69 protein-coding genes and 1 tRNA gene are annotated in these 57,114 nt (G+C 31.8%); 59 read left to right on the forward strand and 11 right to left on the reverse strand.

All coding sequences use genetic code 11. From position 1 onward, the window contains the following. The 20 genes from ACW9W3_RS08000 to ACW9W3_RS08095 all read left to right on the forward strand — a co-directional run. Positions 1 to 1,310: peptidase (locus tag ACW9W3_RS08000; protein WP_457765626.1), on the forward strand; the 1,310-nt coding region annotated here is incomplete at its 5' end. 33 nt (positions 1,311 to 1,343) lie between these two features. After that, on the forward strand, positions 1,344 to 1,550 hold the full coding sequence (locus tag ACW9W3_RS08005) for a hypothetical protein (protein WP_457765627.1): 207 nt from the start codon (positions 1,344 to 1,346) through the stop codon (positions 1,548 to 1,550). Between the two features lies 1 nt (position 1,551). Next, complete coding sequence (locus ACW9W3_RS08010; protein ID WP_457765628.1) at positions 1,552 to 3,102, forward strand: peptidase; 1,551 nt, start codon at positions 1,552 to 1,554, stop codon at positions 3,100 to 3,102. Between the two features lie 63 nt (positions 3,103 to 3,165). Continuing rightward, entirely contained in the window at positions 3,166 to 3,558 is a 393-nt protein-coding gene (locus ACW9W3_RS08015; RefSeq protein WP_457765629.1) for a hypothetical protein, read from the forward strand. Further along, positions 3,551 to 4,051, forward strand: coding sequence for a winged helix-turn-helix transcriptional regulator (locus ACW9W3_RS08020; RefSeq protein WP_457765630.1), 501 nt, complete (start codon positions 3,551 to 3,553; stop codon positions 4,049 to 4,051). The genes ACW9W3_RS08015 and ACW9W3_RS08020 overlap by 8 nt, the downstream gene beginning before the upstream one ends. Next, positions 3,981 to 5,270: a peptidase gene (locus ACW9W3_RS08025; protein WP_457765631.1), complete on the forward strand. Its 1,290-nt coding sequence runs from the start codon at positions 3,981 to 3,983 to the stop codon at positions 5,268 to 5,270. The genes ACW9W3_RS08020 and ACW9W3_RS08025 overlap by 71 nt, the downstream gene beginning before the upstream one ends. A gap of 105 nt (positions 5,271 to 5,375) precedes the next feature. Then, a complete protein-coding gene (locus ACW9W3_RS08030; protein ID WP_457765632.1) occupies positions 5,376 to 6,398 on the forward strand; it encodes an AAA family ATPase in 1,023 nt (340 codons plus the stop codon). A 2-nt stretch (positions 6,399 to 6,400) separates the two neighbouring features. Beyond that, positions 6,401 to 7,279 (forward strand): DUF58 domain-containing protein, encoded by an 879-nt coding sequence (locus ACW9W3_RS08035; protein ID WP_457765633.1) that lies wholly within the window; start codon positions 6,401 to 6,403, stop codon positions 7,277 to 7,279. Beyond that, complete coding sequence (locus tag ACW9W3_RS08040; RefSeq protein WP_457765634.1) at positions 7,279 to 8,229, forward strand: VWA domain-containing protein; 951 nt, start codon at positions 7,279 to 7,281, stop codon at positions 8,227 to 8,229. Before ACW9W3_RS08035 ends, ACW9W3_RS08040 begins: the two co-directional genes overlap by 1 nt. 67 nt (positions 8,230 to 8,296) lie before the next feature. Further along, positions 8,297 to 9,592, forward strand: coding sequence for a hypothetical protein (locus ACW9W3_RS08045; RefSeq protein WP_457765635.1), 1,296 nt, complete (start codon positions 8,297 to 8,299; stop codon positions 9,590 to 9,592). Positions 9,593 to 9,594: 2 nt separating this feature from the next. Continuing rightward, positions 9,595 to 10,932, forward strand: a complete 1,338-nt coding sequence (locus tag ACW9W3_RS08050) for a hypothetical protein (protein ID WP_457765636.1) — start codon at positions 9,595 to 9,597, stop codon at positions 10,930 to 10,932. Positions 10,933 to 11,033: 101 nt separating this feature from the next. Beyond that, positions 11,034 to 12,818: a hypothetical protein gene (locus tag ACW9W3_RS08055; RefSeq protein WP_457765637.1), complete on the forward strand. Its 1,785-nt coding sequence runs from the start codon at positions 11,034 to 11,036 to the stop codon at positions 12,816 to 12,818. A gap of 42 nt (positions 12,819 to 12,860) precedes the next feature. Beyond that, complete coding sequence (locus ACW9W3_RS08060) at positions 12,861 to 14,732, forward strand: cupredoxin domain-containing protein (RefSeq protein WP_457765638.1); 1,872 nt, start codon at positions 12,861 to 12,863, stop codon at positions 14,730 to 14,732. A 79-nt stretch (positions 14,733 to 14,811) separates the two neighbouring features. Then, positions 14,812 to 15,261: a winged helix-turn-helix transcriptional regulator gene (locus ACW9W3_RS08065; protein WP_457765639.1), complete on the forward strand. Its 450-nt coding sequence runs from the start codon at positions 14,812 to 14,814 to the stop codon at positions 15,259 to 15,261. Positions 15,262 to 15,405: 144 nt separating this feature from the next. Beyond that, positions 15,406 to 16,095 carry a hypothetical protein gene (locus ACW9W3_RS08070; protein WP_457765640.1) on the forward strand — a complete coding sequence of 230 codons (690 nt, stop codon included), beginning with the start codon at positions 15,406 to 15,408 and terminating at the stop codon, positions 16,093 to 16,095. Between the two features lie 5 nt (positions 16,096 to 16,100). Further along, positions 16,101 to 16,724, forward strand: a complete 624-nt coding sequence (locus tag ACW9W3_RS08075) for a hypothetical protein (protein WP_457765641.1) — start codon at positions 16,101 to 16,103, stop codon at positions 16,722 to 16,724. 206 nt (positions 16,725 to 16,930) lie between these two features. Then, the gene (locus ACW9W3_RS08080; protein ID WP_457765642.1) at positions 16,931 to 18,493 is read left to right on the forward strand and encodes a peptidase; all 1,563 of its coding nucleotides are present in this window, start codon (positions 16,931 to 16,933) and stop codon (positions 18,491 to 18,493) included. A gap of 40 nt (positions 18,494 to 18,533) precedes the next feature. Next, positions 18,534 to 19,310, forward strand: coding sequence for a rhomboid family intramembrane serine protease (locus tag ACW9W3_RS08085; RefSeq protein WP_457765643.1), 777 nt, complete (start codon positions 18,534 to 18,536; stop codon positions 19,308 to 19,310). A gap of 33 nt (positions 19,311 to 19,343) precedes the next feature. Then, positions 19,344 to 19,520 (forward strand): tautomerase family protein, encoded by a 177-nt coding sequence (locus ACW9W3_RS08090; RefSeq protein ID WP_048114848.1) that lies wholly within the window; start codon positions 19,344 to 19,346, stop codon positions 19,518 to 19,520. Positions 19,521 to 19,686: 166 nt separating this feature from the next. Continuing rightward, positions 19,687 to 20,493, forward strand: coding sequence for a carbon-nitrogen hydrolase family protein (locus ACW9W3_RS08095; protein ID WP_457765644.1), 807 nt, complete (start codon positions 19,687 to 19,689; stop codon positions 20,491 to 20,493). Here the strand turns inward: ACW9W3_RS08095 and ACW9W3_RS08100 are convergent. Then, positions 20,477 to 20,998 carry a DNA topoisomerase gene (locus tag ACW9W3_RS08100; protein WP_457765645.1) on the reverse strand — a complete coding sequence of 174 codons (522 nt, stop codon included), beginning with the start codon at positions 20,996 to 20,998 and terminating at the stop codon, positions 20,477 to 20,479. The genes ACW9W3_RS08095 and ACW9W3_RS08100 overlap by 17 nt on opposite strands. On the opposite strand from ACW9W3_RS08100, the gene ACW9W3_RS08105 reads away from it, so the two are divergent. From ACW9W3_RS08105 to ACW9W3_RS08175, 15 genes are all read left to right on the forward strand, one after another. Beyond that, positions 20,992 to 22,155, forward strand: a complete 1,164-nt coding sequence (locus tag ACW9W3_RS08105; protein ID WP_457765646.1) for a thiolase domain-containing protein — start codon at positions 20,992 to 20,994, stop codon at positions 22,153 to 22,155. The two genes, ACW9W3_RS08100 and ACW9W3_RS08105, sit on opposite strands and share 7 nt — an antisense overlap. A gap of 1 nt (position 22,156) precedes the next feature. Next, the gene (locus ACW9W3_RS08110) at positions 22,157 to 22,525 is read left to right on the forward strand and encodes a Zn-ribbon domain-containing OB-fold protein (RefSeq protein WP_457765647.1); all 369 of its coding nucleotides are present in this window, start codon (positions 22,157 to 22,159) and stop codon (positions 22,523 to 22,525) included. A gap of 70 nt (positions 22,526 to 22,595) precedes the next feature. Next, positions 22,596 to 22,757 carry a hypothetical protein gene (locus tag ACW9W3_RS08115; protein WP_008300812.1) on the forward strand — a complete coding sequence of 54 codons (162 nt, stop codon included), beginning with the start codon at positions 22,596 to 22,598 and terminating at the stop codon, positions 22,755 to 22,757. A 157-nt stretch (positions 22,758 to 22,914) separates the two neighbouring features. Then, entirely contained in the window at positions 22,915 to 25,080 is a 2,166-nt protein-coding gene (gene nrdD / locus ACW9W3_RS08120) for an anaerobic ribonucleoside-triphosphate reductase (RefSeq protein ID WP_457765648.1), read from the forward strand. 213 nt (positions 25,081 to 25,293) lie between these two features. Continuing rightward, positions 25,294 to 27,945, forward strand: a complete 2,652-nt coding sequence (locus ACW9W3_RS08125) for an adenosylcobalamin-dependent ribonucleoside-diphosphate reductase (protein ID WP_457765649.1) — start codon at positions 25,294 to 25,296, stop codon at positions 27,943 to 27,945. A gap of 46 nt (positions 27,946 to 27,991) precedes the next feature. Further along, entirely contained in the window at positions 27,992 to 29,107 is a 1,116-nt protein-coding gene (locus ACW9W3_RS08130) for a hypothetical protein (RefSeq protein WP_457765650.1), read from the forward strand. A gap of 1 nt (position 29,108) precedes the next feature. Then, a complete protein-coding gene (locus ACW9W3_RS08135; RefSeq protein ID WP_457765651.1) occupies positions 29,109 to 29,777 on the forward strand; it encodes a ribosome biogenesis protein in 669 nt (222 codons plus the stop codon). A gap of 22 nt (positions 29,778 to 29,799) precedes the next feature. Continuing rightward, positions 29,800 to 29,873: transfer RNA gene (locus ACW9W3_RS08140), tRNA-Gly, on the forward strand. Positions 29,874 to 29,960: 87 nt separating this feature from the next. Continuing rightward, positions 29,961 to 30,248, forward strand: a complete 288-nt coding sequence (locus tag ACW9W3_RS08145; protein ID WP_457765689.1) for a ribonuclease P protein component 4 — start codon at positions 29,961 to 29,963, stop codon at positions 30,246 to 30,248. A 101-nt stretch (positions 30,249 to 30,349) separates the two neighbouring features. Beyond that, entirely contained in the window at positions 30,350 to 32,215 is a 1,866-nt protein-coding gene (locus tag ACW9W3_RS08150) for an ATP-binding protein (RefSeq protein WP_457765652.1), read from the forward strand. After that, positions 32,193 to 32,537, forward strand: a complete 345-nt coding sequence (locus tag ACW9W3_RS08155; RefSeq protein ID WP_457765653.1) for a response regulator — start codon at positions 32,193 to 32,195, stop codon at positions 32,535 to 32,537. The genes ACW9W3_RS08150 and ACW9W3_RS08155 overlap by 23 nt, the downstream gene beginning before the upstream one ends. A gap of 81 nt (positions 32,538 to 32,618) precedes the next feature. Then, positions 32,619 to 33,071, forward strand: coding sequence for a 30S ribosomal protein S19e (locus tag ACW9W3_RS08160; RefSeq protein WP_457765654.1), 453 nt, complete (start codon positions 32,619 to 32,621; stop codon positions 33,069 to 33,071). A gap of 7 nt (positions 33,072 to 33,078) precedes the next feature. Then, on the forward strand, positions 33,079 to 33,363 hold the full coding sequence (locus ACW9W3_RS08165) for a DNA-binding protein (RefSeq protein WP_457765655.1): 285 nt from the start codon (positions 33,079 to 33,081) through the stop codon (positions 33,361 to 33,363). Positions 33,364 to 33,404: 41 nt separating this feature from the next. Then, entirely contained in the window at positions 33,405 to 34,484 is a 1,080-nt protein-coding gene (locus ACW9W3_RS08170; RefSeq protein ID WP_457765656.1) for a zinc-binding dehydrogenase, read from the forward strand. Positions 34,485 to 34,491: 7 nt separating this feature from the next. Next, positions 34,492 to 35,346, forward strand: coding sequence for an HpcH/HpaI aldolase/citrate lyase family protein (locus ACW9W3_RS08175; protein ID WP_457765657.1), 855 nt, complete (start codon positions 34,492 to 34,494; stop codon positions 35,344 to 35,346). Positions 35,347 to 35,352: 6 nt separating this feature from the next. Here the strand turns inward: ACW9W3_RS08175 and ACW9W3_RS08180 are convergent, their stop codons facing one another. Next, entirely contained in the window at positions 35,353 to 35,967 is a 615-nt protein-coding gene (locus ACW9W3_RS08180) for a transcriptional regulator (protein WP_457765658.1), read from the reverse strand. Positions 35,968 to 36,022: 55 nt separating this feature from the next. Between ACW9W3_RS08180 and ACW9W3_RS08185 the strand changes: the two genes are divergently transcribed. From ACW9W3_RS08185 to ACW9W3_RS08240, 12 genes are all read left to right on the forward strand, one after another. Continuing rightward, complete coding sequence (locus ACW9W3_RS08185; RefSeq protein WP_457765659.1) at positions 36,023 to 36,373, forward strand: response regulator; 351 nt, start codon at positions 36,023 to 36,025, stop codon at positions 36,371 to 36,373. Positions 36,374 to 36,431: 58 nt separating this feature from the next. Beyond that, positions 36,432 to 36,575 carry a hypothetical protein gene (locus tag ACW9W3_RS08190; protein WP_179360687.1) on the forward strand — a complete coding sequence of 48 codons (144 nt, stop codon included), beginning with the start codon at positions 36,432 to 36,434 and terminating at the stop codon, positions 36,573 to 36,575. Between the two features lie 76 nt (positions 36,576 to 36,651). After that, positions 36,652 to 37,356: a tetratricopeptide repeat protein gene (locus ACW9W3_RS08195; protein ID WP_457765660.1), complete on the forward strand. Its 705-nt coding sequence runs from the start codon at positions 36,652 to 36,654 to the stop codon at positions 37,354 to 37,356. Between the two features lie 53 nt (positions 37,357 to 37,409). Continuing rightward, positions 37,410 to 37,994 carry a riboflavin synthase gene (locus tag ACW9W3_RS08200; protein ID WP_457765661.1) on the forward strand — a complete coding sequence of 195 codons (585 nt, stop codon included), beginning with the start codon at positions 37,410 to 37,412 and terminating at the stop codon, positions 37,992 to 37,994. 78 nt (positions 37,995 to 38,072) lie between these two features. After that, positions 38,073 to 38,738, forward strand: a complete 666-nt coding sequence (ribB, locus tag ACW9W3_RS08205) for a 3,4-dihydroxy-2-butanone-4-phosphate synthase (protein ID WP_457765662.1) — start codon at positions 38,073 to 38,075, stop codon at positions 38,736 to 38,738. A 2-nt stretch (positions 38,739 to 38,740) separates the two neighbouring features. After that, positions 38,741 to 39,157 carry a 6,7-dimethyl-8-ribityllumazine synthase gene (gene ribH, locus ACW9W3_RS08210; RefSeq protein ID WP_457765663.1) on the forward strand — a complete coding sequence of 139 codons (417 nt, stop codon included), beginning with the start codon at positions 38,741 to 38,743 and terminating at the stop codon, positions 39,155 to 39,157. Continuing rightward, positions 39,154 to 39,906, forward strand: a complete 753-nt coding sequence (locus tag ACW9W3_RS08215; protein WP_457765664.1) for a GTP cyclohydrolase IIa — start codon at positions 39,154 to 39,156, stop codon at positions 39,904 to 39,906. Before ribH ends, ACW9W3_RS08215 begins: the two co-directional genes overlap by 4 nt. Further along, positions 39,900 to 41,090 (forward strand): amidohydrolase family protein, encoded by a 1,191-nt coding sequence (locus ACW9W3_RS08220; RefSeq protein WP_457765665.1) that lies wholly within the window; start codon positions 39,900 to 39,902, stop codon positions 41,088 to 41,090. Before ACW9W3_RS08215 ends, ACW9W3_RS08220 begins: the two co-directional genes overlap by 7 nt. Next, the gene (locus tag ACW9W3_RS08225; protein ID WP_457765666.1) at positions 41,077 to 41,733 is read left to right on the forward strand and encodes a 2,5-diamino-6-(ribosylamino)-4(3H)-pyrimidinone 5'-phosphate reductase; all 657 of its coding nucleotides are present in this window, start codon (positions 41,077 to 41,079) and stop codon (positions 41,731 to 41,733) included. Before ACW9W3_RS08220 ends, ACW9W3_RS08225 begins: the two co-directional genes overlap by 14 nt. Positions 41,734 to 41,769: 36 nt before the next feature. After that, the gene (locus ACW9W3_RS08230; RefSeq protein ID WP_457765667.1) at positions 41,770 to 42,027 is read left to right on the forward strand and encodes a hypothetical protein; all 258 of its coding nucleotides are present in this window, start codon (positions 41,770 to 41,772) and stop codon (positions 42,025 to 42,027) included. 98 nt (positions 42,028 to 42,125) lie between these two features. Further along, the gene (locus ACW9W3_RS08235; RefSeq protein WP_457765668.1) at positions 42,126 to 42,683 is read left to right on the forward strand and encodes a hemerythrin domain-containing protein; all 558 of its coding nucleotides are present in this window, start codon (positions 42,126 to 42,128) and stop codon (positions 42,681 to 42,683) included. Positions 42,684 to 42,685: 2 nt separating this feature from the next. Further along, positions 42,686 to 42,997, forward strand: a complete 312-nt coding sequence (locus ACW9W3_RS08240; protein ID WP_457765669.1) for a hypothetical protein — start codon at positions 42,686 to 42,688, stop codon at positions 42,995 to 42,997. A gap of 30 nt (positions 42,998 to 43,027) precedes the next feature. Here the strand turns inward: ACW9W3_RS08240 and ACW9W3_RS08245 are convergent, their stop codons facing one another. Genes ACW9W3_RS08245 through ACW9W3_RS08270 form a run of 6 tightly spaced genes read right to left on the reverse strand, consistent with a single transcriptional unit; the run spans position 43,028 to position 48,169 of the window. Then, positions 43,028 to 44,419 carry an NAD-dependent succinate-semialdehyde dehydrogenase gene (locus ACW9W3_RS08245; protein WP_457765670.1) on the reverse strand — a complete coding sequence of 464 codons (1,392 nt, stop codon included), beginning with the start codon at positions 44,417 to 44,419 and terminating at the stop codon, positions 43,028 to 43,030. A 37-nt stretch (positions 44,420 to 44,456) separates the two neighbouring features. Continuing rightward, positions 44,457 to 44,861 (reverse strand): hypothetical protein, encoded by a 405-nt coding sequence (locus tag ACW9W3_RS08250; protein ID WP_457765671.1) that lies wholly within the window; start codon positions 44,859 to 44,861, stop codon positions 44,457 to 44,459. Positions 44,862 to 44,906: 45 nt separating this feature from the next. Then, positions 44,907 to 45,422, reverse strand: coding sequence for a transcription factor (locus ACW9W3_RS08255; RefSeq protein WP_048114906.1), 516 nt, complete (start codon positions 45,420 to 45,422; stop codon positions 44,907 to 44,909). Between the two features lie 26 nt (positions 45,423 to 45,448). After that, positions 45,449 to 45,982 (reverse strand): tRNA (cytidine(56)-2'-O)-methyltransferase, encoded by a 534-nt coding sequence (locus ACW9W3_RS08260; RefSeq protein ID WP_457765672.1) that lies wholly within the window; start codon positions 45,980 to 45,982, stop codon positions 45,449 to 45,451. Then, positions 45,972 to 47,093 carry a GTPase HflX gene (gene hflX / locus ACW9W3_RS08265; protein ID WP_457765673.1) on the reverse strand — a complete coding sequence of 374 codons (1,122 nt, stop codon included), beginning with the start codon at positions 47,091 to 47,093 and terminating at the stop codon, positions 45,972 to 45,974. Before hflX ends, ACW9W3_RS08260 begins: the two co-directional genes overlap by 11 nt. Positions 47,094 to 47,122: 29 nt before the next feature. Continuing rightward, entirely contained in the window at positions 47,123 to 48,169 is a 1,047-nt protein-coding gene (locus ACW9W3_RS08270) for a PhoU domain-containing protein (protein ID WP_457765674.1), read from the reverse strand. Between the two features lie 91 nt (positions 48,170 to 48,260). Here ACW9W3_RS08270 and ACW9W3_RS08275 point away from each other — a divergent pair, with 91 nt between their 5' ends. The 10 genes from ACW9W3_RS08275 (at position 48,261) to ACW9W3_RS08320 (ending at position 53,906) form a co-directional block, all read left to right on the forward strand. Further along, on the forward strand, positions 48,261 to 48,734 hold the full coding sequence (locus ACW9W3_RS08275; protein ID WP_457765675.1) for a PUA domain-containing protein: 474 nt from the start codon (positions 48,261 to 48,263) through the stop codon (positions 48,732 to 48,734). Continuing rightward, the gene (locus ACW9W3_RS08280; RefSeq protein ID WP_371505107.1) at positions 48,734 to 49,075 is read left to right on the forward strand and encodes a nascent polypeptide-associated complex protein; all 342 of its coding nucleotides are present in this window, start codon (positions 48,734 to 48,736) and stop codon (positions 49,073 to 49,075) included. The genes ACW9W3_RS08275 and ACW9W3_RS08280 overlap by 1 nt, the downstream gene beginning before the upstream one ends. A gap of 92 nt (positions 49,076 to 49,167) precedes the next feature. Then, positions 49,168 to 49,494 carry a hypothetical protein gene (locus tag ACW9W3_RS08285; RefSeq protein ID WP_457765676.1) on the forward strand — a complete coding sequence of 109 codons (327 nt, stop codon included), beginning with the start codon at positions 49,168 to 49,170 and terminating at the stop codon, positions 49,492 to 49,494. A 120-nt stretch (positions 49,495 to 49,614) separates the two neighbouring features. Further along, on the forward strand, positions 49,615 to 50,178 hold the full coding sequence (locus ACW9W3_RS08290; RefSeq protein WP_457765677.1) for a hypothetical protein: 564 nt from the start codon (positions 49,615 to 49,617) through the stop codon (positions 50,176 to 50,178). 347 nt (positions 50,179 to 50,525) lie between these two features. Then, positions 50,526 to 50,996: a hypothetical protein gene (locus tag ACW9W3_RS08295; protein ID WP_457765678.1), complete on the forward strand. Its 471-nt coding sequence runs from the start codon at positions 50,526 to 50,528 to the stop codon at positions 50,994 to 50,996. Positions 50,997 to 51,013: 17 nt separating this feature from the next. After that, positions 51,014 to 51,355, forward strand: coding sequence for a hypothetical protein (locus ACW9W3_RS08300; protein WP_457765679.1), 342 nt, complete (start codon positions 51,014 to 51,016; stop codon positions 51,353 to 51,355). After that, the gene (locus tag ACW9W3_RS08305; protein ID WP_457765680.1) at positions 51,348 to 52,679 is read left to right on the forward strand and encodes a UbiD family decarboxylase; all 1,332 of its coding nucleotides are present in this window, start codon (positions 51,348 to 51,350) and stop codon (positions 52,677 to 52,679) included. Before ACW9W3_RS08300 ends, ACW9W3_RS08305 begins: the two co-directional genes overlap by 8 nt. Before the next feature lie 56 nt (positions 52,680 to 52,735). Then, complete coding sequence (locus ACW9W3_RS08310; protein ID WP_457765681.1) at positions 52,736 to 53,224, forward strand: acyl-CoA thioesterase; 489 nt, start codon at positions 52,736 to 52,738, stop codon at positions 53,222 to 53,224. Between the two features lie 52 nt (positions 53,225 to 53,276). Then, positions 53,277 to 53,687 (forward strand): hypothetical protein, encoded by a 411-nt coding sequence (locus ACW9W3_RS08315; protein ID WP_457765682.1) that lies wholly within the window; start codon positions 53,277 to 53,279, stop codon positions 53,685 to 53,687. A gap of 57 nt (positions 53,688 to 53,744) precedes the next feature. Further along, positions 53,745 to 53,906 (forward strand): hypothetical protein, encoded by a 162-nt coding sequence (locus tag ACW9W3_RS08320; RefSeq protein ID WP_457765683.1) that lies wholly within the window; start codon positions 53,745 to 53,747, stop codon positions 53,904 to 53,906. Positions 53,907 to 54,022: 116 nt separating this feature from the next. On the opposite strand, the gene ACW9W3_RS08325 is transcribed toward ACW9W3_RS08320, so the two are convergent. Then, the gene (locus ACW9W3_RS08325) at positions 54,023 to 54,436 is read right to left on the reverse strand and encodes a hypothetical protein (RefSeq protein WP_457765684.1); all 414 of its coding nucleotides are present in this window, start codon (positions 54,434 to 54,436) and stop codon (positions 54,023 to 54,025) included. Between the two features lie 146 nt (positions 54,437 to 54,582). On the opposite strand from ACW9W3_RS08325, the gene ACW9W3_RS08330 reads away from it, so the two are divergent. After that, entirely contained in the window at positions 54,583 to 55,242 is a 660-nt protein-coding gene (locus tag ACW9W3_RS08330; RefSeq protein ID WP_457765685.1) for a hypothetical protein, read from the forward strand. 11 nt (positions 55,243 to 55,253) lie between these two features. On the opposite strand, the gene ACW9W3_RS08335 is transcribed toward ACW9W3_RS08330, so the two are convergent. Then, complete coding sequence (locus ACW9W3_RS08335) at positions 55,254 to 55,937, reverse strand: hypothetical protein (protein ID WP_457765686.1); 684 nt, start codon at positions 55,935 to 55,937, stop codon at positions 55,254 to 55,256. Next, positions 55,934 to 56,317 (reverse strand): hypothetical protein, encoded by a 384-nt coding sequence (locus ACW9W3_RS08340; protein WP_457765687.1) that lies wholly within the window; start codon positions 56,315 to 56,317, stop codon positions 55,934 to 55,936. Before ACW9W3_RS08340 ends, ACW9W3_RS08335 begins: the two co-directional genes overlap by 4 nt. Positions 56,318 to 56,457: 140 nt before the next feature. On the opposite strand from ACW9W3_RS08340, the gene ACW9W3_RS08345 reads away from it, so the two are divergent. After that, positions 56,458 to 57,114 (forward strand): hypothetical protein (locus ACW9W3_RS08345; protein ID WP_457765688.1); only part of this gene is annotated, 657 nt, incomplete at its 3' end.

Raw genomic sequence — 57,114 nt, forward strand, 5'->3', positions numbered from 1 at the left:
AACATGTTAGTGCACCAGGTGCATTGTTTGTTCAGGGTGCAGCATGTACTGATGAGAATTTAGACATATGTGCAAGACCATCAATTACAGGCCCAATTTTTGTAAAAGGTGGATTATACAAAATTAGGGTTGACATTGAGGCTGCTACGAGTCCCAGAACTGTGCTAGCTAATTTGCTAAGTTATGAAACATTTGTCAGTGTTGCACAAGAGCAAGACTTTTTCATAAAAACTGCAAACGCTGACGAAATCCCAGTAAAAATAAAAACATACTATGATGATGTTGATAACTTTAAGTTTGATACTACTGACAATTCAATTTCATTTGATATGCCATTTGATTGGAACCCATCTTATGTTGACTTGGTTCAAGTGGTACATGAAGAAGTACGAGTTCCAAAAACATTTGTTCCTTATGCAGAGGGTAAACAATTCAAAGGATATGTTAATGGTGTAGAAATTGATCAAAGAGCATTACTAAATGATCCTTATTCATTTGAGGATACAAATATCGTCCATTTTCTTATTACAAAAAATGAATTACAAAAAATTAACGAATCATTAGGTCCAAATAATTATGCTAATTCAAAAATGGATTTGAAACTTGTTCCACTATCTGAAGCATCAAAAAGTTCAACAGAATTTTATCTAGTAGATGCTAAAAACTTTGAAAAAATCCCAACCACTGTAAAAATTTCATGGGATGGAAAATATGGTGCCAATCAAGAAATTCCATTTGAATTTGCATTCTTTAATGAAAATAAAGATCTAATCAGAGATATCAAGTATGCATACTTTGTTTTTGATGAATTTGATAATGAAATTGCCAATAATGTTGGTGAAAGCACTACTGGCCTTGGCATTACATCAACTGAAGGAATTGATGTTCAAAGAATTTTTGTTCCATCCCAAGGACAAATTAGAGTTGATGTCAAAGTTTTAGGAACTGGATTAGATTATAATCCAAAATATGCTGGAATTGGTACTGCAATTATAGAAATAGGTCCTGATGCTTCTATACCAACAACAGTAAAAGATGCAATACCTGACTGGATAAAAAATAATGCAGAGTGGTGGGCAGCAGGACAAATAGATGATAATTCATTCATTCAAGGAATTCAATTCTTAATCAAAGAAGATGTTTTAAAAATTCCTCCAACAACACAGGGTTCAAGCTTAGGATCTAATGAAATTCCAGCATGGATAAAAAATAATGCAGAATGGTGGGCAGCAGGACAAATAGATGATAATTCATTCATTCAAGGAATTCAATTCTTAATCAAAGAAGGAATTATGAGAATTCAATCATAGGTTTTTAAATAAATTCTGTTAAGTGATAGTGAAATGAAAGACATCAACGACATAATGCCCAAAGTTCCAAATATGAAATGGGGAGCTTTGATGAATAAACCGCCAACAAATGACAAAGTTGAAGAGATGAACAAAATTTTCCCAAGTAACGGTAAATGGCATACTGTCTTTGAAGAACAAGATCTAATCACAATTGACGGAAAAGAGATTCGCAAAAAAGATCCAAACAAGTGGACCTAGTTTGAAAAATCATACATTACTTTTACTTCTATTGTTTCCATCTCTACTTGCATTATCCTTTGATAGTGTATATGGTCATGGAGTTGGAAGTGAAACCTTTCCCCCTGAAGAATTAGATGGCAGATTAGTAACACTGGAGGTTTCATCTTCCAAAAGTGACCCTAACACAAATGATGATCAACAAATATCAATTTCATTAATTGATTTTGATTCCAAAATTACTCTGCGAGATGTTACATTTTTGATAAAATCCCAACGTGGTGAACAATTTCTATTTGAGCAAGAATTCAAAGCTGATAATGGATTCCTAGTTTTTAATTTTGTATCAGAAGAACATGATTCTATATTAATTGAAGAAGACACTGGTGGAAATTTGTTTGGTTCATTATTAGGAATAGATAATAGATTGATTCATGTCAAAGGACCAAAACTTAGTGAAGGTGGTCTATACAAATTTGATATTTCAATACTTACAGCAGATGGATATTCCAAAAAATTAGCAAAACCTCTAGTTTTTAATGCTGGGATCTCTATTGCACAAGCTACACAATATGATTTTGTTGATGAAAATTTTGGTGAGCAATTCATTCAGGTAATATCCTACTATGATGAAATTTCTAATTTTAAGTATGATTCAAATTCAAAAGAAATTAGTTTCTCCATGCCATTTGAATGGAGTTTATCTAACATTAATCAAACATCTGTAGTTCATCAAGAAATAGTAATCCCAAAAAATTTTGGTGATTTACTGGTATCTGGATATAAAATATTCATTAACCATGTTCAAATTTCTGAGGATGTTGTAAACATTGATGATTTTTTCTCTGAAGAACGAGTTGTACACTTTATCATATATCAAAGAGAACTATTGAATGTATTTCAATATAATCAAAATGAGGATGGAATGAATTTTATAATAAAACCAGATCGTGATTACACTCATTTAAGCTCTGTCACTGAAAATGGACAGTTTAGAGTTTTAGTTTCTTGGGAACCCGAGAATCTAAAATCTAATTCTGATGCAAAAATAATTTTTGATATTACTGATATTTTCTTAAAGAATAGACCTGTTGCTACACACTATGAATTTTCAATTACTCAAAATGATAAAATCATTTATGAACAAAGTGGAATTAGTAGTGATTCAAAAGAAGAACACAATATTGCAGAATTTACAATACCTCAAGATGTTTCAGATATTGCATATCTGAATTTTAAAAATTTAGATTACAATGATCTTGCAAAATCAACAATTCCAATTATTATTGATAGAAAAACAAATGAAATTTCAATTCCTGATTGGATAAGAAACAATGCGTTATGGTGGTCTGAAGAACAAATAGATGATAATACATTCATTCAGGGGATTGAATATTTAATTAAAAATAAAATCATTATAATTCCAGAAACACAGCAAGAATCATCTGCCTCTAAAGAAATTCCATCGTGGATAAGAAACAATGCATCTTGGTGGGCAGCAGGACAAATAGATGATGAAACATTTGTTCAGGGATTAGAATTTTTGATTCAAAAAGGAATCATTCGTGTTTGATCGATTCTTGTTCGAAAATTGAACCAGTCGCTTTAAATCAGAAAAACAGTAATTTTGATCACTTTGTTTAGGCCTGAAAGAATTGTTGAGAGAAAATCAACATTATTTTCAATTGTAGTTGCTGGTGTAATTGCAATTTTGGCATTACCTATAATCATTCCACATCTTTTACATGGATACCATCTTGCTCACATTTTCTTACATATTGGAGGAATCACACTATCTGTTTTCATTTCAACATTAGCCGTAGTCGCATATTATAGACTCCGAACAAAACGTCTCTTACTAAGTGCTATAGCTTTTACAAATTTTATCGGAGCAGAAATTGTTTTACTTGTTGATGCAACCTGGCCAAATATCTATGATATTGGAGCAATGTCATTTTCTGAAGTAGGACATTTATTGACATTTATTACATTAGGATTATTGGCATTAGGAGTGTTTAGAAATGACTGATAGAGATTCTCAATTACAACAAATCATTGAAGAAAATCCTGGAATTCAATTCCGTGAAATAATGCGTTCATCTGGATTAAAAAATGGTGTACTTAGTCATTATCTTGGGAAATTAGAAAAAAATGGAATTATCAAAGTCATTCGTGGCCCACGTCAAGCAAGATTCTACCCACCTCGAATTACAGAAGAAGAGTCTATTGTAATTAAAGCACTTAGAAAACAAACTCCGCGTGATTTGTTACTAGCATTAATCAAAGAAGATGGTTTAGAATTTAGTCAATTGGTTAAAGAAGTTAGAAAATCTCCATCTACTGTTTCATTATATCTTTCACAAATTGTAGGTGATGGATTAGTTGAAACAAAACTAGTTCAACTCAAAAAGAGATATTATATTAAAGCAAAAGATCTCATAGATAAATTAGTTGAAGACTATAGACCAAGCTCAATTGAGAAATCAACATCTGGATTCGAAGATATTATCAACTCCTTCTAATTCGTTTCTTTGCATTTCAGCAATTGTATCTTTTTGCCTAGTCATATTTTTTCCAGCTGTCCATGCTGATGTTTTCATACCTGATACTGAATACGCTAGTTATTATGACTATGAAGGAATTTTTACTGTTGTTGGTAATGTTAAAAATCAAAATGATTTTGCATTAATTCCAACGATCACAATATCCGTAATTGATGATGAAACAAAAATAACCAAGACGTTTAACCATGTTCCAATTCCTCCAATGGCTGATATTCCATTCAAACTAAAATTTCCAGAGATTAATGATCCAAATCCTGTTGTATTAAAAGCAGAATTAAAATATATCAAGACTGCAAAATCACCAATTCCTATACAAATTATCTACGATAAAACTTTGATAACTTTTGATGATGGACATGTTACTGGTAGAATTAAAAATATTGGAAATCAAACTGTATACAATCCCAAAATATTTGCAATTGTACATGGTTATGAAAAATACATCTTAGATGTAGCTCAAAACATTGAACGTATTGAAAAAATTGAACCAGGAGAAATTCTAAATTTTACAATATATCCTGATCCATCTGTCTCTGAACCTGTTCGCTTTTATTCTTGTTTTGCACCAGTTGATACTACAGTAATACCTGTTACTGCAAAAAAAGATGAAGGGAACTTTGATTTCAGATATGATTCAGGAGCATGGTATTCTGCTGCAAAATTTGATGAAACAGGAACCACATTAAGCCTTAAAGGATACAATAGCTATCCATTAGAAACTTATGCAAACTTTGAGTTTCCACCTATCTCAGGCGATGAAAAATTTTCTGTAACTCTAAATGATGAACCTGTAGAATTTATTCAAAGCATAGATGAGATGGGATTTTGGCATGTGGCATTCAAAGTTGGTCCAACATCACAAGGAGTTTTGAAAATTTCAGGTTTTGAGAAAGGATTGCCTCCAGAATTACCAAAAATCCCACAATGGATTAAAGTAAATACAGAATGGTGGATAACAAACCAAATCTCTGATTTAGAATTTCTTGAAGGAATAGATTTTTTGTTTGAAAAACAAATTATTTCAGTTCCTGAACGAGATGTACTTTCTGAATCTCAATGGAAGATTCCACAATGGGTAAAAATCTCTGCTGGATGGTGGTATGAAGAAAAAATCACCGACGATGATTTTCTAAATATACTTGAAAATCTTGTAAAACGAAAAATAATTGTTGTATAATTTTTTCTTAAAATAATCATCTAAAAAAATTATGAATGATGAAAAGTTGGTACATCTTTCGAATGAACCATACTGCTATTTATTATAAAATGGATATATGGAATCATGGCACTTAGAGAAAATCATGTGAATTATTCAGTTTCAAACAAGGAAATTCAAGATTTGAATATAGATGCTCAAAAATATGCCGAGAAACTATCAAAAGTGTTTGATGAATCTCATAATGTCATTGTTGGTCAACAAAATGCATTAAGAAAAATTCTCATTTCCATAATTGCAGATGGACATGTATTACTTGAAAGTGTTCCAGGTTTGGCAAAAACATTGATGGTAAAAACAATGGCACAAATCTTCAATGTAGATCATGTCCGAATACAGTTTACACCAGATTTACTTCCAGCAGATATTGTGGGAACAAAAATTTACAAAAATGTTTCCGGCTCTTTTGTTGTACAAAAAGGTCCAATATTTCACAATTTTGTACTCGCTGACGAAATTAATCGCGCTCCGCCAAAAGTTCAGTCTGCATTACTTGAGGCAATGCAAGAAAAAAATGTCAGCATTCACGGTGAAACTTTTGAATTAAAAAAACCATTTCTCGTTCTTGCCACACAAAATCCAATTGATAATGAGGGAACTTACAAACTTCCTGAAGCACAAGTAGATAGGTTTGGAATGAAAATTTTAATTGATTATCCATCAAAACAAGAAGAAATAGAAATCATTGAAAAAAATTCATCTAGCAATTCTGATTCAATAACATCATTAATTAGCCCATCAGAGATTCTTGAAATTCAAAAGTTTAATGAAAAAATCTATGCAGACAAAGTAATTACAGAATATATTGCAGATATTGTTAATGCAACAAGAAATCCAAAAGACTATGATCTAGATTTAGAAAACATGATTGAATTTGGTGCATCTCCTAGAGCATCAATTTGGTTGATGAGAACTGCAAAAGCAAATGCATTACTAAATGGAAGAGGATTCATTATTCCTGAAGATATAAAAGAAGTAGCACATGAAGTTTTACGTCACAGAATAATTATGACATTTGAAGCTGAAGCAAATGGAATCAATTCTGATAAAGTGATTGATTTTGTTTTAGAAAAGATTAGTTCCCCCTAGAAATGACTCAACTCTCTGACCTTTTAAAACAGGTCAAAAATCTGGAGATTAAGACTAAAAATATTGTTGAAGGCATGGAATCAGGTGCCTATAGGTCACAATTTAGAGGCGGAGGAATAGAATTCTCAGAAGTACGTGCATATACTGCAGGTGATGACACAAGACGTGTAGATTGGAATGTATCAGCCAGATACAATGATCTTTTTGTAAAAGAGTTTGTCGAGGAAAAAGAACTCAATGTCTATGTAGTTATGGATATGTCAGCATCAAATGATTTTGGATATGTGAAAAGTAAAAAAGAATTAGGTTTTGAAGTATCAGCATCGTTAATTTTTTCAGCTTTGAAAAATAATGATAGAATTGGGATAGGTCTTTTTACAGATTCACTTGAAAAATTCATTCCAGCTAAAAAAGGAAAAAAACACATGATGGAAATTCTTAAAGAATTACTAGATTATCAAACCAAAAGTAATAACACTAATATTTTTAAATCATTATCTGAATTACAAAAAAATCTAAAGAAAAGAAGTGTAGTTTTTATTATTTCAGACTTTATCTCGGATTCTTTTGTAAAACCATTAAAATTATTAAAATTCAAGCATCAAATTGTTCTTGTTAATATTTTAGATATTCGCGAAACGGAAATTCCTGAAATGGGTCATGTCTATTTAGAAGATGCAGAATCCGGAGAGCAAATTCTGGTAAATACATCTGATAAAAAATTTCAGGATGAATATTTCAGCTTGATCAAAAAAACAAGAAAGCAAATTGAATTTGAAATGAAAAAGATGGGAATTGATTTTCTAACTCTTTCAAATGAAGAATCTTTTGATATCACGTTTAACCGATATGTTAGAACTAAAAATAGAGGTAGAAGATAATGCAAATAGAGTTTGAATTTTTTTATGCATTGTTTTTACTTTTAATTATTCCTGGGTTGTACATTTTGTATAGAAAATATAATTCTGAGAAAAAAGAATCAATTCTAAAATTTAGTTCATTAAAAATTATAAAAAAGTCTGTCATGGGCAAAAATTTCTTTAGAAAACATTTGCCTTTTGTATTGATGGTGGGGATTCTCGGATTGGTAATTATTGGATTGGCAAATCCTCAGATTCCAACATTATCAGTTGAAAAAGGAATCAATTTGAGTATAGTTTTAGATGGTTCTGAGAGCATGGCAGCCTCAGATTATACACCTACACGCCTAGATGCTGCAAAGGCAGCAATTAGTAATTTGGTTTCAAAAATTGGCTCTCAAAATAATGTGGGTGTCATACTCTTTGAATCAGGAGCTACTACCATTTCATATCTTTCTCCAGATAAGGAAAAAACTGTTAATGCAGTATCTTCAATTCAGCAAAGTCAAGGAGCTACTGCAATTGGTGATGGACTTGCTTTAGGAATTGATATGGCATCTTCAATTCCAGATAAGCGAGGAGTTATAATTTTGTTAAGTGATGGAGTTCATAATTCAGGATTTGTCACTCCAGAAGAAGCAATTGAATATGCAAAAATTAATCATGTTCAAATTCATACAATTGGATTAGGTTCTGCTGAACCAGTATTTTTACGAGATGATATCTATGGAGAACCACAATATGCAGACTTGGATGAAAAAACTTTGATTTCAATTGCAAAAGAAACTGGAGGAATTTATTACAAATCCCTTGATGAGCAAACACTCAATGAGATATTTTTCACTCTAAGCTCCAATCTTGAATATGAAATAGAGTATTCTACAATTAGGGATTGGTTTATAGCTGCTGCAATTGGGTTGTTGTTACTAGAAATCTACATTATTTATGGAAGATATAGAATTGTTGCATAAAAATTTGGGATTTATGAAATTATTCATGAACAGATCTTCAATAGATTTTAAAATAATATTTTTAATAATGTCTGTTATTTTTATTACAATTCCTGTATATGCAGATGATTCAGAAATCCAAATGGATTGGTTGATAGAAGGAGAGATAGATGAGCAAAGCTCAACAAAACAAGAAGCTGAAATTGTTTCAAGTTATGAAGAACTTATCAAAAAAGAATCTGCAAAACCAATTTATGATAAATTCATTACCAATAATCAATATGCTATGGGAGATTATAAAATTACAATTGATTCAGAAGAAGGACAAATTCTTAATGGAAAACTAATAGAACAACGTGATCTTCGACAAGATAGTTTTGAGCATAAAATAAAATATTATGACCGATTTTCTGATGGCTATATCGAAATTGCAGAAGCTTTGTTAGACCCAATAGGCGATAGCAAATACATTATCCAAGGCAGAACATATGATTATAATCCAAATTCAAATTTGGAACTTTTTGTTTTAGAACGTGGATATTCCATGGATAACTTGGGAGCTATTCCAAATGATATTTTTTCACCTCAAGAATTTACTTTGGGTCGTGCATTATTAGAAGAGGCTGCAAGAACTGGTGAAGGTGAATTTGATCTTAGAGAATACTCTCCAAACTATTTGTTACTAAATAAGGAACAGATTCAAGAAAGAATGATTAATGCATTTACAGAGCAGACTACACAAATCTTTAATGAAATTATATCTGGTGAAAAATTGCAACCTGATGGTACAATGCCAAATACTGGTATTGCAGTATCCCAACCATCAAGAGAATCCAAGAACATCTTTGATAATTTCAAATATGAACAACCAAGGTTTGAAAATACACGACATATTAGAGATTCATTGCAGAATAATCCATTACAAACAATCCAGTCTTTACAAGACTTTGAAGATGCATCTCTATTCTTGTTGATTCCAGTATTCCTTGGTTTAGCTGTATTTGGATATCTCATGCGCAAAAAATTATTGGAAAGAAAACTTGAAGAACCCCTATTACAAGTCTCTAAACCTCAAATAGATTTCAGAGAACTAACACAAGATATGTTACATAAATCTAGGATTCTATATCAAAACAACAAGAGAAAAGATGCATATGAAATTCTTAGCCAGGCAATTAGATATTATTATTCACAACATATGGAAATCTATAAAGAATTAACAAATCAAGAATTACTAAACTATCTTAGAGAATCAAAAGCAATTGAATATGTCCAAGTAAAAAATTGGCTCTTGCTTTGTGGAAGTGTGGAATATGCAAAGTATGACTCTAAAGATATTGATTTTGAGAATGTAATATCTAAATTCTCAAAGGAGGTTTCTTAATTTTGAATTCAAAGACTAATCCGTTTTTGGGAATATTCTTTCTTTTAATCTTGGTTTCTATTCACAATCAAGCTTTTGGAGAACATCCAGAGGAAAAACTCTTTCCTGATTGGGTGAGACAGTCAACTGAACTATGGGTAAATGATGAGATTACTGACTCTGAATTTTTTACATTTATTGAATCAGTTCTAAGTAAAAAACTCATAGTCGATGAAATGGAGACTAATGAAAATCTAAAACATGCTGCCAAAATGGTAATTAATGATTTTCCTGAATTAGATAAACAAAATTACTCAGAATTAGTTCCATTTTGGGTAAAGGATAGAGCAGAGTGGTGGATTGATGGAAAAATTACTGATTCTCAGTTTCTTAGAACCATACATTATTTGAGAGAAATAGGATATTTGGATTACAATCCTGAAAAAAATATTTTTTCAAATGATGAAACCTTTGAATCGAGTCTTGAAAGATTTTTGCTAAATGATGAAGAACTTTTGAATATTACTAAAGAAACAAAATGGAGAACTTTTTCAACCGAATATGAATTTTCAGAAAAAGAGGGAGTTGTAGATTCTGTACAAATCATCTTTAATGATATTACACGAATCTATGAGCCAATTTTCTACAAATTCAAAGTACCAACATTAGTTATGAAAATTTTAGAGTTTAACAATCAAAATGATTTAGATAATTATTGGAAATCATTTGAAGATACAGACAAAGAGAAAATATTTGATTCTGCATATTATGTTGGTACTCCCAATGAAAATTCAGAATGTTTTTTTAACTATAATTCAAAAGGCGCATTAACTTCCTGTACCTATGATAATCTAATTGTTCAAATAATAGTATTTGATGAGCATGGAGAACATTTTGATTATAATGTTAAGAGTTTAACTTTAGATGAAACTGAACCTACAACCAGGATATCAAGTGAAATTTTAAAAAAAATTAGCCAATTTAAACACGAATACGTAAATTCTCAACTATATACTATAATGCAGAAAAATATTCTATATGAAAACGGAGATTCATCAATAAATGAAGATAAGACTGTTCCAAAATCTAAAGAATTAGAAAAGTCTGCCATTCAGGGCGTAAAAAATTTCTCATGTACACGTGATGATTTTGGACTAGTAACTATTTCTGGTCAATACTATAATGATTACATTCAACGTACTCAGGTTGATCTTTCTATCTTATTTTTGGATATGAATGGAACTGTAATTGGAAAAACTAGTACATCATTTAATGATGTTAATGAATTTGAATCAAAAAGATTTGTAGGTCATTCAAAATGGAATGAAAATTTTCATTCTTGTCAGATTCTTGTAAATTAAAAGAAATTCAAGAAATGACTCCAAATTAGTAGATCTCTGGTACATTTTTCGAATGAACCATTGGGCTTTTATTGAAATTTTATTTTAAACTGAATGTTACAATGGTCAAAACTATTCAATTAATGGCAATTTCTATTCTTGTAGCCGCAATAATTGTATCCATTCCTGTACAATCAGCTTTTGCTGATACTGGTTTTACAAATGTAAAAAAAGCCGCAGGTATTATTATGAAATTCTGTGTAAATGAGACTTTTATTTTTAGCCAATGTCAAGAGCGATACGAGGGACTAGGCTGGACAGACAGAATCAATGTTTTAGTTTATGCTCCAGGTTGGAACGAAGATTCTGATAAGATGGAACAAATTGGTACTGCAACAAACCCAATAGATGTTTACAGTGATGCAGGTAGAGTAAATAATGTAGAGTTTACTGAAACTGGTCCAGATTCTGGTATCTTTATGGGGGTAATCAAAATGACTGGTCAACCAGGATATACTGTTCATGATACATTTAGGACTATAGTTAAAACACCGGGATTAAATGCAGATCCTGATGGATTAAATTTTTCTGCTCATGATATTGCTGCACTAGTAAGAACTGGTATACAAGATGGACGAATTACAGTTGCATGGGAATTCAATGAAGATGAACGAATAACAAAATCTGCATACTATGGATGGCAAACTGGAGAAGTTCATTTTAAAAAGGATACTTATGATATAAATGAAAAAGTGTCATTTTACATTAGAGATGCTGACTTGTGGAAGCACCACAGAGAATTTTTCACAAATTATGTTAGAGTCTATTCTGATTCAGACATGGCAGGAATCCATGTTGGAGTTCAATTTGTAAAATCAATGGGACATGCAAAAGTTGAGAATCAAGTTACTAATGTCCACTTAAATGAGCCAGCATCTAGTTCATTGACAAAGTATACTCCTGATGGACAATGGAAAACTTACTTTTGGACTGAACCGGGAGGTGTAATTGGTGTTGATCAAAATTATGATCTTAACTTAATGGTACACGACGGCTTGACTGATATTCATGAGATGGGCCTATCATATGATATGGATATCTATCTAAATGGAAAATTAGTTGAATCCAGAAAGGATCAATATGCTGTAGATGGCCAAGGTGTAGAACCAATTCGATTTGATGAACGTGGATCAGCCAAGATTGTAATCTCTAACATATTTGATAAACAAGGTCAAGACGTAAACTTTTCATTCCAAGTTGCACCTGAGGCAATTCTCGAACAAGTAGTACCTAGACATGGTTCTTTTGAGAGAGGAAATGTGCCAAATTACTTAGCAGGCTATGAACATCCACATTACATTAACTATCTTCCAGGAGAATTCATTCTTACATTTGATGATTCTTCTGATGAAAATGATAAACTTCGTGTTAGTGATGGTGATACAATTTACGTCGAGTATGAAGATATCACTTTACCAAGACCATATACTTCAAATGATCGTTTAGAAATTGTAGCTAGAGCACTAGTGCTTGATACTGGTGTTACCGCACCATCTCAAAGATCTTCAGAGTCTGAAATCTTTGTTGAAACACCACGACCAAGTATCACTCCAGTTTCAACAAATATTGATATCCCAAGTTGGGTAAAGAAAAACGCAGCATGGTGGTCTGATGGACAACTCAATGATCCAGAATTTGCCAAAGGAATTGAATATCTAATTCAAGAAAATATTATTGACATGCCAAAAACTGAAGAATTAGAACTAGATGAAGAAGAGGCAAACATTACATCCATTCCAATGTGGGTAAGAAACAATGCAGCATGGTGGTCTGATGGACATTTAACTGATGTTGAATTTGCAAATGGTCTCAAATACTTGATTTCATTTGGATTGATCAAGGTCTAAAATTTCTAAAACATTAAAATTATTTCCAATATCTTATTGAGCATGAATCATAAGTTTTTACTCATAATCTTTTCATTAATTTTAATTTTCAGTCTAACAGAATTTGCATATGCAGGTGGTTCTGGTAGTGAAGAAAGTGATACGCTTTACATTAATGAAAATTATTTAAAAATAAAAATAGAAACAAATCCTTCTATTCTAAAAGGAAATGAAAATCAAATAACTTTTGATATTACAACAATTAATGATGACACACAACAAGTAGTTTATGGAATAGAATACAATGTTAAAGTATTTGATGGTCAAGGTAACTTGGTGGTAGATTTTGATGCATATTCACCTGATGAAAAATTAGAGACAATAATTACACCAAGCAAAAATTTGAACTTTCTAGGTGAAACTATCCAAAATGGGGCATGGGTAGCATCAAAAGAGTCTCCCCTAACAATTGAAGCCCCTCTTTTTTTGAAAGGAGGATTAGTTGATGTCCAAATCAAAATTTTATCAATTGATTCTGAACCTGTAACAGGTGATGATATCCCTTTTGAAATATTATTTACCATGGGAGAATTCATTCCATTTACTTCTGAAATTGATGGTATAACATATGATCTAACATTTGCTACATATTTTGATAAGATTGAAGAGTTTCATTATGACGAAAAAAATAAAAAACTTTCAGCTCAAATGCCATTTAATTGGGACAAAAACTTTATTGAAACAATTCCGTTTGTTCATGCAGAATATTATATTCCAAAGATAATAGATATTTTCAATAATCATGAAATTCTAATGACAGTTAATGATGTTTCATTTTTTGGAACCATAGATCGTTCTGGTAACGATGAAATTGTTGTCCATTTTTTACTTTCATCAAAAAAATTATTGAATCTAATTGATGAAATTCCTTCAGAAAATAATGATAAAATGATTTTTGGAATAGAATCTGGTAAAAAAAGAGATATTCAAAAGAAAGATGCATCTCTAGAAGCAGGAGATAAAGTAATTGTTTTGTCTTCAGAAGAAGATTGGAAATTTCATTTATCACTTTTACCAAAGGGAAAAATTAATCCTGGAAATGAAATTATCATGAATATTGAATTTCATGATCCAATCACAAATACTATCATTACACAAAACGTTTATGATCTTGATGTATTTCTAAATGGAAAAATTATAGAATCAAAGAAAGGACTAGAAGCAACTGATGGCACAGATTCAGTAAATCTGAATTTTGATGAGATAGGTGCTGCAATCATACGAATTTCTAATGTTAACAATTTTGACACTACAGGGGAATTTTCTTTCAAAGTATCTGAACCCCAAGTGGAATTAATTGGTGATCACTTTGTTGATATTTCAATTGGTTCATCTCTTCCAGAATGTGAAAAAAATGATTCATGTTACGTTCCTTCCATATTGAATGTTGAACTTAACCAAGTAGTACTCTGGAAAAACAAAGATAGCTCTGCACATACTGTATCCTCAGGAACTCCTGACATTGGAGTATCTGAAATCTTTGATAGTGGAATTATTGGAGCAGCGAAGAACTATTCATTCAAATTTGAAAATAATGGAGTTTTTGACTACTTTTGCACACTTCATCCTTGGATGGTAGGCACAATTAAGGTGGGTACATTTGAATCATCTGTCCCTGATTGGGTAAAAAACAACGCAGCATGGTGGTCTGATGGTCAAATTAATGATTCAGACTTTGCAATAGGACTGGAATATCTGATTAAGGAGAATGTAATTGATGTACCAAAAGATATTGAATCACTAGGAACATCTGAAAATACAATTCCTGATTGGTTAAGAAATACAGCTAAATGGTGGTCTGATGGAATGTTATCTGATTCAGAATTTCTTAAAGGAATTGAATGGATGATATCTAATGGCATAATCAAAATTTGATCAATTTTTTGCATATTATACCAGTACATTCGGTAAATGAACCAGTCTTTTTTTCAATTAATTTTTGAAAATTTATCTAATGTCTAGTAGAGTTTCTTTACTAACAGATATTATTTACAAAAATCCAGGAATACATTTTTGTGAAATGATTCGCATATCAGGAATTAAAAATGGAACACTTGCACATTATATTGAAAAATTAGAATCAGATGGAGTCATTCAAATTCATAGGGAAAAAAAGAAAACTAGATTTTTCTCACCAAAAATTAATCAAGAAGAAATAAAAATTATTAGTTATTTAAGAAAAGAAACATCAAAAAATATTATTTTATCATTAATTAAACATAATGGACTAGAATTTAGCAAAATCGTAAAAAAATCTAAAAAATCTCCTTCTACAATCTCACAAAATCTATCAGAATTAATCAATTCTAAACTCCTTGTGATAAAAATTGATGATTCTAAAAAAAAATATTTTATAAAAAATCAAAATTTCATATCAAAATTAGTTAAAAAATATACCTTTTAATAATTTTATAATTTTTTTGGTAACATTAATCAAAATTTCAATTATTTTATTATTCTATTTCTATAAAATTACTATGATGATCATACCAGTACAATTTACTAATGTACCAATTTTGTTTTTAATAAATCTCTGAAATCTCTATCAATGACTTTCTTAAAACAAAGCAGAATATCTATGATTGCAGGTACTGCGATACTAACAATTGCATTAGCATTTGGTGGTTTTTCGTTTGCAAGTCACAGTTTTGAAGCAGGTGTTGCTGAAGGAACTATTCCTGACAACACACACATCAGACTAGATGGTATGACACTCCCTCCTGGAGGCGTTTTCCCATTGTATGATGCTAGTCCAAACTATGTTTCAGGACATTTCTTGTTGACATCACCTTGTGAATTAGTTGATGGTGAAACTGGCGGTGATCCAGATAATGATACATATCAACCACTAATTACAGCAATTGCAGGTCACATTGATGAACACGCATCAGGTACACATATGGAACCAATTCCATTATTCTACATAAACACTGTATCTTCGCCAAAATTGGCAGGTAACGGTGATCAATGCGTTTTCCATGCACATATTCCTGATCCACTAAATGGTGGTTCCCCAAGAGTTACTGATATTGATTTAGTAAATCTCTCAGGAGCTGACATTGAGTTTAAGCCAGGACATATTGTGGATATCAATGTACAAAGAGTACTTGGTAGCATTGCTGATGATCCATATGAAAATGGACCAGTAGTTGACTTGAGCAGAAATGTAATCTATGATCTAAATGATAACGACCATACAAACGATGGATTAGGACATTCATCACAACATGAGGATTGATTGAAATGAATTCAAACAAAACACAACTTTTCCTGGTAGCATCCATTGCATCTGTAATGGTTCTAGCAGGAGTAGCATCTGAGCAAGCATTTGCTCATGGTGGACAAGTAATTGGATTTACTCTTCCTAATGGAGAATATCGTTTGATTACTGTTATCATGGGACACAACAGTGAACCAACAGCAGCACAAGAACCTGGAAAGCATGATGGAAACCATCCAATGGAATTATTCATCAGTGATACTAGAACCGGATTAAGTCTTGCAGAAGCTGATTTGACTGTTGACAAATTCTATTACAAGAATGACAAACAATACAACAAAGCAGTAGAGAAAGGTTTTGTACCTTTAGAAACTGATGTAGCAGTTAGTGGTGTACATGGAGATCTAGGTCACTACTTTGCAAGACAAATTCTAGCAAAGCCAGGATATTATGGATATCATGTTACTGGAACTGTTAACTACTTTGGTGTAATGGATGTTCCAATAGATGTAAAGGCAATTTGCCGTGACGTTCCAGACGCTTCAGCATTCAACAATCCATCATGGTTTGGTGGCTTTGGCTGTACTCCGGACATAGATGACGGTAAATTCCCAGGAAAAAAATCTAATCAAGATAAAGACGATTAGCTGACTATTCCAAATCTTTTCTTTTTATTTTTAATACATCCTACGAATGTACCAATTTTGTTTTTATCTATTCTAGTTATGAAATATTATATCGGCCATAGTTAGGTGAGAAACAATGAGGAGTCATCTTGGAAACCGTTTCTCATCTTTTTTCATTTAATTAAATACAGAAATTTTAATATTACAAATTATTAGATACTGAAATCTTGAAAATTTTTGCTGTATTACTAATCTGTATTCTTTTCTTTACATTAACTTCTACTGCATTTGGTCATGGATTAGGTGGGGAAGTCTTACCTCCTGTAACCATTGAAGATAAACAAGCATCACTTTCAATAGGAATTACACCATCTGTATATGAACTTGAAAATCCTGAAAAATTTATCTCTCTTCGGCTATTTGATACAAACACCGATGCAATAATTGAGCATGTTACATTTGAATTTGAGTTAAAAAAAGATGGAAAACAAATCTTCAAAGATGTTTTTCATGATGAAATAGGGAATCTCAACATCAAAGTAATCACAGAAAACACCAAAGAAATTACAATTGAAGGAATAAAAGAACCACTTCTTGGCGGCTGGATGAAAAATAATTCTAACTCTGTAAAGATGAGAGGCCCAGTCTTTATGTCTGGAGGATTGTATGAGTATACGGTAAAAATTCTATCAATTAATTCTGATTCTAATGTAATTGAAGATGAAATCAAAATGGAAGGTGGAATCAGTATTGCTCAAACAAATTTTTTTAAAGTAAATGATTTTCTAAATAACGAAAAAACAATTGAAGTCATATCTTACTTTGACACCATTGATGAATTTAGTTTTCAATCAAACACTATAGATTTTTCAATGCCTTTTGACTGGAATCAAGACTTTGATCAACTAAGTGTTATTCATCAAGAGATTAGAATACCCAATACATTTGGGGACTTTCTTTCAACAAGTTATGATTCAACAGTAAATGGCATCTTATTGCCTGATGAAGCAGTAACAATTGATGACTATTCATTTGAAGATAGAACTGTTCACATTGTAGTTAATCAAGAATTAATCAAAGACATTCGTGATAATGCAATGAAATTATCTGATAATAAAATGAATTTTCAACTTAAACCCAGTGAAAGTGTCAAATTTCCTCTAGAGTTCACAACTCCTGATGTAAGATACAAGGTATTCCTGTCTTGGAAGCCTGAAATAATTCATTCAGGAGAAGAAATTACATTTTTTATTTCTCTAGAAGAGATATTCTCTGATAAATCAAAAAAACTAGTAGAATACGATCTGTCAATAATCCAAAAAAATAACGAAATATTTTCAAAACATCTAGTGGGAAATGTTAATTCTCAGAAACCAAACTCACATAAAATTACATTTAGTGATGAGCAATCAGGTCCTGCAAATTTTGTTTTATCAAACATAGATGGCAATTCATTATCTAGAGGAAATTTCATTTTAGTTATCTTACCATCTGACAACAATCAAAATAATAAATCTAAAATTCCATCATGGATTAAAAACAACGCAGCATGGTGGTCTGATGGTGCAATTGATGATGATTCTTTTATTCTAGGAATCCAATTTCTAATAAAAGAAGGCATTATGGAAATTCCTAGTACTAAACAAGGCCATACTTCTACCTCTAGTGAAATTCCATCATGGATTAAAAACAACGCAGCATGGTGGTCTGATGGTACTATTGATGATAATTCATTTCTCCAAGGAATACAATTTCTCATAAAAGAAGGCATTTTACAAATTTCAAGCTGAATAATGTTATTATACAAATTTTTATCAAACAAAATCACAAATGCTTCCATTAAGAGATGAAAATCCTACTCCTCCAGGATTTAGACCAACAGTAACATATGGATTGATCATCGTCAATGTCTTAGTATTTTTTGTCGAAGTTGCTTACACTGGTCAATTCTTTGACTTTACAAATCAGAATGCATTTAATCTATTTTATAATTGGGGAGCTGTTCCAAATTGCGTTACTGGAGCAAGTGTACTCAATATTGATTTTGGTTCAGGACCACTAAAAATTTCTTGTCCTCAAGAACCATACTTTTCTCTACTTAGTTCCACTTTCTTGCATGGCGGCTTGATGCATCTTGGAGGAAATATGTTGTTTCTGTGGATATTTGGCGATAACATAGAACACAGATTTGGAAAAATAAAATATTTAGGAATTTATCTAATGTGGGGAGTTGCAGCTGGATTGATTCACATTGCTGGAGATACTAGCAGTGTTGTTCCTGCAGTTGGCGCATCAGGTGCAATCTCTGGAGTGCTAGGTGCATACTTGATGATTTTCCCAAAAGCTAGAATTCAGACATTCCTAATGATGGGTTTCTTTTGGAGAATGATGCACATTAAAGCAAAATGGTTCTTGCCCTTTTGGCTAGTTTTTCAGAATTTATTACCATTTTTCATTGGGGGATTTGGTATTGCAGGTGATAGTGTAGCATATCTTGCTCACATTGGAGGATTTGTTGTAGGTTTAGCAACAGGATATATTTACAAAAAGACTCACAATTCAGAGTTTACCTATGGAACAAGATACGGATACAGGCCAGATTATTGAACGAATAAATCTCTGAATTAATTTAAAATTTTCATGCCGTTGATTACAGTATCAATGTATCCTGGTAGAACACAGGAACAAAAAGACGAGTATGCAAAAGCAATAACAAAATCTGCCGTGGAGATTCTTAAAACAAAAGAAAGTCATGTTATTGTTGTTTTTGAAGACAATCCTAAAGAAAATTGGTTTTTAGCCGGAAACCAACTTTAATTATTTTTAAAAATAATTGACTGGAAAAATTCCCCCAGTCAGGGATTGACATACACACTATGGTCGGTTTGATTTCTTTTACTCAAATCAGGATATGAAGAAAATGGTACATTTAGCGTTTGTACCAAGAGTTTATCCTTTTATTGTGATCTAATTAATCAATTCCATGAAAGCAGCTGTTGTTCAATTCAAAGCATCAACCAAAAAAGAAGATAATCTAGAAAAAATTATTTCATATATTGAAAAAGCAGCTGCAAAAAATGCAACACTATGTGCATTTCCAGAATTTATGATGTTTTACACAAACTCTTCTCAAACCCCAAAACAACTTGCAAGTTTATCTGAGATGATTAATGGAAATTTTGTAACAACTATTGCAAAAGCTGCAAAAGAAAATAATATACAAGTTGTAGGCTCTTTTTATGAAAAAAGTAGAATAAAAGATCGTGTGTATGATACTTCATTTGTCATTGAAAAATCAGGTAAGGTTATTTCTAAATACCAAAAAATTCACCTCTATGACGCATTAGGATTTAGAGAATCAGATAAAATAGTCTCAGGCTCTAAAATTGCAAAGCCTGTAAAGACTGATCTTGGAAAAATTGGAATGATGATCTGTTATGATTTAAGATTCCCAGAGATGTCAAGATCTTTAGCTGTTGCAGGCTCTGAGGTATTGATTGCACCATCAGCTTGGGTTAAGGGTAACATGAAAGAGGAACACTGGATAACAATTAACAAAACACGTGCAATAGAAAATGGATGTTATGTAATTGCACCTGATCAAGTTGGAAATATTTATTGTGGAAGAAGTTTAGTAGTTGATCCATATGGAAAAATCTTGCTTGACATGAAAAAGAAACAAGGAATAGGTTTTGTAAAGATTGACTTGAACAAAGTAAAACAAACACGAAAAGATTTACCGTTACTTAAAAACAGAAGAACAGATGTTTATTCTACTTTGAAGGCTTGACTAATCTGCTTTCACAACTAAAGTTTGAACATTGTTTAGTCCATTTTTGATTTCTTGAATATCTAAAAATTATCATTGGCCATTTACAAACATCACATGGATTTTTTGTTGCTCTTAGTCTTGCTTTTTGTAATAGTGGAGAGGAGGCTTTACATCCTCCGTAAAAGTTTGAACATCCCATGAATCGTTTTCTTGTAGTTCTAGATCTAATTACCATTAATTCACCAAGATTACACTGAGGACATGACACAAGTCCATTTTTTGGAGAGTTTGTTCCAAGAATGATGTATTTTCTCTCTTTTGCTGACCAGGAAAGATACCCATTTGAATCCAAATATTGTATGATTTCTTTTTTGAAGATACTAGTTTTTGACTTTGTAGTTTTTGCTATGTGTCTAATGATTGGCTTTTTGACCTGTACAGTTCGAAGTGATGATCTCTTTGATGGCTTCCTCAATGATGAATTTACTAAAACAATTTTTATAGGGACTTGGGTCAGTGACATTTGTGGAAAAGGTCTGCGTTCTTGGTGCTGGTAGTACCAAATATGGAAAATTAAGCGAAAGTATTGCTGATATCACTACTCAGGCATCAGTTGCAGCCATAGAAAGCGCAGGAATTTCTCCAAAAGACATCAAAGCATCTTACATTTCAAACGTCTTTGGTGTTGCTGACAAACAGGTCCATATTGGTCCTGTCTTAATGAGTAGATTAGGAATTCCAGATAAACCATCATTAACAATAGAATCTGCATGTGGAAGTGGCTCTGTATCATTTAGAGAAGCTTATGCCAATGTTGCAGCAGGATTTTATGATTGTCTAGTTGTTACCGGTGTTGAGAAAGTAACTCACACAGGAACTGAATGGACAACAACTTACTTTGCATATTGTTCAGACTTTTTCTATGAAGGTCAAGCTGGTGCATCATTTCCTGGATTGTTTGCATCTATGGCAAGAGCATACCTCAATGAGTTTGATGCAACTGAAGAAGACTTTGCAGCAGTTGCAGTAAAGAATCATGATAATGGTTTCCTAAATCCAAAAGCTCACATGCAAAAGAAAATTACAATTGAAGATGTAATGAATTCCGCAGTAGTTGCAAGTCCTCTAAAACTTTATGATTGCTGTCCATTCTCTGATGGTGCAAGCTCTGTTATTCTTTGTTCTGAAAAATTTGCAAAAGAACATGGTGGTGACTATATTGAAGTAATTGGTTCTGGTAGAGGTGGATCACCTGCAGCATTACAAGGACGTGAACACATGACAACAATTCCTAGTACAAAGCTTGCAGCAGCAGACGCATACAAAATGGCAGGAATAACTGCCAAAGATATTGACTTTGCAGAAGTACATGACTGCTTTACAATTGCAGAAGTTGTTGACACTGAAGACTTGGGTTTCTTTGAGAAAGGAAAAGGTATTCAGGCTGTTCGTGAAGGTAGAACAAAATTAAATTCTGACATTTCTATTAATCCATCAGGTGGTCTTAAATCAAAAGGACATCCAATTGGTGCAACAGGTGTTGGGCAAGTAGTAGAAGTATTTGATCAACTAACTGGAAAAGCTGGTGCAAGAACTGTTAAAGATGCAAAAATTGGTTTAACTCATAACTTTGGTGCAACTGGCGCAAGTTGTGCAGTTCACGTATTCCAAAGTGTATAACATGACTATTGAAGAACAACTAATTGAATATGCCAAACAAGGCAAACTCTTAACTCACAAATGCACCAAATGTGGATATCTTCATTTGTCGACTGCATATTATTGCCTAAAATGTGGCAGTCAGGGTTTTGAAGATGTAATTTTAGATGGTGTAGGCTCAATTGCCACATATACCATAATTACTGTGGCCCCTGCAGGCTTTGAAAAATACACTCCATATGCCTTTGTTGTCCTTCAACTAGATGATGTGGAATTGAGGATTTCTGGATTTATGGCAGGAATTGCAACCCCTGCAGATCTTCCAATTGGAACTAGGGCTAAAATTACTGGCTTTGAAGATGGTTGTGGAATCATCATTAAAAAGCAGTAAAATAATTTGTTTGAATTATTAATAAAAATCAAAACTGATTCTTAATAATTTTGTATAGCTGATCATCTACATGTCTGTTGAAATTACATGTGGTAAATGTGGAGAGAAGATCACAAATATGAAAATGCTAAAATCTCTAAAAGATGTTATGAATCCAACTAATGGCAAATGTCCATCATGTGGACAGAAACTTTCTACATCAGAATTTTCACTTGATGTTCAAGAAAACTGATCAAAAAAGATCCTCAAATGGATCATTTTTTTAGATTTTTTAAAAAAATAACCATTAGGGTTTCAAATTTTTAATCTACGAATTACCAAACTGATCCAAAATGTTCAAAAATGATCTAGTCACAAGTCTTATTTACTCCTTAGTCAAGAAAAAAAACATGAAAATGAGTGATGAAGATTTAGAATTAGATCTTGATGCTGGTATCGATGAAGATGACGACTTAGATTTAGAATCTGATCTAGACTCTGACTCTTCACCAAAGAGAAGCGGTATTTTACAATCTACATCAAAACGTGTCAGAATGATCTTCTCTGTTATGGCCAGTCCCAACAGAATAGATATTCTTAGAATCTTAAATTCTAAAGGACCTTTGACTTATTCTGAATTAAAATCTCTGGCAGGATTCAAATCAAAAAAAGAGAGTGGAAAATTTGCATACCACTTGAGAAAACTACTTAGACAATCACTTGTTGCACTAAACAAATCTGAAAGACGATACACAATTACAAATCTTGGAAAACTTGTTTTGAGTTTGGCAAGACAAATTGAAGAAAGATCAATTATTGAAAGTGGAAAAATGTATGTCAGAACATCACACCAATCAATTGAGGAATTTAATTCTCACAAAATTATTCAATCACTAGTTCGTGAAGGAAGTCTCCCATTGGAGCTTGCACAAAAAATAACTGAAGAAGTTGAAAATAGAATTTACAAATATCAGACTACCTATCTTACAGGCTCACTTATCAGAGAAATGGTGAATTCTGTTCTACTTGAGCATGGTCATGAGGAATATAGGAATAAACTTGCACGCCTAGGCCTGCCTGTTTATGATGTTCACGAGATGATTTCTAATTTAGATAATGTCGATAACGGTGCTGAAGGACTTCTCTTTAACACAGGACAAAGAGTTTTTGCTGAACACCTACTTACAAACATCCTACCAAAAGATGTAGCAGACTCTCATCTTTCTGGAGATTTGCATATTACTAATCCTGGAATTTGGTCTATGATTCCTGATACAATATTTGTAAATGTAAAAGAATTAATCGAAGATGGAATTAATCTTGGCGGAAAATATCTTGATGTATCAAGAATTCCTGCATCAAAACAACTCGATGAGATTACAAGTTCACTATCTATCGTTATTGCTCTTCTTTCAAAAGAAGCTTCACAAGAAGTTGTAATTGATGGCTTGGTGCAATTATTCACAAAGCATTCAAAATCACTTCCAGAATTAGAACAAAAACTTACAGATGCATTTGCCACAGCATCTACAACTGCAAAATATAACAAAACAAGTACAAAGGTTTCAATTAGATTACAATTAGGAACTGATGCAAAAATAATTAATTCAATTATTAATGCATACAAAAATTATACAAAGATTACACCTATACCAAAAATTGGTTTGATAATTGATGCTGACAAGGGAAAAATTACTGATGTTTCAGAATCAATAGCTGAAATAATTTCTATTGGTGGACACGTAATGTTTGCTAAAGGTCAAACTTCTAGCTCTGGTGTCACAAATGGATCTACAAAAGTTACATCTCCACTTTCAATTAATTTGGAATCAGTTTCAATTAATCTTCCAAGACTTGCATTTGAATCAAACAAAGATGAAACTTACTTTAGAGCTAGACTTGCATTATTAATGAAACCTGCACTAGCATCTATGGCATTAAGAAAGAAAGAGATCTCAGATCTTACAAGAAGAGGACTAAACCCAATCCTTGCAAAGAATACCCAATACATGCAGAGAAGTTCTGTTTCACTTGTTGTAAATCTAGTAGGACTCAAAGAATCTGTCTTTAACATACTTGGGTTCCAAGATAACAAAGAAGGACGTGATATTCTTCATAAGGTAATTGAAACCGCAGTTGATGTTGGGGCCAAAAAAGGCAAAGAGTTAGGTGATACTGTTGCAATTTGTATGACTGAAACTGAAGCATCAATCCGTTTTGCTACTTTGGATGGAGAAAAATATGGCAAAAATTCTGCCTTAAATTCAATGGAAAGTGACTCTTATTCTCAAGGAATAGTGATTAATGCCTCTGAAATTGCCAATTATACTAACAAAAGTGAGCCTATAGCTGAGGCCAACAAGCTTTCAAAAATTCTAAGTGGAGGATTACTCGTGACTTTACAAATTGATAGCGATGCAAAAGTTGCAGATATCAAAAAATCACTAGAGAAAACATCCTCTCTTACAACTTCTTTCAAGCCTGTTAGAAAAATTGCAATATGTGGTGAATGTGGATTTAAGGATGAACCATTTGATGACAAGTGTCCAAAGTGCAAGTCTCCATATGTTGTCTGAAATTCGTATATGAAAAACTAGTAACGATCATTTTTCAAATCTTTTAGATCAGAATCCGATGTGGCGATCTTCGTTGTTACTGTGAAAGTTATGCCAGTATGAAATTCATAGTAGCGGTGTTAAAAAAATTGACTCATTAACGGGACAAGATCAAAACTTTTCGAGCACACAAGTTATATCCATATAATTTCTAAGCATGGAGGGGAGATTATAATGGACAATACACAAATTGAAAATACGATCAATGAGATCCGTAAGCGCAGTGGCGCAGTAACGGCTTTCAATCAAAATAAAATTTCAAATGCCATATTTCGGGCATTGGCCGCCACCTCTAAAGCCGATCGTGGTATGGCAGATCAACTAGCAGCAAATGTAGTAAACAAACTAGTTGAACAAGGATTTACAAGCACTAGGGCACCTACTGTTGAGGATATCCAGGATATTGTAGAATCTACTTTAATTGATAGTGGAAATAGCGATATTGCAAAAGCATACATCGTTTACAGACATGAGCGAAGAAAACTAAGAGAAGAGAAAATGAAGGTCTTAAATCTAAAGGCACTTGATCCAGTTTCTAAAAAGTTTGACCTGAATTGTCTTAGAGTTCTGGCATCAAGATATCTTTTCAGAAATTCAAAAAGTGAAATTATTGAATCACCAACTCAAATGTTTGAGCGTGTTGCAATTCTTGTAGGAATCGGCGATATTCTATATGATTCACAACTCTTTGATAAATCAGGAAATATCAAACAAGATGTAGAAGAAGCAAACTCTTATCTTGAAAAACTAGATGCATTTGATTATAAATTCAAAGTAGGAGACTATTTCCTCAACAAATGGCATTTTAGATCTTTAATCAATCACTACGTGACTCTTGCAAACAAAGGTCAAATGAAGGTAAGCTTCAAAGATCTTTTGACATTACTTGCAGGAAAGAAACTAGATAGTTATGCAGACAAAATCACTGAGTACTTTGATTTGATGGTTGCACAAGACTTTCTACCAAATTCACCAACAATGATGAATGCAGGTGGTAGATTGGGCCAACTATCTGCATGCTTTGTACTTGGAATGGAAGATGGAATGGAACAAATCATGAAATCAACCTCTGATGCAGCATTAATCTTCAAGTCAGGCGGTGGTGTAGGAATTAATTATTCTGATCTTCGTGAGGAAGGCGATATTGTAGCATCTACTTCAGGTGTTGCATCAGGACCAGTTTCATTCATGAATATCATCAATACTGTGACTGAGGTAGTCAAACAAGGTGGAAAAAGACGTGGTGCAAACATGGGAATTATTGAAGCATGGCATCCTGATGTTGAAAAATTCATTACAAACAAAACAGAACCAGGCATTTTAGAGAACTTCAATGTCAGTGTTGGTATCTGGGAAGACTTTTGGCATGCACTAGTAAATACTTCTGATGGCAACTATGTACTACGTAGTCCACGTGATAAAAAACCAGTTAAAGAAATCAATGCACATCAGCTCATTGATCTAATTGCACTTTCTGCATGGAAGAGTGCAGAGCCTGGATTGATCTTCTTTGATCAAATTAACAAATACAATGTATTTGCAAAAGCAAGAAAAGCACCATTAAGGGCAACAAACCCATGTGGTGAACAAAGTCTTTATCCATACGAGTCATGCAATCTAGGTTCTATCAACTTGGTAAATCTTGTAAAGAGACAAGCCGATGGAACTTATGAATTTGATTGGCAAAGATATGAAGAAACAATCAGAAAGACTACAAGATTCTTGGATAACATCATTGATGTCAATACATATCCAGTACCAGAAATTAATGTAGCATCAAAAGAGTCTAGACGTATTGGACTTGGAGTAATGGGCGTAGCTGATCTCTTATACAAGCTAAAAATCCCATACAATTCTCAAGAAGGATATGAACTACAATCAAAACTATCTGAAGCCCTATCATACTATTCAATGGAAGAAAGTGTAGCACTTGCTAAATCTCGTGGTGAGTTCCCACTCTGTTCTAAAACAGAATACCCAGAAGGTAAAATTCCTATTTCAGGATACTATGAGAAACCAAAAACATCTCATTCTTATGAATGGGATCCACTGATTGACAAAATCAAAAAACATGGTATCAGAAATGTATTGACTACCACTGTAGCTCCAACTGGAACACTATCCATGATTGCAGACTGTTCAAATGGGATGGAACCTGCATTTGCTCTTGTGTTTGAGAAGAGAGTAACTGTTGGAAGATTCTTCTATACAAACAAAATTCTAGAAGAAGCACTCAAAGAAGAAGGTCTCTATACAGATGAAATTCTTGAAAAGATAGCAGACAACTATGGATCATTGAAAGGATTAGAAGAAATTCCTCAATGGATGCAAGATGTATTTGTTACTGCAATGGATATACACTGGGCTGATCATCTTATGGCTCAAGGTGTATGGCAAGACTGGATTGGAAATGCAATTGCAAAAACAATCAATATGCCATATGATGTAACAGTTGAAGATGTAAAGTCTGCATATTTGCTTGCACATGAACTAGGACTAAAAGGAATGACTGTTTATCGTGACGGTTCTAGACACAAACAAGTTCTTCACATGACAAGTGATAATGCAACAAAGATCTTTGAGGTATCACCAAGTCCATACATGACTGCATTTGTGACTGAAAACATCACAAATCCTTACATCAAATCACAAGTCAATGCTTCACTTGCATTAAAAGTTCATGATGAAGAAATCATTATGGAGCCTCTAAAACATGAAGAGGTTTCTGAAGATCGTCTATGTCCAACATGTAAGAATAACTTGGTATTCGTAGAGGGTTGTAGTATTTGCATTGAATGCGGATACAGTGGTTGTACTTCTGGATAGATAACAGAATCACAACTTTTTTACTTCCTTTTCATTTTGAATCCATGTGGATAAGAAACTTCTAGGCATAATTGCAGGGATAGCCGTAATAATTGGAATATTATCGGTAGTTTCAGTCATACCAAATTCTGATATATCTCCACAAAAAACTAATGAAAAAATTGGTCTTGTAATTAATTCTCCTAGTCAATCAGTTACTCTACAGAGTCTGGATAAAATTTACTCCGAAGCTGCAAGCTCTGGAATTGGAAGAAGCAACGTGTATCTTTTTTGGAATTTAGTTGAACCAGTACGTGGAGAATTTGATTGGCAGCAATCAGACGCATTGATGAGTTTTAATAAAAAAAATAATCTCAAAGTCACTCTTTACTTTTCTGTTATTAATGGTGAAACACTAGGACCATTCCCAAACTGGATTGGAAAACCACCAATTATTTCAATTGGAGAAGATAGAGTTGTTAGTGTACTTGATGCAATATTATCCCGATATGATATCATTGATACTGTAATTCTTTCAGGACAAACAGAATCTCAATTTAGATTTAATGAACAGAATATACCTGTGTACAAGGAATTATTCAATGGAGTTTATGAGAAAACTAAAGAAAAACATCCTGACGTAAAAATTGGAAATTCATTTGCTTTACATCAAGTAATAAACAAAAATCTGCGATACATTGTGACTGATTTGGCAATTGGTGATTTTGTTGCATTCTCTTACTCACCAGTTGATACTCTAAATGACATCGTAAAAACCCCACAGGAAGCAAAAGAAGATCTACAGCAAGTATTTGATTTAGTAGGAGATAAAAAAGTGGGAATTTTTGAACTTAGTTGGAGTACTTCTGATTTTGTTGGAGGAAATTCTACTGAACAAACAGAATTTTTAGAAAAATCATTTGAATTTTATACTGAAAATGAAACTGAATTAGAATTTTTTACCTGGTACAGGCAATATGATAGACCTGATGGAACATGCCTATTTGAAGAATATGAAATTGGTGAGGATAAATTAACAGTTGGAGGTTCTGGTTTTGGAAGCAGTGAACATGTGATTGAGAGATTAAATCAGTATATCTGCAGCGCAGGATTGATCCACAGTGATGGGATACCAAAATCTAGTTGGACTGAATTTAAAAACCAAATTGAAATGATAAATTAAAATGATTTCTTTAGTATTATCTGAATCTTCATTAGAACTTGTACCATATGATCTACAAGATCATCCTTCAGTAATTTCTCATGCAAGAAAACTTGGTAAACATTCCTCAGAAATTTTACTAGATAATTCATGGCATTTTGCTGCTATGAAAGGAATTGAAAATGAAATGAAGAGAGGAAGACCTGATTTAGTACATTTTTCAATACTTGAGGCTACCACAATTCCATTATACCTTCAAAATAAAATAAAAATTTACGTTCATACTGTTGATGACAAAGTAATTTACTTTGGTCAAAATGTTCACGTTCCCAAATCTTATCATAGATTTGAAGGGGTAATTGAAAAACTCTATCAAGAAAAAAAAATTAAAGCAAATAATGAAGTATTACTAGAAATTAAAGAAAAAACATTTTCAGAACTCCTTGATGAAATTAATCCATCTAATGTAATTGGTTTTTCTACAAAAGGAAAATCCAGTTCATATGAAAAAATTGCATCTAAGATATCAGATAATTCCTGTATTGTTATTGGCGGATTTCAAAAAGGGCATTTTTCTGATTTTGTTGAAAACAAAATTACTGAATTGTACTCTATTGGTGATGAATCATTTGAAGGTCATGTTGTAGTTGCCAGACTACTTTATGAGTGCGAAAAAACCATTTTTATGTAGGAACTAAAATTTTCATTCTGTTGCAGTCATAGTATAGCCTGGTTAGTATTCGGGGTTTCCAACCCTGTGACGCGGGTTCGAATCCCGCTGACTGCATTTTTACATTATAATGAGAACTAATTTTTAGGTGGAATTTCAGAAAGTAATGTGAAATCATCCTTACGAAAAATTGCAATGGAACGAATGCAAATTCTTATAGAAAATGCAATAACTAATGCAAAAATAAATCCTGAGCTTTCTGAGCGTCAAGCATATCTTGCTAGGAGGATTAGTTCTAGACATAAAATTCGAATGCCTTATGAACTTAGAATAGTTTTTTGTAAAAAATGCAAGTCATTTATTGCTCCTGGAATAAATTCTAGAATTAGAATGGGCAGAACATCTGTCAAATCTATTAGAATCTCTTGCAATCTATGTGGTCATACTTATCGGAAAATTATATCTACGGCTATTTCAAAAGTTGTTGATTAAACCATTTTTTATATATTTCTAGGATAATTTCCTTTTTACTTCTAAAATAATTTCTAAAAAAATAAACTGTCATTAATATACAATTTGAAACGAATAATTGCATGAAAATTAAAATCAAGCTTTTTGTAGGATTTTTGTTAATAGGATGTTTTATCGGGTCAATGGGATTTGTTTCCATTTTTCAATTACAGGAAACTTCTGAACATCTTAATTTATTGGATAACAATCTCGAGGCTCTAAAGAAATCTGAAAAATTACTGTTACATGCAAATAAAATACAATATTATGATGAAATGTTAACCCAATCTGCTCGAAATTATGCATTCACTGGAGATGAAAAATGGGAGAAAAGATATTTTGAAATTGAACCATTGTTATCCGAAGAAATATCCAAAGCATTAGACTTGGGAAATAATATTGAAAAAGCTTTTTTTATTTCCGTAAATGATGCTAATTCTAATCTTGTATATCTAGAATTAGAAGCAATTGAATCTGTAAAAAATGGAAATTTGAAAAATTCTGTTTCAATTTTAGAATCTCAAGAATATAAGAATAACAAAGAAATTTATCAGAAAAGTCTAATGAAATATCTTGAAAGTAGAAACTTAGAACACCAATCAATTGTAGAAGAATCAACTACTGATGTAGATATATCTCTGGAAATTATTTTTAAGGATATATTATTTGGTATTTCATTACTTGGAATATCCATCGCTATAACAGTTGCAGGTTTCCTTGTTTTAGGTTATTTCTTTTCACAATCTATTCTAAAACCAATACAAAAACTTGAAAATGCATCAAAACAAATTATTGATGGCAATTTAGATGTAAAAACTGATATTTACTCAAAAGATGAAATTGGTGAATTATCCAGATCTTTTGAATTTATGTTAAATCATTTAAAGAAAACTACTGATATTGAAACTCAATTATCCTTACAACAAAATTTAAGAAAAGCATTAGATGAATCTTCAATAGTAAGCATAATTGATAAAAATGGAAAAATCAAATATGCAAATGATAAATTCTGTAAAGTTTCTAAATATTCAAAAGAAGAACTAATTGGTCAACGTCAAGATCTTCTGAGATCCACTAAAATGCATCCTCCTAGTTTCTATGCAGATTTATGGAGTACAATTTCTAAGGGAAAGATTTGGCATGGCGAAATTTGTAACACTGCAAAAGATGGAACTTTATTTTGGAATAACACAACTGTCATTCCATTTGTAGACAAAGATGGAAAAATTTTTGAATATGTTTCAGTTAGAAATGATATAACTAAACAAAAAAATCTTACTCAACAATTGCTTCATGCAGAAAGACTTGGCGCCATCGGGGAACTGTCATCTAGAATGTCTCATGATATACGAAATCCCCTTTCAATAATACAAAATGAATTTGAGTTATTAAAACGAAAAAATATTCTTGATGAAAAGCAAATAGAAAGAGTTAGCAGTTCGATAAACAGAATAACACATCAACTTAATGATGTATTAGATTATTTGAGAGACACCCCGATAGAATCACAAAAATTCAATCTATCAGATCTTTTAAGTAGAGTTTTAACTTCATTGGATGTCCCTACTGGAGTAAAAATCAAAACATCTGGTGATGAAATTTTTATGATTGGCGATGAAAGTAAAATGAATATTGTATTGATTAATTTAATTTATAATGCTATTCAGGCTATTGAAGATATTGGAGAGATAGACGTCTCCATATCAAAAACTAGTACTGAAATAATAATTAAAGTAACAGATTCAGGTGCGGGAATTACGATTAGACCGCTTGAAAAAATATTTGATCCACTAATCACATCAAAGCAAAAAGGAACAGGATTAGGACTTGCAAGTGTAAAAAATATCATAACTCAACATAATGGAACTATTTCTGTAAACAATAACCCTACTACATTTATAATTAAAATTCCGCAAAGAGAAGAGAATGACAACAGTAGTAATAGTTGATGATGAAGTTGCATTAACTGAATTATTCACTGATCTATTTGAATTGGAAAATATTGTAGTTGGAGTGGGATATGACGGCAAAGAAGCTGTGGAATTGTGTTCAAAGTATAATCCTGATTATTTACTATTAGATTTGTCAATGCCTGAATTTGATGGATTTTATGCCCTTGAAAAATTACAAAATTCAACTACAAAGATAATTGTTACAACAGGATTGGTTGAAGAAAACATTTTAAATCAATTAAAGCAATTTTCAATATTGTCCGTACACAACAAGCCTGTTGATTTTAACGAAGTTATGAAAGTTATAACCGCGATCTAAGAATTTTATACTAAATTATCTTGAATAGACTAGACACAATATCTCTATGATTTATAAGACGATTATCGATTTTTGCACTTTATGGCAAAGGTATACGATGTACCAGCAGATGTGTTGATAAAAAGACTAGCAGAAATTCTCAAGAATGAAGATATTCCTGCACCTACTTGGATTCCATTTGTAAAAACTGGGGCTCATGCTGATAAACCTCCACAAGAGAGGGACTGGTGGTATACTAGATGTGCCTCAATTATGAGAAAAATTTACTTTAATGGTCCTATTGGAATTAATGAATTAAGAAAAGATTATGGTGGTGGTAAACCATCTGGATATGGTGCTGCACATCACAAAGATGCAGGTGGTGCAATTATTCGAAATGCTATTCAGGGATTAGAAAAACTTGGTTATTTAGAAAAAGTTGAGAAGAAAGGTAGAATCATTTCTAAACATGGAATGCAAAAACTAGATAGACTAGCTACTGAAATCCTCAAAGAACTAATCGTTGTAAATCCTCAATTGAAAGTTTACACGTAGATTCAAAATGAGTTTCCCAGAATCTAATGAAGAACTACCATACGATAACAAGAATAATGAATCATCTGCACAAAAAGAACAGATTCTAAAACAGATTCTTTCACCTGAAGCTAGACTGAGACTAAACAATATCAAAATGGTAAAATCTGAATTATCAGATCTAGTTGAACAATATTTGATTGGAATGGCAACTCAAGGTAAACTTCCTGGCCAAATATCTGATGATCAACTCAAACAAATCTTGCTTTCAATTCAGCAACCAAAACGTGATTTTAAGATAAATCGTGTCTAATCCAGAAAAAATATAATTATAGGTAACGTATGGGTTAGTTCATGAAAGCAGTTGTATACAATGAATACGCACCAGATGATAATTATGCTAAAATCCTTAAAGTCCAGGATATAGATGATCCAAAACCAAAAGCAGATGAAGTAGTCTTTAAAGTTAAATCTGCGGCTCTTAATTATAATGATATTTGGGGTATGAGAGGAGTACCAGTTGCTGTTCCTTTGCCACATGTATCAGGATCTGATGCAGCTGGAGATGTAATAGCAGTTGGTGACGATGTTAAAAATATCAAAGTTGGAGATAGAGTAGTATCTCATTCTAACATGTCTTGCAGAGTTTGTAAAGCATGTACTGATGGACGAGAATTTGATTGTGTTAAAAGAACCATTTGGGGATTTCAAACTGGTCCAACATGGGGAGCTTTTCAAGAAGTAACTCACTTACCAGAAGTAAATGTCTCAGTTATTCCAGAAGGTGTATCATATGATGATGCAGCAGCAGCATCCATGACTTTACTTACTTCTTGGCACATGTTAGTTGGTAGAGCCAAAATTACCCCAGGTCAAACCGTCTTAATTATGGGTGGTGGTTCTGGAGTAGGAAGCTTTGGAATTCAGATTGCAAAATTATACAATTGTGATGTAATTGCAACAGCAAGCCCTGATAAACTAGACAAATGTCTAGAACTTGGAGCCGATTATGCAGTTGATCATCGAAAAGAAGATTGGAGTAAAGAAGTGTATAAAATTTCTAAAGAACTTGCAAAGAAAAAAGGCGAAGCACCAGGAATTGATCTTTCATTTGATCATATTGGTGAAACACACTGGAACCAACAACTTCAACTGCTAAAATATGGTGCAACACTAGTTTCATGTGGTGCAACAACAGGATATAATGCAAAAACTGATCTAAGACATATTTTCTTTAAAGGAACAAACATCTTAGGTTCAACACAAGGAACCAAAGCTGAATTAGATCAAGCACTCTATTGGATGAGTCAAGGCAAAATTAAAGCTACAATTGATTCAACATATTCCTTTGAGCAAGCAGCAGAGGCTCATACAAAGATGTTAACTGGAAAAGGTCTCTTTGGCAAAATCTTAATGAAGCCAGAGAGCACTTAATCATTTAATGACACAGCTTTTCAGAAGCCTCATTTTTGTTCCAGGGAACAATCTCAGATTTCTTGAAAAAGCAAAAAAATTACAAGCTGATATTGTCTGCTTTGATCTTGAAGATTCAGTTCCAGACAATGAAAAAACCAATGCACGAAATCTTATCAAATCTGCATTAAAATCACGAAAATCATACGAGTCTTCAATTTTTGTACGTACAAATTCACCTACTTCGGGAAAAATTCCCTCTGACCTCAAAGAAATAATTCAAAAAGGAATTGATGGAATTGTAATTCCTAAGGTGAACAATGTAAAAGAAATGCAAAAAATTGAAAAGATGTTATCTAAATTAGAAAAATCAAAAAAACTAAAACCAATTCAAATAATTCCTTCTATTGAATCTGCAGAAGGTGTAGTAAACACGTATAATATTGCATCTTTTGGAAAAAGAATCTCTGCTGTAGTCTTTGGAGTTTTTGATCTACTCAATGATTTGGGTGTTGAATACACAAAAGAAGCAGAAGGTGCTACATATTCTCGAACAAAAATACCCGTTGATGCACATGCTGCAGGAGTTGTAGCAATAGATGCTATTTGGCAAGACCTCAAAGATTCAAATGGATTTGAAAAAGATTGCAAACTTGGCAAAAGTTTGGGGTATTCAGGAAAAAGCATCATACATCCAGATCAAATTTCTGTGGTACACAAATTGTTTCATCCAAATAAAAGTGAAATTTTATGGGCAGAAAAAGTCTGCAAAGTTTATCTTGAATCAACAAAGAAAGGTAAAGGAGCCACTACTGTTGATGGAAAAATGATAGATGAGGTTCATTTTAAACAAGCAAAATCTCTTCTTGAATTAGTAAAGTAGTTACTTTTATGCAGTTATTGTATCAAGTATTGATTTCATACTGGTGCTTTGTTCCATTATTTTCTGTGATATGATTCCGTTAACGATAGTTTTTCCTTTTTTAATTTCTAAATTAATTTCTTGAAAAACACATTGAATCTTTGATATTTTTTTGCTTTCACTGAGTATTTTACCAGTTTCAATAATTAATCCATTGATTATCATATTTTCAATTTTTCTATATCCTGATGTTTTAGGAGCTTTAGATTCCTTCAAGATTTGTGGAATAGTAAATTCTTTTTCTAAAAGAGTTGTAATGATACTTCTAGAATCATTCTCTCCAAAAAATCCCAAGATTAAATCTGATAAATTAGAATCTAAGATAGTTACAAAATATTTCTGATCTATTTTTTTTATTTTAAGAATTTTACCAATACAATCTCTTTCAAATTTATTTATATCAAGATTTGAATTTTTCTTCAAAACATCAATAAATTTTTGAAAATGTTCAATTGAGAGCTTTATTGACATTCCATGCTCTAAAAATAATTCACGTTCTACTTTACTAAGAAGTTCCATATCCATCTCTTTCTTAATTTCCGCTGATAATGCATTGGAAACTAATCTATCTATTCCTCCCATATGGGACTTCTAAATTATGGAAAATATTAAAGCACTCCTTTTTTTATTACCATAGATGTCAAAATCTGTTATTGTTATTGATGATGATGAAGATACTGTTAGATTATTCAGTGAATTTCTTGAAGAAAACGGAATTAATGTAATTGGCAATGGATTTGATGGAAGCACAGCCGTTAAACTATTCAAGGAAACAAAACCTGATGTTGTTTTAATAGATCTTAACATGCCTAATGGCAGTGGTTTCTATGCAATTAAAAAAATTCAAGATATTGACCCCAAAGCACGAATTATTGCTGTTTCTGCAGATAGTGATTATAATACTGAAGAAAAATTAGAAAAGCTAAACATACCACTTATTCAGAAACCGTTCAAAATGGATATCGTCATTTCTGTTATTCAGGATTAATCCCATTTTTGGAACATTTCATATAGTGTTATATTGTAAATTTCATAAAATTTTTCAAATGAGTAAACGTGTTACAATCATGATTGATGAGGATCTTGATAAGAAATTACGACTTCGTCAAGCAAAATTGATTCAACAGGAACAATCATCATATAGTTATTCCAAAGTTTTGAATGAAACACTTCGTAAAGTTCTAAAATAATCCCATTCTTCACATTTTTCAATTTTTCTTATCAGAATAGGTTAAAGATAATGAATTTTCATTATAATGATATAAAATGATTGATCTTTTAGATCCTACAAATGTGATTACTAGGATGTTTAAAGCGGAAAAATATGAGGAAATGTACAATTATTGTAAAAATCTTTTAGAAAAAACTCCTAATGACATGGTTGGACTTCAGAATATTTCATTGTCTTTGATTTATCTAAAAAAATATGAAGAAGCAATTGAATATTGTGATAAAGTTTTACAAATTAAAAATTCTGATACATATGCATTAAAAAATAAGATCTATGCTCTAGAAAATTTAAAGCAATATGAACAAGTTTTAGAATTATGCAAACAAATCCTTTCTACAAATCCCAAAGATATATGGGCACTAAATAGCATGGGCTTGGCACTAAATGAACTAAATCGACATCAAAATGCTCTTGAATGTTATGAAACATCACTACTCATAGATCCAAATGATGTGACAGCTTTGATGAATAAAGCTATATCTCTTAGCCATCTTGGAAATTATCAAGAGGCAATTGAATTTTATGATAAGACTCAAGTAATTGATCCAAATCTTAAAGAAATTCCTATAGCAAAATCGAGATTATTTGAAAAATTAGGACTGGACGATGATGCATTCTTAGCTGCACAAGGCGTTTTAAACAAAGACATGGCTAAAATAAAAAATGATGCTAAAGAAAATGGTTCTACTATATTTCATCAATTTTGTGAAGATGAATTTTATGAATATAATTCAAAATAATTCAGTCATAATCATCTAAATCATTTTATACGCATATCTAACAGTTAACTTTGATGTTTACAGGAATTGTTGAAGGAGTTGGTAAGGTTGAAAAGATTTCAAAAAATACTAAAAATCGAAGTGCCATTGAGATGACTGTAAATCTCGGAAAGCATTCCAAAGGGTTGAAAATTGGTCAGAGCGTTGCTCTAAATGGTGTTTGTCTTACTGCTACAAAATTATCCAAATCTAGTTGTATTTTTGAAATGATTGAAGAGACTACGAAAAAAACAGATCTTGGTAATCTAAAAGTTGGTGGAATTGTGAATATAGAACGAAGCTTAAAGGCAGGTGAAAGATTGGAAGGTCATTTTGTTTTAGGTCATGTAGATGGTGTTGGAATCATTAAAAAAATTACGAAAAAACCAAAAGAAGTTCAAGTTTGGTTTGAAGTTCCAAAGAAATTATCAAAATATGTTGTGAAAAAAGGTTCTATTGCAGTAGATGGTATCAGTTTAACAGTTGTAGATATCAAAAATACTCTAGCATCCGTTTCATTAATTCCTCACACCATTGAGATTACAAATTTTCATACAAAAAAAATTGGCGATAAAGTTAATATTGAAACTGATATTCTTGGAAAATACATTTTAAAATAAAGCCAATCATCTACAAATTTAGTGGTAATTACCAATTTTTTAGTAAACTTTATAATTAGATTACCGACATTTTTTCATATGTCTCTTGAATCAGCATTACAATCACTAAAGCGTGGTGAGTTTGTCTTATTATTTGATTCAGCTGGTAGAGAAAATGAAATAGATATGGTAGTAGCTGCAGAATTTGTTACACCTGAACATGTAGCACGAATGCGTCAACACGCTGGTGGATTACTGTGTATTGCAATTGATGATAATTTCGCAAAATCTCTTGAGTTAAAATACATGCATGAAATTCTTGCTGATTCTTCAATTTCAAACAAAGAAATGATTATGGGTTTGGCACCTTATGGTGATCATCCAACATTTTCATTATCAATTAATCACTATCAAACTTATACTGGAATTACTGATAAAGATAGGTCATTAACAATTAGAGAAATGGCAAATATCTTTAATGTTGAAAATAAACAGAAAAAATTTGCTTCATCATTTAAAACTCCAGGACATGTTCCGCTATTGATTGCATCTAAAGGATTATTAGCTGCACGACAAGGACATACTGAAATGTCGGTTTATCTTGCTCAAGTTGCAGGTTTGGCACCTGTTACAGCGATTTGTGAAATGATGGATGCTGAAACATATTCTGCATTATCAGTAGAAAAAGCAGAAAAATTTGCCAAACAAAATGGAATTCCCTTAATTGATGGAAAAGAACTTTTAGAATATGCCAAGGTGCATTAGTTTTGAATATTGCAATAGTAGTTTCAGAATTCAATGAGGAAGTGACATCTAGGATGCTTGCAGTAGCTAAAGAAAAAGCAAATTCTCTAAAGTTGAAAATATTACATACGTGTACTGTTCCTGGTGCTTATGATATGCCAATAATTGTGGATTCATTATTACAAAAAAATGATGTAGATGCAGTAGTTACTTTGGGTGCTATAATTAAAGGACAAACAAAACATGATGAAGTAATATCACATTCTGCTGCTCAGGCATTAACTTCATTATCAATAAAATATCAAAAACCAGTCTCTTTAGGAATATCCGGTCCTGGAATGCAGGAAAGACATGCCTACGCTAGAATAAGACCTGTTGCAGAAAGGGCAGTAGAAGCTGTTGTCAAAATTTCTAATGAATTAAAGAGGATTGAAAAATGATTCAACTTAGTATTCTCAAAATTACTGGATATGGTCCTTGGACCTTAACATTAGGTAGTGATAGAGAGCATGAACTACAAATGCTTCAGGCATCACTTTACAAAGAAGTGCAAAAACAATTTTCTGAAAAAAACTGCTTGGTTTTTCTTAACAGAGCAGATGAATTTTTTGTAGTTTCTAATGGACTTGGTTTAGATGAACATATTGAAATCCAAAAAATACTTAAAAAATCATTTGATGTTAGATTAGACATTTCAATTGGGTTTGGAGATTCTCCTTTTGATGCAAATTTGAAAGCATATGATGGAAAGAAAAATAAAATTGTTTTAAATGAGGAGCATAAAATTTTTGGATTTGTTAAAAATTCATCTGATTCAAAAGTAACTATAATGCATTTAGATGTGGATGATCTTACTTCACGAAGAAAAAGTAATTCGCCATATGAAATAACAACAATAATTTTTGGACTATTTTCCAAAATGTCACAATATTTTCTTGAAAAAAATTCTCTTACATTTTTTATGGGTGGGGATAATTTTATGGTAGTTGCAAGTGACGATGGTAAAAATTCTGTACAGAAATTCATAAACATGATAAAAGATAACGATGAAATTTCTTTAAATTGTGGAATAGGAATTGCTCATACTAGTAGAGAGGCAGTGAAATTAGCCACAAAATCTCTTGATACGATACGTGAAATTCGAGATTCAGGAAAAGAAAAACCTGAAGTTTATGAATTATCATGTTGATAAAAAATATTAGCGTATTACAAGGATCAGAATTAGATTTTATATTAAGAACTAATGTGAAAATTGAAAATAATAGTTTTAAAAAAATTCAATCAAAAATTCAACCTGACACTAATGAAGAATCTATTGATGGTGAAGGTCTTTTGTTAATTCCAGGTTTCATTAATGCACATACACACATTGGTGATTCTATTGGAAAAGATGTCACACTCGACAGTTCAGTGGATGAAAAAATTCATCCTGTCTTTGGAGCTAAATCAAAAATTCTAAAAAACACTTCACAAGAAAATTTGTCAAATTTTATGAAAAATACATGTCATTCAATGCTTCGAAAAGGAATTACTACCTTTGTAGATTTTCGAGAGGGTGGATTAGATGGAGTAATTTTACTCAAAAAAGTACTATCTGATATCCCCATACGTTCAATAATTTTGGGTAGACTAGAATTTTATCAAAAATCAACTGAAATTCGTAAAAATCAGCCATTTCCATTAGACAAACTTGCTGATCTTGATGCACTTCTCAAAGAATGTGACGGAATTGGTGTAAGTGGTGCTAATGAGAATAGTACGTTAGTTTTAGATCAATACTCAAAAATAACAAAACTTAGAGCCATTCATTCCTCAGAAACTGAACAAAGTGTCTCTGTATCGAAGAAAATCACAGGAAAATCTGAAACAACTAGAGCATTATCAATGAAGCCTCATTTTCTAGTTCATATGACATTTGCCTCAAAAAGCGATCTAACTAGTACTGCCAAAAAAACTCAAGGAATAGTAATTTGTCCTAGAGCTAACTCTTCACTTGCTGAGGGTATCCCTGATATAATAATGATGCAAAAAACAGGATGTGTCTTAGCATTAGGTACCGATAACGTAATGATAAATTCCCCAGACATGTTCAGAGAAATGGATTTTCTTTGGAAAGCAACTATGGGAATTCACAAGAAAAGAATTGATCCAAAAGAAATTCTTAAAATGGCTACAGTAAATGGAGGAAAAGTTTTGAAAAGAGATATTGGAATAATTGAAAGTGGAAAAATTGCAGATTGCATATTACTTGATAAACATGCTTTAGATTTAGAACCAATGCATAATCCGTATGCATCTATTGTTCATAGAGCATCAGAATCGGCAATTAGAGCAGTAATGATTGGAGGAAAAATAGTACATGGTAAAATCTAGACCTCATGTAACTTTGAGTGCTGCAACATCTATTGATGGAAAAATTTCAACCGTTACAGGAGATTCAAAACTATCTTCAAAACAAGATAGTGTTAGATTACATAAACTAAGATCCAAAGTAGATGCAATACTTGTAGGAAAAAATACTGTTTTAATTGATAATCCTATGTTAACTGTACGTCACACTAAAGGTAAAAACCCAATTAGAATTATTTTAGATTCTAAAGGAACTATATCAAAAAATTCAAAAATAATTCGAACAAGTAACAAAATACCAACAATTATAGCTGTATCACATAAAATTAGCAAATCCAATCTTGATAAACTCAAAAAATTTCCTATCGATATAATCATTGCAGGAAATAATTCTATTAATATCAAATTATTATTAAAAAAACTCTTAGATAAAAAAATTAAATCAGTTTTAGTTGAAGGAGGGGGGACCGTTAATTGGGAATTTATAAAATATGATCTTTTTGATGATTTGATTATCACCTTGTCCCCATTTCTAATTGGAGGCAAAAACGCTATTTCTCTAATTGAGGGAAAAGGATTTAAAAAAATCTCAAATTCACCAAATCTACGTCTTAAATCTATGAAGAGGCTCAAAAACCACCTAGTGTTGAATTATTCAAAAGTGTAAGTTATTATACTTTCTTTGAAATAAAATTACAAGAAATTGGCAGTAAAAAAGAAAGCTACAACAAAAAGAAAAGCTACACCAAAAAAGAAGGCTGCACCAAAAAAGAAGGCTGCACCAAAAAAGAAGGCTACTAAATCAAAAACAAAAAAACCAGCATTTGGCGGATATGCAATAAATTTTGCAGGTCGTAAAGAAACTGTAGAACAAGTATTTGGCAATAAACCAATTGCTCCAAGTGAAATGACCAAAAAGATTTGGACATTTGTAAAATCAAAGAGCCTTTCTAATCGTTAAAATGATTTGTTAACGATTAATCGTTAACTAATTTCTATCTTTTAATTATTTTTTTATAATAAATAAGATATAGATATTGGATTTTCTTTAAAATTATTATGTCAACTACATCATTACGACGAGATCATGATTTAATAGAAAAAGTAATCAAAGCAATGGAATCTACAGTTCAATTATTAAATGACGGTAAACAAATTCCAGAATCAATTTTACTTCCAGTAATTGATTTTTCAAAAAACTTTACTGATGTTTGCCATCATACTAAAGAAGAAAAATCATTGTTCCCTGCTTTAGAAAAAGCTGGAATGCCTAGTAATATGGGTCCTATTGCAATGATGTTAATTGATCATCAGCGTTCACGAGAAATTGGAACTGCAATGGAAGAGTCTGCTAAAATATATCTTTCATCAGGGGATTCTACTAAATTGATTAGTGATATGCAACAATATGTTGAACATGTAACAGAACATCTTTGGAAAGAAAATAATCGATTATTCATGATGGCAGAAGCAAGATTACAATATGTTTCCAAAAAAGTAGATGACGAACTAAATGAAATTGAAAAAACCCAACTAACAGATTTGGGAAAATCTAGAGAACATTATGAGAAATTAGCTGAAAACCTTTCACATGATTTATTAGAACAGGGTAATTAGATTTGTCTTTTAGTATATTCGGTCAAGTAATGGGAGTTAGAAAATTTGCTAATGGTGATATCGAATTAGATTTCTACCATGAAGATGAAATTACTGAATATCGGTATTCTTCAGATCCTAGTAGATTGGGAAATTTCCCGAAAGAATTAGCTGAAACTTTGGCTAATACCTTGGCTAAGGATATTTGTGTTGAAATTTTCTTTGGCGAAGATGGAAATCCTACTTATGTTGAATTAGAAGAATGTGATGATGACGAATTAGACGATGAAAATGAATTAGACGATGAAAATGAATTAGACGATGAAGAAGAATAACCTAAAGTTAAACTAGCAAAAATTAAAAATCTATTCTACGTAATGGTGATGTGATAAATTATCATAAAATCTAACTGATTTTAGATTCACAAATTCTAGCATTCCATATCTTGATAATTCTCTTCCAAATCCACTATGTTTTATTCCACCAAATGGAATTCTAGGATCTGAAATTACTACATTATTTACACTTACAATTCCTGAATCAATTCTCCTTGACATCTTATCTGCTTTAGCAAGATCTTTTGTCCAAATACTTGCACCTAAACCAAACTCACTTTCATTAGCTAATTTGATTGCCTCACTTTCATTTTCGACTACTGTGATTGGTGCTACTGGCCCAAATGTCTCTTCAGTTGCAATCCTCATATCTGGCTTAATATTTTTAAGAATTGTTGGTTGATAGAAGAATCCTTTTCCATCTATTTTTGAACCACCTAAAAGAACTTCGGCTCCTTTTTGTTTTGCATCTTCTACAATTCCAGAAATTGTTTCCAAGCCTTCTTTATTTGAAATTGGTCCAACATCCGTTTCTATTGACATAGGATCGCCTATTTTGAGTTGAGAAGCTTTTTTGATAAATAATTCAGTAAATTCTTCTGCAATATTTTTACCAACAAAAAATCTTTTTGATGCTACACAGCTTTGACCACAATTGATGAATCTACCCTTAACTGCACCTTCAGCTGCTTTTTCAATTATTGCATCATCTAATACTATGAACGGATCACTTCCGCCTAATTCTAGAACACATTTTTTCAAATTTTTTGCAGCTCTTTCCCCAACTTTTGCACCAGCATTTGTACTACCAGTAAAAGTCACAGCGTTAACGTCAGAATCAATTAGATGATTTGCAGAATCAACACTTCCTACTACTGTTTGATAAATTCCATCAGGCATTCCTGATTCAGTAAATGCTTTTTCAATTTCAATTCCAGACTGCATTGTTACTCTGGATGGTTTCATAACGATAACATTACCTGCCATTAAACATGGAGCTGCAAATCGTAATGCTTGCCAATAAGGAAAATTCCAGGGCATTATAGAACCAATTACCCCCAATGGCTCAAAAGTAAGAAAACTTTTTCTGGCATCGGTGTTTAATACTTCATCAGCAAGAAAACTATCTCCATTATCTGCATAGAACTCTAATGCCCAAGCACATTTTTCAACTTCCCCAATTGATTCTTTGAGGGCTTTCCCCATTTCCATTGTTGCGACTTTAGCTAGATCTGTTTTGTGTTTCTTTAGATATTCAACTAAATTGTAAACATAACTTCTACGCTTTTCATAATCTTTTTTCCATTCTGGGAAAGCTCTTTTAGCTTTTCCAACTAACTCAAATACTTGATTTTTATCCATGGCAGAATAAGTCTCAATTTCTTCTCCTGTTGCTGGATTAACTGTAGTAATTTGACTCAAGGATTTTTCAAAGAATTTCTCCTATTTAATCTCTAACTTATTTTTTAATATCCTTTGATAAATTAGAAAGTGTTTTTGAATAGGAATCCATCATTGTATGAGTGAATTCTTCATATGATTTCATGCCTGAATTCCTCATTTGCGAATACCATTTCAGAAAATTATCATAGTTTTCAATTTGATTTATGCAAATACTACTAAGAAAATTTGAATACTTTCCAAGACTTTTCAAAAAATTGGGATCAATATTTAATTTATCAAAAAATTCTTTTTCTGATAAAACACATGTGCCAAAAACATCGTCTATAGCATGAAGATACTCTTTGTACATATCTGAATATATTTGAAAATGTGATGGAATTTGAGATTCTAATTCATTGATAATTTTTGATGTGTTTCCTTTCCAAACATTACAAATAGATAATGAATCATCTTCGGACATATTCATAATACTCTGATTTTGTATTTATCCTTATATCACAACAAATCAAAATGTCTGCTGCATATCTTTTTTTATCTCGTCAATTTTCTTTGAATATGCTTTTTTAGATTTATCATTTTTCTTTAGGTTTAAAACATTGCCACAAGAAGGACATTTGAACATACCATCAAGTGCACTCTCAAATGTTACTCTTGGACAGTCTTCATTACCACAATGATAAAAATCAGAAGCATTTTCATAATCTAATCTTTGTTGTAATCTTTCTTCAATTTTCTTTTTTTGGTTTTCGATGAAATGTTCAACTTCTTCTCTTCTCGTTCTCCATCTGTAGACAAACCAACCTTTTCTCTCATCTTTAACTCTGATTCCAGTAATTAGCGATTTTCCAAACAAATCATACAATACTTTTCTCACCATGTTAATTCTAAGACCTGTAGAGCTTGCAATCTCTTCGTCAGTAGCATCTTCGGCTTTAAGCAATGATCTTGCAACTTTGAGATATTCATCTCCTCCAATCATGGAGGCGATTCTAACAAAAGGATCTTCGTATTTGTCTACCAACTCTAATGACTCCTGATTTTCTACTATTAATCCCTTGTTTCCTTTACTTGTACATTTTTACCATTTTTTGTGGGTATGATCTTTCTTTTTGCATCTGGAAAGTCTTTCTCAAATTGTTTACCATTTTGAATACGATCTAAGAGAATTGCCAGAGCACTAATTTCTGAATGAGGCTGACTTCCAACTCCCACATTATAGTCTGCTAATTCATAAATTTCTCTAGGAACTTTTTCTGCTCCCACAACAATTAACAAATTTTCTTCTTTTCGGAGTTCTTCTTGAGCATTGTTGATATTTTGACCATACATTGAAAGGTGAACAATTTTGAAGTTTTCCTCCTTTTTCTTTTTAACAACTGATTTCCATTTATCAATAAACTCTACCTCAAATTTTCCTCCCCAAGTTTTATTTATTTTTTCTATGGTATCCTTGATCTCTGGATTTATTTCACTCATGAAAATTTTTTCAGCACCAAATGCTCTTGAAACGAGTGCTACGTGAGTTGTTACTCTGTCATCTCTAACTAGTCTTTGTCCAATTCTTACTACTTCAATTACCAAATGCCTCTTTAACTCCTTTAGATGAATTTTTATTAAATTTGTATGAATCATGACTTTCTGAAATATTTTTTATTAGTTTTTTTAATTCCTTTAGGTTTTTTCCTGTTTTTGCAGAAACTGAAATTAGTTTTTTATTTTCAGATAAATTTAGTATGTCGATTTTTCGACTTACTTCATCTTGTTTTAGCAAATCATCTTTATTTAACACATAAACTATCTTATCTTTTTGAACTCCTAATTCACTCAAAGTTCTCATACAACTAGAAAATTTCTTTTTTAATTCAAATACAGAATCACTAATGTCAATTACTAAAATAATGATATCTGTGTATGTTAGTTCTTCTAAAGTTGATTTGAATGCATCAATCATATATGCAGGTAGTTTACTGATGAATCCAACTGTATCTGCAATTAAGAATGGCTCTTGTTCAATTGTTACCCTTCGTGTTGTTGTTGTAAGTGTTGTAAACAGCTCTTTACTTTGAGCTCTTGATTCACCTGTTACTTTGTTAAATAATGTAGTTTTTCCTGCAGATGTGTATCCTGCTAGAGAAATTGTTTTGAAACCCATTCTCTTTCGGCCTTGTCTATGAAGTTCTCGTTGTTTTCCTGCTTTTTCAAGTTTAGATCTAATTGTTTGCATTCTATGTTTGATATCATTGTAGTACACATCTACCTCAAACTTTCCAATTCCCATAAAACCTGGTTGCTCTCCCATATTTGCAAGACGAACTTTTTCTTTTGCTCGAGCCATCTCATATCGTAATTGGGCTAATTTCACTTGCAACTTTGATTCAGCACTGGATGCTCTACTTTCAAAAATCTCAAGAATTAATCCTTCTCTATCTAAAACCTCTCTATGCAGGACCGAAGCTAGATTATAATTTTGACTTGGTTTTAAAATTTCATCAAATATTATTACATCAGGTCTAAGCTTCTCTGATATTTCTTCTAGCCTTTCTAAAACTCCGCCACTAATACCATACTTTGGTTTTTGTAGGAAATCTTGTTGGATTATGTGTACTATTTCATATCCTGCAGCATCACATAGTCCTTTAGCCTCGTTTATCGAATCTTCCTGATCATATGTGATTAAAATTGCTGATTTCATTTCTTTTCAATCTTAACCTTTTTTGATAATTATTCCGTTTTTTTCAATACTTTTTCAATATTCATATTCAATACAATTTCTGCTATGTCACTGGCATATTCTGAAACCCTTCTAATATTCTCAGACATTCTTCTAATTCTATAAATTTCCTCATCATCTTTTAATGATTTTGAGGCATCTCGTACTTTTTTCTCATATTTGGCAATTTCAGCTGTTTTCTCAATAGTTTTTTCTGCTTGTACATAATCTTCTTTGAATAAAGCCAAACAAGAATCATCCAAAACTGATAAACAAAATTCATTCATATCCTGAAGTTTCTCTAAAATCTCTTTTTTAACTGGTTTTTTAAATTCTAAAAGATCTTTTGCGATAAATGATGCATGATCTCCTGCCCTTTCTATATTTTTTACAACTAGTCTGTATCCAAGACAATTTCTGGCGTTTCTAAAACCCATCTCTTTTAGCATATGTTCATTTTGTATTGCTATCTTTAATTGACGAATAATGTAAAAGCCAAATCTATCTACTTCATCATCTGTATTGATTACTTCTTGTGCCAATTCTAGATTGTTTTCTTTAACAGCTAAAATTGCATCACTAGACATTGATTTTGCTAAATGTATCATTCGCTTAAAGGCACCATCCACTGATAATTCTAATAGGTTTACAAGAACTTGAACTGTTATTCCTGCACTAGAGTCAGAAATTATTTCTGAACCCATTAACATTCTCTTTACAGCTTCTTTTACCGTATTCCTTTGGTTGGGGCTTAATCTACCATTTTTTGGTTTAACATTAATTGTCTTAAATCCTAGAAAATACAACGAAATTAATTTTCTAATTATGGATGATGCTTTTTCTTCACCATCTATTTCAATTACTGCATCTTCTTTCTTTTGAATTCTAGATTCAAATTTTGGAGGATATAGTTCTAAAGTTGATGAACCTTTTCTCACCATTCTAATTTGATCTCCTTGTTTTAGCCCTAACTCCATAATCCATTGTTTAGGAAGTGAAACTATGTATGATGATTTTCCAGTAAATTGAATTTTCCTTGTTTCCTCCCTTTCATCCATAATCTAAAGAGATTAAGCCTATCTATATAGTTTCAAAGTTGTAATATGGTTTAACATTGAACTAATATTTAGAATTAAAAATATCGTGGGTATGGAACAAATTCTCAAACTCCAGTATTCGCTTGATGCATTATTTGGTAATGGCGTTTCAAAACATCTCCCAAAAAATATTGAAATGACTTTTTCACGAAAGACTGGAAGAATACGTACTGTTTCACATGATGGAAAATTATTGTGCACTTTGAGAATAGATGGGGGTTTAGCAATTAGTCCTTACTTTGCACAAATTTTACTGAAAAGTAAAACATTCAAAGAAAATTGTATTGAGATAAACCAAGATGCTGCACCTTTTGTTATGGAAGGCAAATCAGTATTTTGTAAACATGTGGTTTGGTGTGGTAATAAAGTGAGAATTTCTGCTGATACGCCAGTATTGTTCAAAGACCGAGTAATTGCAGTTGGCAAGGCTGTCTTATCACATGAGATGATATCTGATTTTAATCGAGGTGTGGCAATAAAAGTCAGAGATAGTTTAAAAAGTCCTAAAGAGGAAATAGAATCATGATGCGAGGAGGCGGAAATCGCGAAATGCGAAGGATGATGGATAAGATGGGTCTAGACATGAATGAATTATCAAATGTTCAAGAAGTAATAATTAAGACTGATAAAAAAGAGATTATTATCACCAAACCAGCAGTGACTGAAATGAAAGCAAAGGATAACTCAATTTTTACTGTAACTGCAGATAGTTATGAGGAAAGAGAATTAGAGGTTCCAATTTACTCCGAAGAGGATATTCAACTTGTTAGTCAACAAGCAGGAGTTGATGAAGAAAAGGCTAAAAATGCTTTAGAGGAGGCCAAAGGCGATCTAGCTAGAGCAATCTTACTTTTAACAACTGGATAATTCTAAATATTCTATCATTTTGTGCCTAAAAATCCACCAAAAATGAATGATTTAAGTATTGGATTTATCAAATTTGGAGTATAATGAGTAGTATGGCAGAATCCAAAGTAACTGGAATTATAAAATCTCTGAATGCCTTGGAAGATGATTTAGATTCTATAAACAGCAAAGTTGGCGATATGAAAAAACAATTGAATCTAAAAGCTCAGAATGAAATTGATGCATTGTTAGAAAAGACTAGAGAAATGGCTACAAAAGAAGCTGAAGTAATTATTAATGCATCTAAAGAAAAAGCAACTGCTGAGTCTTCAAGAATTGCAAAAGAAGGAGATACTAAATTATCTGAAATTAAATCAACGATTGATGCCAATTTTGATGAAGCAGTGAAACATGTGGTGTCAACTGTTTTGAAGGCATAAACCTAAATTTCATATTTCATAAAATTATTCATAGATCCCTTACTGAATACTCGTATTGGAATTGCTACTACATATGGAAAGCCTTACTATAGATTTTCAACATATCTCAAGAAACTAGAATTGTCTTTTGATTCTATACTCCCTGAAGATATTTCTAGTTATTCTGGCCATCTAATTTTTACTACTAAAAAAGAATCGCCAAAAAAATGTGAAAAACTCTTACTCCATGAAGATATCTTTGAGCATCATTCAACTGTGATTAGAGGTATAATGATGCAAAAACTAAATCTAGATTTTGAAGAAGAAATTTTAATTTTAGGAATTGATCCTGGTCAACGAATAGGTTTATCAGTTTTTTATTATGGTCAAGAAATTGAGAGCTCTTTTCATTTATTCGTAGAAGACTTTGTTTTTCATATTATTCAAATTTTAGGAGGTCTAAGAGCAAAACGAAAGATTATCAAAATTGGAAATGGAAATATGGTAATTGCGAAAAAAATAGTTTCAATGTTGAATCTAAAATTTTGTTCATCATTTGAATTGGAATTTGTTGATGAAAGTAAAACTAGTATGAAAATTAAAAATTTTAATCAACGTGGAAAACGGGATATGCTTTCAGCAAAATATATCTCTCAACGTGATGGTTTTCGATACTCAGTATTACCTCTGTCCATTACTGGGTAAAAAATCAAAAATAAATTATATTTTTCAAAATTTTTAATTTTTTTAAATAATTTATGAGTACTTAAATTCTTCAATGATGAAAGTATGATGATTTTTTCAATTTTTTTTATTTTTTCTGATATTTTATGAAATTTTTTCTTAAACAACTATATGTATACATATTATTTTTTCAAAATTTATGGTCTTGAAATAAGCTATACATATTTATGGAAGATTTCTTGATTTTTTTTGAAACTAATACCATTGATCGTTTTATAATCTAAAATATTTACAACTTTTTAAAATTATTTTGTAAATTTTATCGATCCATGCTTATATAGTTATGAATTCTATATTAAAATACCAAGATGACTTGTAAAGGAATTTGTGTTAGATATAAGGCTCAAAAGCCTGTTGGAACCGGAAGATATGCTTCTGGACAGCGTCGATGCCAAATTTGTGAAATATTCATCAAATGGGAAGGACTTTGGTGTCCATGTTGTGGATATAGATTAAGAACAAAACCACGTAATCTAAAATACAAAGCAAAATTACGGGCAAGAGTTGAGGCTGATTCTATAGAAGCTAAAGCAGTTGCTGATACCCAACCAGAAGAAATTGAAGTTGAGGTAAAAGCCAAAAGTAAATCAAAAGCAAAAACTGCAAAAACTAAAGCGGCAAAATCCAAAGTTGCAACAAAAACTAAAGAAAAATCTCCATGTAAACACTGTGAAAAACTATTTGTTTATCCAGATAAACATGAAAAGAACTGCAAGAAGAATCCTGAAGTTAAAGTTGCATCTGCTCATGAGAATGAATCAATAGCAATAAAAGCATAAGACTTGTTCATAGCTTATTGAACTCTCCAGATGGATTTTTCCAGAAAACGGTAAATTTGGAGAGCCGTAACTTCTTTTTACAAATACAAAAATTTGAAAATGGGTATTTTATTTCAGTAACTGAAGGTTCTAAGAAAATTGGCTCAATTGTTGCCTCTTTAGCTACAGGACCTACACCTATTACTACTACTGTTATTCCAGCAAGAACTGATTCTCTTTTTTTAAAACTTGTAGCTGAAAGGATAAGTACAAGAATTAGAGGAATTGCTTTAGTTTCAGTATTTATTCAAAAAGAACTAGAAACTGATACTGCAAAAGCCTTAATGTCTGAGATTATGGAAATGATTGAGAATGAGTGATTTAAGAAATTATATTTCTCAAATTAAAAAGATAAACGATCTCAAAATTATAAAAACAAAGGTTTCAACAAAATTTGAGATTGCTGGAATAACTGCTAAAGTTGACGGCTCTTATGCTGTTTTATTTGAAAATATCAAGGAAAGTAATTTTCAATTAGTTTCCAATTTAGTTGGAACTCGGAAAAGATTTGCTTTGGCAGTTGGAGGAACTGAAAATAATATCCATGAAAAAATTATCTCAGCAATAAAAAAAGCTAAAACGCCAAAAATTGCGCCCTCAGGAAAATTCATGGAAAATAAGTCAAAAAATCTACTTTCCATGCCTATTGTAACTCATTTTGAAAAAGAATCTGGTCCTTTTATCACATCATCTGTAGCATATGCCAAAAATCCTGAAACTGGAAAACAAAACTCTTCATTTCATAGACTAATGCCAATTGATAAAACTCATTTTTCTATCCGTATGGTTGAAGGACGTCATCTTCATCGATGTTTTGTTGATGCAAAAGAACATGGAGAAGATCTCAAAATTGCAATTACTGTAGGTGTCCATCCAGCAATTTCTATTGCAGGTGCATATCAAGCTGAATGGGGAAAAGATGAGATTGACATTGCAAATTCACTTTTGGGTGGAAAACTAACTTTAGCAAAACTTCCTTTTTCAGGATTGAATGTGCCATCAGGTTCAGAAATTGTTATGGAAGGGAAAATTCTTCGCGATAAAACTCATCCTGAATGGATGGTTGAAATGCTTCAAACATATGATCATAAAAGATCTCAACCTGTTTTTGAACTTGAAAATCTATTTTATAGAAATAACCCAATTTTCCATGATGTGCTTTCAGGATACTCAGAACATAGATTACTTATGGGAATGCCAATCGAATCTAAATTAAATGGTGAATTGAAAAAAGCATATTCTCAAACACTACAAGTCTCTATGACAAATGGGGGCTGTAATTGGTTACATGCAGTTGTACAAATTAAAAAGAAAAGTGATTCTGATCCTAAAAAAATTATTAAAAAAACATTTGAATCTCATCGTTCATTAAAACAAGTAATTGTAGTCGATGAAGATATTGATCCAAATAATGCAGAATCAGTAGAATATGCCTTGGCTACAAGATTCCAAGCTGACAAAGATCTAGTAATTCTTAAGAACGTTCGTGGTTCAAGTCTTGATCCTTCTAGTGATCAAAAGAAATTACAAACTGCTAAAATGGGAATTGATGCTACACGCTCACTTTCTAAACGTCCAGAAGGTTTTGAATTAGCTAAAATACCAAAAATTGATAAAATTAATCTAAAAAAATATCTCAAATAATCAAATCAACTGATTAAATTAAATTGGATGAATAAATAACCAATTTGAAATAAAATATGTCCTCAGAAAACCCCCAAATACGTGAAAAAAGTCCTTCAGAGTCTCATGCAGAAGTAATTGTTAGGATGTTTCCTTCTGATGCAAATCCTGCAGGAAATGTGTTTGGCGGTGAAATCTTAAAACATATTGATATGGTTGCAGGAATTGTTGCTCAGCGACATTCTCAATCAAATGCAGTTACTGTTTCTATGGATAGTGTTAATTTCTTAAAACCTGTATTTGTTGGAAATGTTCTAACATTAAATGCTAGAATCAATTATGTTCATAACTCTTCAATGGAAATTGAAGTAAAGGCAGAAGCTGAAGATATTGTTACTGGAATTAGAACTATTACTGGAACTGCGTTTGTAACATTTGTGGCCCTTGGTTCAAATGGAAAACCCACACATGCTCCAAAATTAGCCCTTAAAACAGATGAAGACAGAATCAAATTTGAGGAAGGTAAACTTCGAATGGAAAAACGTCTAAGAAATCGTCAAAAATAAACTGCTGATTTCTATAGATCCATTTAAGAATAGCATAAACTAACTATAGTTATTGTCTGAACCGGATAAAAATAATGAATGGGATTCTTTATGGCAAGAATATACAAAATCACTTGACAACTGGAAAACCGTTTATGAACAAATACAAAAAGCAAGTAGTGACATGCAAGAAAAATTCAATCAAGTATGGGATAAAGCAACAGTTGAATCTAGTACTGAAACTATGAAACTATTTACAGAAAATTGGCAAAAATCAATGGCTGATGCTGGAATGAATTCCTTCAAGGAATTTACAGAAAATTGGCAAAAAGCCCTAAGTGATTCAAATGCTTCCACTTTCAAACAATTTAGCGAGAATTGGCAAAAGACACTCAGTTCATCTGGGCTAGAACAAATGAATGCTTATGGTGAAATGATGAAGAAATTTGCTGAAACTTGGAGTACAATGTGGCCAAAATCTTAATTCATTGAATTGAGACAAAAATTACTCTTTTTTTGTAGTTGCACTGCTATAGAAATAATGACTGCAATTGGAGTAACAACATATTTGTTTTATCTTGATGAATCTATCTTGGCATTAATCTCAATGGTTGTTTTTGGTAAACTGATTATTTTTCATTTTATAATGGAATACTTTGATAAACAAAATCTAAAAAAAATTCAAAATATTTCAAAACATTGAATTTTTATTGATTATTAACTTCTACAAATTACTATTATTTACAAATCATATTAACTTCAGGAAGTTTTAAGTCATTGAAAACTATCATTTTTTAGAAAAAAAGAAAAATAATCACACTAGTTTTTTTGTGTGATGGGATTAATCCAGGATTGGATTGTATTTTTATTCAATTCGGCAAATGAGTTTATGTTATCGTTGAATGTTTTGAAATTTTGTACAGTTGCATCAATTGTTGTTTTTACAAATTGATTGTTTGCTGTACTTGCTTGAACAATTTGCTTATTGGTATCAATAATTGCAGTTTTTGCAGCTTCTGGAATCTCGGTTGTGATACCAGCTTTCTTGGCAAATTCTTGCTGAACAGATACAGATGCATTGATTGTTTTTTCACATGTTTTGATACATTCTTCATGCAATTGTGTCATAGCTTGAAAATATTGTGGGGTAATTTTTGAAATATTTTCAAAGTATTTTTGCACATTTTGCTTGTACATTGAATATACGTTGTTTGATTGAGTTTGTGTGCTCATGTTATCTCATATCTGCACTGATATATATAGTATTGGTAATGATTGGTAATGATTGGTAATAGTTGGATAATAGATCAAGTCTCTGGAACTTATCAAATGCTCTGTATTTTCAAAAGAATAAAACACAATTCATTCATAATTTTGTAATGGAAGTTACTCAGAATGAATGCTATATCGAATTATCAAGTTTTGATGATTTAGCAAGATATGCATGCGCATTTAGAGAATATCCTAGAAGAGTATATTTTCAAGATCTAAACGACTTGAGAATCATTTCAAGCAGTTTTGCACTTGCAAATACTTTATTGATTTTTTATGCCCCCATTTCAAAAATTGGTAGATATGTTTCATATCAAGTAAAAGGAGATAAAGAAATTTGTGATATTGTGGAATCAACAAAAAATATTTCTCACTATGCCCCGATTATTCATATGGAATCAGAAATTTCATCACTTCCAGCAAAATCCAAAAAACTCTCAGATCAATTTCATCCAATTCAAGTTAAAGATTTGGGAAGTTTAGCACGATTAACATATGATCCAGAATTTCCAGATGAATCTAATCTTACTCTGTATACACTTCAACAAAAAGAATCTTGGGTAATTGGATACATTACATCATTGCAAATGGATGAAGTATTCTATAATTTCAATTATGTAAAATTAAATTCTGAACCCTCAAAACATTTTCTAAAATATCAAGGAAATACAGGAAAAGATCCAGAATTTTCTAATACCATTGAACATGGGTTTTCATATTTGCCAATAATTAAAATCAAGACCACGCCCTCAATTTTTGGATTTTAAAGTTAGTCTAATTATTTCCATGATGTTAATTCTTTAATTTTTTTCCTTGATTCATCAACTAATCTTTTCAAAACTGGGATGTAAATTTTAGATGTGTATGCAATTTCAATGTCAATATGATCTTCAATATCTAAAAATGTAGATACCCTTATTTGATTTTGACCCACTTTAGGCTCATTTTTTTTATTTCTTTTATGATTAATAATTTCTAAAAATATTGGTAACTGTCTTTTTATCTCAATGTCTAATTCTTCTTTCATTCGTAGTTTTCCATTACTTAGATTAACTATGATTTGTTGATTTATGTCATTTTTGTAACGGTCTGATGCTCTGATCATTATCTTAATTTCAGGAATTTTTTGTGATTTACTCTTTAATTCACATATTTTTTTCATAAAATTTGGATATGTATTTTCGTGCTCTTGATTAAATTTTTGTGAAAACCACTCTGAAAATTTTTTTGCATTTTCATCATTTTTCATTTTTGCATTTTCATCAAATCTTTCTTGTGTAATTTCCCCATCAATAAATAATCCAAAATCCCTGTTAGCTTCTTTGAAAATATCATCATAAGTATTGTTTATTGAATCGATATATTCATTAAAAAAATGATTTACATAAAATGGATCAGGATCATATTTTTTGATCTGTTTTAGATAAATTTCACAATTTTTTATTTTTTCTTCAATATTCATTGAACTTTGCCAGATTCAAGATTTAGATATTTTGATTGAGCTTTCAAACTTGTTGCCAATTCTTTGAAAATCTCATTTACGCTTACATCTACTAAATTTATGGTTGCATTTTCCTTTACAATTTGTTTTTCAAATTTTTCTTTAATTGCAAAAGATACTGATGACCAATGTAAAATCCCTTTCAATTGCTCTTCAGCAGTGACATTTGTAGTGGGAAAATTTGCTGGTGAAAATACAATTCCATTTGTCCATTGCATTGTAGGTATTCCTCCACCTGATGATCTTGTGCTGAATGCAATTTGTTTTACCCAATCGTCAAACTGGTATTCAATTACTTCATGAATTATCAATTTTTTCCAAGGTTCTATTGATATTTCCATTTGATTATGTACGGTGTTTGCCAATTATAATCTTATTTCTATTATTTTCATTTTTTCAAAATCACCTTGGCAAATAATTTGATCAGAATTTCCTTAATTCTAATTGCTTATTTACTAGACATCAATCATTATTTTTTATAATGGATAAATGGGCTGACTATTTAATTTCTGAAGTCAGTTATGACTCCGAGCATTTGATCAATGTTGCACTAAGGCATCAAGAAACAAAACAAGGCATTACTAAAGGAAAGCCCATAGATCGTTTAACAATTGCATCTGATATTAAGAATGGATTAATCTACATTACAATCTATAGTGGAAATAATTCTTGGAAAAAAGGACATAAAATTGAAACATTTTCAATTGATGGCACTCCATATCTCAGAATTGATGGAAATAAAGTGAAGTTAGATTACCTTGGTGATATACAAGAATTCTCAATTCCTAAATCTGAATTAACCGAAAAACTAGAGTCACTACCAGAACCAATCACTGAACCAGAACCACCTTCCAGTCCTAGAGGTTCATTACCAAAAGATTCAGCAGAAGAGCTTCCTCAAGAACTAGATCTTGCACCAGAACCAATCACTGAACCAGAACCACCTTCCAGTCCTAGAGGTTCATTACCAAAAGATTCAGCAGAAGAGCTTCCTCAAGAACTAGATCTTGCACCAGAACCAATCACTGAACCAGAACCACCTTCCAGTCCTAGAGGTTCATTACCAAAAGATTCAGCAGAAGAGCTTCCTCAAGAACTAGATCTTGCACCAGAACCAATCATAGAACCAGAAGAGGAT

The organism is Candidatus Nitrosopumilus sp. bin_68KS, from assembly GCF_054095825.1.

Bases quoted from the DNA above. Each gene is read 5' to 3' on its own strand.
- ACW9W3_RS08075 (WP_457765641.1), top strand. From the start codon at position 16,101: ATGAATTCAAACAAAACACAACTTTTCCTGGTAGCATCCATTGCATCT.
- ACW9W3_RS08185 (WP_457765659.1), top strand. From the start codon at position 36,023: ATGTCAAAATCTGTTATTGTTATTGATGATGATGAAGATACTGTTAGA.
- ACW9W3_RS08055 (WP_457765637.1), top strand. From the start codon at position 11,034: ATGGTCAAAACTATTCAATTAATGGCAATTTCTATTCTTGTAGCCGCA.
- ACW9W3_RS08335 (WP_457765686.1), bottom strand. From the start codon at position 55,937: ATGAATATTGAAGAAAAAATAAAAAATTGTGAAATTTATCTAAAACAG.
- ACW9W3_RS08135 (WP_457765651.1), top strand. From the start codon at position 29,109: ATGATTTCTTTAGTATTATCTGAATCTTCATTAGAACTTGTACCATAT.
- ACW9W3_RS08085 (WP_457765643.1), top strand. From the start codon at position 18,534: ATGCTTCCATTAAGAGATGAAAATCCTACTCCTCCAGGATTTAGACCA.
- ACW9W3_RS08295 (WP_457765678.1), top strand. From the start codon at position 50,526: ATGACTTGTAAAGGAATTTGTGTTAGATATAAGGCTCAAAAGCCTGTT.
- ACW9W3_RS08325 (WP_457765684.1), bottom strand. From the start codon at position 54,436: ATGAGCACACAAACTCAATCAAACAACGTATATTCAATGTACAAGCAA.
- ACW9W3_RS08330 (WP_457765685.1), top strand. From the start codon at position 54,583: ATGGAAGTTACTCAGAATGAATGCTATATCGAATTATCAAGTTTTGAT.
- ribB (WP_457765662.1), top strand. From the start codon at position 38,073: ATGTCTCTTGAATCAGCATTACAATCACTAAAGCGTGGTGAGTTTGTC.
- ACW9W3_RS08305 (WP_457765680.1), top strand. From the start codon at position 51,348: ATGAGTGATTTAAGAAATTATATTTCTCAAATTAAAAAGATAAACGAT.
- nrdD (WP_457765648.1), top strand. From the start codon at position 22,915: ATGAAAATGAGTGATGAAGATTTAGAATTAGATCTTGATGCTGGTATC.
- ACW9W3_RS08125 (WP_457765649.1), top strand. From the start codon at position 25,294: ATGGACAATACACAAATTGAAAATACGATCAATGAGATCCGTAAGCGC.
- ACW9W3_RS08065 (WP_457765639.1), top strand. From the start codon at position 14,812: ATGTCTAGTAGAGTTTCTTTACTAACAGATATTATTTACAAAAATCCA.
- ACW9W3_RS08155 (WP_457765653.1), top strand. From the start codon at position 32,193: ATGACAACAGTAGTAATAGTTGATGATGAAGTTGCATTAACTGAATTA.
- ACW9W3_RS08040 (WP_457765634.1), top strand. From the start codon at position 7,279: ATGCAAATAGAGTTTGAATTTTTTTATGCATTGTTTTTACTTTTAATT.
- ACW9W3_RS08035 (WP_457765633.1), top strand. From the start codon at position 6,401: ATGACTCAACTCTCTGACCTTTTAAAACAGGTCAAAAATCTGGAGATT.
- ACW9W3_RS08200 (WP_457765661.1), top strand. From the start codon at position 37,410: ATGTTTACAGGAATTGTTGAAGGAGTTGGTAAGGTTGAAAAGATTTCA.
- ACW9W3_RS08340 (WP_457765687.1), bottom strand. From the start codon at position 56,317: ATGGAAATATCAATAGAACCTTGGAAAAAATTGATAATTCATGAAGTA.
- ACW9W3_RS08160 (WP_457765654.1), top strand. From the start codon at position 32,619: ATGGCAAAGGTATACGATGTACCAGCAGATGTGTTGATAAAAAGACTA.
- ACW9W3_RS08145 (WP_457765689.1), top strand. From the start codon at position 29,961: ATGCAAATTCTTATAGAAAATGCAATAACTAATGCAAAAATAAATCCT.
- ACW9W3_RS08070 (WP_457765640.1), top strand. From the start codon at position 15,406: ATGACTTTCTTAAAACAAAGCAGAATATCTATGATTGCAGGTACTGCG.
- ACW9W3_RS08215 (WP_457765664.1), top strand. From the start codon at position 39,154: ATGATTCAACTTAGTATTCTCAAAATTACTGGATATGGTCCTTGGACC.
- ACW9W3_RS08270 (WP_457765674.1), bottom strand. From the start codon at position 48,169: ATGGATGAAAGGGAGGAAACAAGGAAAATTCAATTTACTGGAAAATCA.
- ACW9W3_RS08320 (WP_457765683.1), top strand. From the start codon at position 53,745: ATGACTGCAATTGGAGTAACAACATATTTGTTTTATCTTGATGAATCT.
- ACW9W3_RS08165 (WP_457765655.1), top strand. From the start codon at position 33,079: ATGAGTTTCCCAGAATCTAATGAAGAACTACCATACGATAACAAGAAT.
- ACW9W3_RS08225 (WP_457765666.1), top strand. From the start codon at position 41,077: ATGGTAAAATCTAGACCTCATGTAACTTTGAGTGCTGCAACATCTATT.
- ACW9W3_RS08150 (WP_457765652.1), top strand. From the start codon at position 30,350: ATGAAAATTAAAATCAAGCTTTTTGTAGGATTTTTGTTAATAGGATGT.
- ACW9W3_RS08285 (WP_457765676.1), top strand. From the start codon at position 49,168: ATGGCAGAATCCAAAGTAACTGGAATTATAAAATCTCTGAATGCCTTG.
- ACW9W3_RS08190 (WP_179360687.1), top strand. From the start codon at position 36,432: ATGAGTAAACGTGTTACAATCATGATTGATGAGGATCTTGATAAGAAA.
- ACW9W3_RS08005 (WP_457765627.1), top strand. From the start codon at position 1,344: ATGAAAGACATCAACGACATAATGCCCAAAGTTCCAAATATGAAATGG.
- ACW9W3_RS08235 (WP_457765668.1), top strand. From the start codon at position 42,126: ATGTCAACTACATCATTACGACGAGATCATGATTTAATAGAAAAAGTA.
- ACW9W3_RS08275 (WP_457765675.1), top strand. From the start codon at position 48,261: ATGGAACAAATTCTCAAACTCCAGTATTCGCTTGATGCATTATTTGGT.
- ACW9W3_RS08175 (WP_457765657.1), top strand. From the start codon at position 34,492: ATGACACAGCTTTTCAGAAGCCTCATTTTTGTTCCAGGGAACAATCTC.
- ACW9W3_RS08220 (WP_457765665.1), top strand. From the start codon at position 39,900: ATGTTGATAAAAAATATTAGCGTATTACAAGGATCAGAATTAGATTTT.
- ACW9W3_RS08095 (WP_457765644.1), top strand. From the start codon at position 19,687: ATGAAAGCAGCTGTTGTTCAATTCAAAGCATCAACCAAAAAAGAAGAT.
- ACW9W3_RS08030 (WP_457765632.1), top strand. From the start codon at position 5,376: ATGGCACTTAGAGAAAATCATGTGAATTATTCAGTTTCAAACAAGGAA.
- ACW9W3_RS08020 (WP_457765630.1), top strand. From the start codon at position 3,551: ATGACTGATAGAGATTCTCAATTACAACAAATCATTGAAGAAAATCCT.
- ACW9W3_RS08115 (WP_008300812.1), top strand. From the start codon at position 22,596: ATGTCTGTTGAAATTACATGTGGTAAATGTGGAGAGAAGATCACAAAT.
- ACW9W3_RS08280 (WP_371505107.1), top strand. From the start codon at position 48,734: ATGCGAGGAGGCGGAAATCGCGAAATGCGAAGGATGATGGATAAGATG.
- ACW9W3_RS08195 (WP_457765660.1), top strand. From the start codon at position 36,652: ATGATTGATCTTTTAGATCCTACAAATGTGATTACTAGGATGTTTAAA.
- ACW9W3_RS08060 (WP_457765638.1), top strand. From the start codon at position 12,861: ATGAATCATAAGTTTTTACTCATAATCTTTTCATTAATTTTAATTTTC.
- ACW9W3_RS08250 (WP_457765671.1), bottom strand. From the start codon at position 44,861: ATGTCCGAAGATGATTCATTATCTATTTGTAATGTTTGGAAAGGAAAC.
- ACW9W3_RS08310 (WP_457765681.1), top strand. From the start codon at position 52,736: ATGTCCTCAGAAAACCCCCAAATACGTGAAAAAAGTCCTTCAGAGTCT.
- hflX (WP_457765673.1), bottom strand. From the start codon at position 47,093: ATGAAATCAGCAATTTTAATCACATATGATCAGGAAGATTCGATAAAC.
- ACW9W3_RS08170 (WP_457765656.1), top strand. From the start codon at position 33,405: ATGAAAGCAGTTGTATACAATGAATACGCACCAGATGATAATTATGCT.
- ACW9W3_RS08100 (WP_457765645.1), bottom strand. From the start codon at position 20,998: ATGTCACTGACCCAAGTCCCTATAAAAATTGTTTTAGTAAATTCATCA.
- ACW9W3_RS08180 (WP_457765658.1), bottom strand. From the start codon at position 35,967: ATGGGAGGAATAGATAGATTAGTTTCCAATGCATTATCAGCGGAAATT.
- ACW9W3_RS08110 (WP_457765647.1), top strand. From the start codon at position 22,157: ATGACTATTGAAGAACAACTAATTGAATATGCCAAACAAGGCAAACTC.
- ACW9W3_RS08045 (WP_457765635.1), top strand. From the start codon at position 8,297: ATGTCTGTTATTTTTATTACAATTCCTGTATATGCAGATGATTCAGAA.
- ACW9W3_RS08090 (WP_048114848.1), top strand. From the start codon at position 19,344: ATGCCGTTGATTACAGTATCAATGTATCCTGGTAGAACACAGGAACAA.